At 52.3% G+C, this 57,671-nt stretch carries 52 protein-coding genes and 1 pseudogene (1 of these 53 running past the window's edge); 26 read left to right on the top strand and 27 right to left on the bottom strand.

All coding sequences use genetic code 11. The features are described from left to right. Window positions 1–175: the end of a GNAT family N-acetyltransferase gene (locus GEAM_RS21005; protein WP_034795678.1), read on the top strand. Its footprint begins 293 nt before the window's first position; 175 of the gene's 468 nt are visible here — the last part of the coding sequence; its start codon lies off the left edge, out of view; its stop codon occupies window positions 173–175. Between the two features lie 12 nt (window positions 176–187). Here the strand turns inward: GEAM_RS21005 and GEAM_RS21000 are convergent, their stop codons facing one another. Then, window positions 188–1,384: a multidrug effflux MFS transporter gene (locus tag GEAM_RS21000; RefSeq protein WP_034795676.1), complete on the bottom strand. Its 1,197-nt coding sequence runs from the start codon at window positions 1,382–1,384 to the stop codon at window positions 188–190. Between the two features lie 62 nt (window positions 1,385–1,446). Beyond that, a complete protein-coding gene (locus tag GEAM_RS20995) occupies window positions 1,447–2,196 on the bottom strand; it encodes a glucose 1-dehydrogenase (protein ID WP_034795674.1) in 750 nt (249 codons plus the stop codon). Window positions 2,197–2,400: 204 nt separating this feature from the next. Between GEAM_RS20995 and GEAM_RS20990 the strand changes: the two genes are divergently transcribed. After that, window positions 2,401–3,033, top strand: coding sequence for a TetR/AcrR family transcriptional regulator (locus tag GEAM_RS20990; protein ID WP_034795672.1), 633 nt, complete (start codon window positions 2,401–2,403; stop codon window positions 3,031–3,033). Here GEAM_RS20990 and GEAM_RS20985 read toward each other — a convergent pair. Both GEAM_RS20985 and GEAM_RS20980 read right to left on the bottom strand, forming a co-directional pair. Beyond that, window positions 3,023–4,210 carry an MFS transporter gene (locus GEAM_RS20985; RefSeq protein WP_051899596.1) on the bottom strand — a complete coding sequence of 396 codons (1,188 nt, stop codon included), beginning with the start codon at window positions 4,208–4,210 and terminating at the stop codon, window positions 3,023–3,025. The genes GEAM_RS20990 and GEAM_RS20985 overlap by 11 nt on opposite strands. Before the next feature lie 114 nt (window positions 4,211–4,324). Continuing rightward, window positions 4,325–5,704, bottom strand: coding sequence for an NAD-dependent succinate-semialdehyde dehydrogenase (locus tag GEAM_RS20980; RefSeq protein ID WP_034795670.1), 1,380 nt, complete (start codon window positions 5,702–5,704; stop codon window positions 4,325–4,327). A 163-nt stretch (window positions 5,705–5,867) separates the two neighbouring features. Between GEAM_RS20980 and GEAM_RS20975 the strand changes: the two genes are divergently transcribed. From GEAM_RS20975 to GEAM_RS20965, 3 genes are all read left to right on the top strand, one after another. Further along, window positions 5,868–6,743 (top strand): LysR substrate-binding domain-containing protein, encoded by an 876-nt coding sequence (locus GEAM_RS20975; RefSeq protein WP_034795669.1) that lies wholly within the window; start codon window positions 5,868–5,870, stop codon window positions 6,741–6,743. Window positions 6,744–7,152: 409 nt separating this feature from the next. Next, on the top strand, window positions 7,153–8,133 hold the full coding sequence (locus GEAM_RS20970) for a DUF1852 domain-containing protein (RefSeq protein WP_034795667.1): 981 nt from the start codon (window positions 7,153–7,155) through the stop codon (window positions 8,131–8,133). Between the two features lie 26 nt (window positions 8,134–8,159). Beyond that, entirely contained in the window at window positions 8,160–9,191 is a 1,032-nt protein-coding gene (locus GEAM_RS20965; RefSeq protein ID WP_034795664.1) for a methionine synthase, read from the top strand. 150 nt (window positions 9,192–9,341) lie between these two features. Here the strand turns inward: GEAM_RS20965 and GEAM_RS23200 are convergent, their stop codons facing one another. Further along, entirely contained in the window at window positions 9,342–9,512 is a 171-nt protein-coding gene (locus GEAM_RS23200; RefSeq protein WP_156965805.1) for a hypothetical protein, read from the bottom strand. Window positions 9,513–9,754: 242 nt separating this feature from the next. Between GEAM_RS23200 and GEAM_RS20955 the strand changes: the two genes are divergently transcribed. The 3 genes from GEAM_RS20955 (at window position 9,755) to GEAM_RS20945 (ending at window position 13,937) form a co-directional block, all read left to right on the top strand. Beyond that, window positions 9,755–9,943 carry a YjfB family protein gene (locus GEAM_RS20955; protein ID WP_034795659.1) on the top strand — a complete coding sequence of 63 codons (189 nt, stop codon included), beginning with the start codon at window positions 9,755–9,757 and terminating at the stop codon, window positions 9,941–9,943. A gap of 258 nt (window positions 9,944–10,201) precedes the next feature. Further along, on the top strand, window positions 10,202–11,116 hold the full coding sequence (locus GEAM_RS20950; protein WP_034795657.1) for a DMT family transporter: 915 nt from the start codon (window positions 10,202–10,204) through the stop codon (window positions 11,114–11,116). Between the two features lie 400 nt (window positions 11,117–11,516). Further along, window positions 11,517–13,937, top strand: coding sequence for a TonB-dependent receptor domain-containing protein (locus tag GEAM_RS20945; RefSeq protein ID WP_034795654.1), 2,421 nt, complete (start codon window positions 11,517–11,519; stop codon window positions 13,935–13,937). Window positions 13,938–14,002: 65 nt separating this feature from the next. Here GEAM_RS20945 and GEAM_RS20940 read toward each other — a convergent pair whose 3' ends face one another. After that, entirely contained in the window at window positions 14,003–14,566 is a 564-nt protein-coding gene (locus GEAM_RS20940; protein ID WP_084674154.1) for a shikimate kinase, read from the bottom strand. Window positions 14,567–14,810: 244 nt separating this feature from the next. On the opposite strand from GEAM_RS20940, the gene GEAM_RS20935 reads away from it, so the two are divergent. Beyond that, window positions 14,811–16,871: an FUSC family protein gene (locus GEAM_RS20935; protein ID WP_034795651.1), complete on the top strand. Its 2,061-nt coding sequence runs from the start codon at window positions 14,811–14,813 to the stop codon at window positions 16,869–16,871. Between the two features lie 7 nt (window positions 16,872–16,878). Here GEAM_RS20935 and GEAM_RS20930 read toward each other — a convergent pair whose 3' ends face one another. Next, window positions 16,879–17,775, bottom strand: coding sequence for a LysR substrate-binding domain-containing protein (locus tag GEAM_RS20930; RefSeq protein WP_034795649.1), 897 nt, complete (start codon window positions 17,773–17,775; stop codon window positions 16,879–16,881). 158 nt (window positions 17,776–17,933) lie between these two features. Between GEAM_RS20930 and GEAM_RS20925 the strand changes: the two genes are divergently transcribed. The 3 genes from GEAM_RS20925 to GEAM_RS20915 are packed head-to-tail and all read left to right on the top strand — an operon-like array spanning window position 17,934 to window position 20,244. After that, the gene (locus tag GEAM_RS20925) at window positions 17,934–18,947 is read left to right on the top strand and encodes an aldo/keto reductase (protein ID WP_034795646.1); all 1,014 of its coding nucleotides are present in this window, start codon (window positions 17,934–17,936) and stop codon (window positions 18,945–18,947) included. 56 nt (window positions 18,948–19,003) lie between these two features. Further along, entirely contained in the window at window positions 19,004–19,801 is a 798-nt protein-coding gene (locus GEAM_RS20920; RefSeq protein ID WP_034795644.1) for an SDR family NAD(P)-dependent oxidoreductase, read from the top strand. Window positions 19,802–19,827: 26 nt separating this feature from the next. Next, a complete protein-coding gene (locus GEAM_RS20915; RefSeq protein ID WP_034795641.1) occupies window positions 19,828–20,244 on the top strand; it encodes an SRPBCC family protein in 417 nt (138 codons plus the stop codon). A gap of 48 nt (window positions 20,245–20,292) precedes the next feature. Here the strand turns inward: GEAM_RS20915 and GEAM_RS20910 are convergent, their stop codons facing one another. Further along, complete coding sequence (locus GEAM_RS20910) at window positions 20,293–21,252, bottom strand: GlxA family transcriptional regulator (RefSeq protein ID WP_034795639.1); 960 nt, start codon at window positions 21,250–21,252, stop codon at window positions 20,293–20,295. Between the two features lie 106 nt (window positions 21,253–21,358). On the opposite strand from GEAM_RS20910, the gene GEAM_RS20905 reads away from it, so the two are divergent. From GEAM_RS20905 to GEAM_RS20895, 3 genes are all read left to right on the top strand, one after another. Continuing rightward, complete coding sequence (locus tag GEAM_RS20905) at window positions 21,359–21,667, top strand: putative quinol monooxygenase (protein WP_034795637.1); 309 nt, start codon at window positions 21,359–21,361, stop codon at window positions 21,665–21,667. A 96-nt stretch (window positions 21,668–21,763) separates the two neighbouring features. Beyond that, the gene (locus GEAM_RS20900; protein WP_034795635.1) at window positions 21,764–22,378 is read left to right on the top strand and encodes a hypothetical protein; all 615 of its coding nucleotides are present in this window, start codon (window positions 21,764–21,766) and stop codon (window positions 22,376–22,378) included. A gap of 182 nt (window positions 22,379–22,560) precedes the next feature. Continuing rightward, window positions 22,561–23,448 carry an alpha/beta fold hydrolase gene (locus tag GEAM_RS20895; RefSeq protein ID WP_034795632.1) on the top strand — a complete coding sequence of 296 codons (888 nt, stop codon included), beginning with the start codon at window positions 22,561–22,563 and terminating at the stop codon, window positions 23,446–23,448. A 70-nt stretch (window positions 23,449–23,518) separates the two neighbouring features. On the opposite strand, the gene GEAM_RS20890 is transcribed toward GEAM_RS20895, so the two are convergent. Both GEAM_RS20890 and GEAM_RS20885 read right to left on the bottom strand, forming a co-directional pair. Then, on the bottom strand, window positions 23,519–24,754 hold the full coding sequence (locus GEAM_RS20890; RefSeq protein WP_034795630.1) for a diguanylate phosphodiesterase: 1,236 nt from the start codon (window positions 24,752–24,754) through the stop codon (window positions 23,519–23,521). Between the two features lie 159 nt (window positions 24,755–24,913). Then, window positions 24,914–25,948: an SDR family oxidoreductase gene (locus GEAM_RS20885; protein ID WP_034795627.1), complete on the bottom strand. Its 1,035-nt coding sequence runs from the start codon at window positions 25,946–25,948 to the stop codon at window positions 24,914–24,916. A 113-nt stretch (window positions 25,949–26,061) separates the two neighbouring features. Between GEAM_RS20885 and GEAM_RS20880 the strand changes: the two genes are divergently transcribed. Then, a complete protein-coding gene (locus GEAM_RS20880; RefSeq protein ID WP_034795625.1) occupies window positions 26,062–26,991 on the top strand; it encodes an AraC family transcriptional regulator in 930 nt (309 codons plus the stop codon). Window positions 26,992–27,211: 220 nt separating this feature from the next. Here GEAM_RS20880 and GEAM_RS20875 read toward each other — a convergent pair whose 3' ends face one another. Further along, on the bottom strand, window positions 27,212–27,919 hold the full coding sequence (locus tag GEAM_RS20875; protein WP_034795622.1) for a DUF1120 domain-containing protein: 708 nt from the start codon (window positions 27,917–27,919) through the stop codon (window positions 27,212–27,214). 85 nt (window positions 27,920–28,004) lie between these two features. After that, window positions 28,005–28,667 carry a DUF1120 domain-containing protein gene (locus tag GEAM_RS20870; RefSeq protein ID WP_034795620.1) on the bottom strand — a complete coding sequence of 221 codons (663 nt, stop codon included), beginning with the start codon at window positions 28,665–28,667 and terminating at the stop codon, window positions 28,005–28,007. Between the two features lie 1,331 nt (window positions 28,668–29,998). Between GEAM_RS20870 and GEAM_RS20865 the strand changes: the two genes are divergently transcribed. Continuing rightward, window positions 29,999–35,017: an inverse autotransporter beta-barrel domain-containing protein gene (locus GEAM_RS20865; RefSeq protein WP_034795617.1), complete on the top strand. Its 5,019-nt coding sequence runs from the start codon at window positions 29,999–30,001 to the stop codon at window positions 35,015–35,017. A gap of 291 nt (window positions 35,018–35,308) precedes the next feature. Here GEAM_RS20865 and GEAM_RS20855 read toward each other — a convergent pair whose 3' ends face one another. The 4 genes from GEAM_RS20855 to GEAM_RS20845 all read right to left on the bottom strand — a co-directional run bounded on the left by GEAM_RS20855 (window position 35,309) and on the right by GEAM_RS20845 (window position 39,118). Further along, window positions 35,309–35,791, bottom strand: coding sequence for a glutathione peroxidase (locus tag GEAM_RS20855; RefSeq protein ID WP_034795615.1), 483 nt, complete (start codon window positions 35,789–35,791; stop codon window positions 35,309–35,311). A gap of 295 nt (window positions 35,792–36,086) precedes the next feature. Then, window positions 36,087–37,349, bottom strand: a complete 1,263-nt coding sequence (locus GEAM_RS20850) for a tetratricopeptide repeat protein (RefSeq protein WP_051899593.1) — start codon at window positions 37,347–37,349, stop codon at window positions 36,087–36,089. 171 nt (window positions 37,350–37,520) lie between these two features. Beyond that, entirely contained in the window at window positions 37,521–38,033 is a 513-nt protein-coding gene (locus GEAM_RS22905) for a putative T6SS immunity periplasmic lipoprotein (RefSeq protein ID WP_244956657.1), read from the bottom strand. A gap of 161 nt (window positions 38,034–38,194) precedes the next feature. Then, a complete protein-coding gene (locus GEAM_RS20845; protein WP_210435895.1) occupies window positions 38,195–39,118 on the bottom strand; it encodes an alpha/beta fold hydrolase in 924 nt (307 codons plus the stop codon). Window positions 39,119–39,411: 293 nt separating this feature from the next. On the opposite strand from GEAM_RS20845, the gene GEAM_RS20840 reads away from it, so the two are divergent. From GEAM_RS20840 to gstA, 5 genes are all read left to right on the top strand, one after another. Next, window positions 39,412–40,326, top strand: a complete 915-nt coding sequence (locus GEAM_RS20840; protein ID WP_034795612.1) for a LysR family transcriptional regulator — start codon at window positions 39,412–39,414, stop codon at window positions 40,324–40,326. A gap of 251 nt (window positions 40,327–40,577) precedes the next feature. Further along, window positions 40,578–41,156, top strand: a complete 579-nt coding sequence (locus GEAM_RS20835) for a TetR/AcrR family transcriptional regulator (RefSeq protein ID WP_034795610.1) — start codon at window positions 40,578–40,580, stop codon at window positions 41,154–41,156. Between the two features lie 98 nt (window positions 41,157–41,254). Further along, window positions 41,255–41,878 carry a DJ-1/PfpI family protein gene (locus GEAM_RS20830; RefSeq protein ID WP_034795608.1) on the top strand — a complete coding sequence of 208 codons (624 nt, stop codon included), beginning with the start codon at window positions 41,255–41,257 and terminating at the stop codon, window positions 41,876–41,878. Between the two features lie 268 nt (window positions 41,879–42,146). Then, the gene (gene yghU / locus GEAM_RS20825) at window positions 42,147–43,016 is read left to right on the top strand and encodes a glutathione-dependent disulfide-bond oxidoreductase (RefSeq protein WP_034795606.1); all 870 of its coding nucleotides are present in this window, start codon (window positions 42,147–42,149) and stop codon (window positions 43,014–43,016) included. A gap of 12 nt (window positions 43,017–43,028) precedes the next feature. Beyond that, on the top strand, window positions 43,029–43,640 hold the full coding sequence (gene gstA / locus GEAM_RS20820) for a glutathione transferase GstA (RefSeq protein WP_034795604.1): 612 nt from the start codon (window positions 43,029–43,031) through the stop codon (window positions 43,638–43,640). A gap of 58 nt (window positions 43,641–43,698) precedes the next feature. On the opposite strand, the gene GEAM_RS20815 is transcribed toward gstA, so the two are convergent. Continuing rightward, window positions 43,699–44,607 (bottom strand): LysR family transcriptional regulator, encoded by a 909-nt coding sequence (locus GEAM_RS20815; RefSeq protein WP_034795603.1) that lies wholly within the window; start codon window positions 44,605–44,607, stop codon window positions 43,699–43,701. A 49-nt stretch (window positions 44,608–44,656) separates the two neighbouring features. Further along, window positions 44,657–46,036: a CoA transferase gene (locus tag GEAM_RS20810; RefSeq protein ID WP_051899592.1), complete on the bottom strand. Its 1,380-nt coding sequence runs from the start codon at window positions 46,034–46,036 to the stop codon at window positions 44,657–44,659. Between the two features lie 69 nt (window positions 46,037–46,105). Here GEAM_RS20810 and GEAM_RS20805 point away from each other — a divergent pair, with 69 nt between their 5' ends. After that, entirely contained in the window at window positions 46,106–47,329 is a 1,224-nt protein-coding gene (locus tag GEAM_RS20805) for a citrate synthase family protein (protein WP_210435894.1), read from the top strand. A gap of 28 nt (window positions 47,330–47,357) precedes the next feature. Here the strand turns inward: GEAM_RS20805 and GEAM_RS20800 are convergent, their stop codons facing one another. From GEAM_RS20800 to GEAM_RS23195, 5 genes are all read right to left on the bottom strand, one after another. Continuing rightward, the gene (locus GEAM_RS20800) at window positions 47,358–48,089 is read right to left on the bottom strand and encodes an SDR family NAD(P)-dependent oxidoreductase (protein ID WP_034795694.1); all 732 of its coding nucleotides are present in this window, start codon (window positions 48,087–48,089) and stop codon (window positions 47,358–47,360) included. Window positions 48,090–48,191: 102 nt separating this feature from the next. Next, a complete protein-coding gene (locus GEAM_RS20795) occupies window positions 48,192–48,650 on the bottom strand; it encodes a tautomerase family protein (protein WP_034795693.1) in 459 nt (152 codons plus the stop codon). 56 nt (window positions 48,651–48,706) lie between these two features. Continuing rightward, entirely contained in the window at window positions 48,707–50,080 is a 1,374-nt protein-coding gene (locus GEAM_RS20790; RefSeq protein ID WP_034795599.1) for an NAD-dependent succinate-semialdehyde dehydrogenase, read from the bottom strand. 213 nt (window positions 50,081–50,293) lie between these two features. Beyond that, window positions 50,294–50,716, bottom strand: a complete 423-nt coding sequence (locus GEAM_RS20785; protein WP_034795598.1) for a RidA family protein — start codon at window positions 50,714–50,716, stop codon at window positions 50,294–50,296. Between the two features lie 181 nt (window positions 50,717–50,897). Next, a complete protein-coding gene (locus GEAM_RS23195; RefSeq protein ID WP_128124676.1) occupies window positions 50,898–51,137 on the bottom strand; it encodes a hypothetical protein in 240 nt (79 codons plus the stop codon). A 37-nt stretch (window positions 51,138–51,174) separates the two neighbouring features. Between GEAM_RS23195 and GEAM_RS20780 the strand changes: the two genes are divergently transcribed. Beyond that, window positions 51,175–52,365, top strand: coding sequence for an MFS transporter (locus tag GEAM_RS20780; RefSeq protein WP_034795596.1), 1,191 nt, complete (start codon window positions 51,175–51,177; stop codon window positions 52,363–52,365). Between the two features lie 70 nt (window positions 52,366–52,435). On the opposite strand, the gene GEAM_RS20775 is transcribed toward GEAM_RS20780, so the two are convergent. From GEAM_RS20775 to GEAM_RS20765, 3 genes are all read right to left on the bottom strand, one after another. Then, window positions 52,436–52,732 carry a hypothetical protein gene (locus GEAM_RS20775; protein WP_034795593.1) on the bottom strand — a complete coding sequence of 99 codons (297 nt, stop codon included), beginning with the start codon at window positions 52,730–52,732 and terminating at the stop codon, window positions 52,436–52,438. Window positions 52,733–53,086: 354 nt separating this feature from the next. Then, on the bottom strand, window positions 53,087–54,265 hold the full coding sequence (locus tag GEAM_RS20770; RefSeq protein WP_034795591.1) for an MFS transporter: 1,179 nt from the start codon (window positions 54,263–54,265) through the stop codon (window positions 53,087–53,089). Window positions 54,266–54,418: 153 nt separating this feature from the next. Continuing rightward, window positions 54,419–55,219: an SDR family NAD(P)-dependent oxidoreductase gene (locus GEAM_RS20765; protein ID WP_034795589.1), complete on the bottom strand. Its 801-nt coding sequence runs from the start codon at window positions 55,217–55,219 to the stop codon at window positions 54,419–54,421. Between the two features lie 152 nt (window positions 55,220–55,371). On the opposite strand from GEAM_RS20765, the gene GEAM_RS20760 reads away from it, so the two are divergent. Both GEAM_RS20760 and GEAM_RS20755 read left to right on the top strand, forming a co-directional pair. Continuing rightward, window positions 55,372–55,875, top strand: a complete 504-nt coding sequence (locus tag GEAM_RS20760; protein ID WP_034795587.1) for a MarR family winged helix-turn-helix transcriptional regulator — start codon at window positions 55,372–55,374, stop codon at window positions 55,873–55,875. An 80-nt stretch (window positions 55,876–55,955) separates the two neighbouring features. Further along, window positions 55,956–57,290 (top strand): glycoside hydrolase family 10-like protein, encoded by a 1,335-nt coding sequence (locus GEAM_RS20755; protein WP_419471245.1) that lies wholly within the window; start codon window positions 55,956–55,958, stop codon window positions 57,288–57,290. A 126-nt stretch (window positions 57,291–57,416) separates the two neighbouring features. On the opposite strand, the pseudogene GEAM_RS23380 reads toward GEAM_RS20755, so the two are convergent. Further along, a pseudogene (locus tag GEAM_RS23380) lies at window positions 57,417–57,671 on the bottom strand (T6SS immunity protein Tli3 family protein); the annotation flags it as partial.

Genomic DNA, 57,671 nt, shown 5'->3' with positions numbered 1-57,671 from the left:
TATGGAATGTGTTCATGCTCATCCGCTGTTTGAGAAACTGCGCCGGATCATGTTGTTCACCACCACCGCCCCGTGGCTGTATGAAAAGTTAGGCTATGAGCCCGTCAATAGAGAAAATTATGCGTGGACCATTACCCGACCTGACATTTACACCCGTGGTAAAAATCAGCAGTAACGGCCCATCACATTAATGCTCTTGATCAGATTGCGTGGTGAGATTGGCTGATGCCAGTATCAGGGCGATAAACGACCCAGCGGCCATTCCTGCCACCATAGGAAGCGGGCGTCCGTTGGTGAACACTCCGACCACGGCAACCATGATTGCGCCGGTCAGCATTTGTAGCGTACCCATGAGTGCCGAGGCGGTACCGGCGTTCGCGCCGTGCTGGTCGAGGGCCAATACGCTGGTGGTTGGAATGACCAACCCCATAAATGCCGAAGCCACAAAATAGGGCAGGATCAGCATCCACATGTTGTCACCGCCGCTGGCGAAGTAGGCAAGCATGGTCAGCGTGGCCACGGTGCAGCCGCAAACGGCCATTTTAACCAGTGTCACCATGCCAAAACGTTTACTCAAGATTGCCGTGAACTGCGCGCTGCCGATGAGAAACACGGCGTTGGCGGCAAAGCATACGCTGTAAACCGTGGGTGAAAGGCCATAGTGGTCAATCATCACGAAGGATGAGTTGGCCAAAAAGGTGAAGAACCCCGCCATGGTGAAACTGCCAATAAATACCAGCAGCAGGAAATGGCGATCGCGCAGCAAGCGTCCGTATGCGGCCAGTCCACTTGTCAGGCTACTATGAATGCGTTCCGAAGCCGGGCGCGTCTCATGCAGCATCTTAGACATCATCACCAGCGCAACTAACGCCGCAAGGGTCACTGCCCAAAATACGCCGCGCCAATTAACAAAGGCAATCACCGCGCTTCCCACCAGCGGCGCCAAAATCGGTGACACGCTAAACACCAGCAACAGCAAAGACATCAGCCGCGCGGCATCCGCCCCGGTATGCAAATCTCGCACGATGGCTCGTGGAATAGCCAACCCGGCAGCAGCCCCCAGTCCTTGTAAAAAGCGCAGCAAGATAAGCATATGCATGTCTTTAGCCAGCGCACAGCCAATGCTGGCGAGGGTGAAGAGCACCAACCCCACATACAGCGGCGGCTTACGCCCATACATGTCCGACAGCGGGCCATACAGCAACTGGCCCGCGCCAAGGGCGAGAAAGAATGCGGTCAAGCTCATCTGCACGGTGCCGATATCGGCGTGCAGGCTGGTGCCAATGGAAGGCAGGGCAGGTAAATACATGTCGACGGCGAAAGGGCCGATGGCCGACAGCAGGCCAAGCACGATGGCCATTTTAAAAAATGATTTGGATTGCATCTGTTACAAACTCATAGGGATGGGGTAGGTAGGGTCGAAAGCGTAAAAGCGCGCCAGCGCTATCACTTGTGGCCGCCGCTGACGGTGATGACTTCGCCGGTTATCCATCGGGCATGGTCTGAAGCCAAGAAGGTGACGGCGGGGGCGATGTCTTCTGGCAGCCCCATGCGGCCCAGCGGGGTCTGCGCGATGATGGCCTGCGTCATCTCATTGGGCTGCGACATAAATGCGGCGGTGCCTTCAGTCTGCGTCGGGCCGGGGCTGACGCTGTTTACTCTGATTTGTCTTGCGCCCAGCTCTTTAGCCAGCACCACGGTAATGCCCTCTGCGGCTTTTTTGCTGGCGGCGTACACTGTCGACGACGGCGGTGCCATGCTGGTGATATTGGAGCCAATGTTAATAATTGATCCACCGGCTGTGAGGTGTTTAGCGGCGGCCTGAATCATCAGGATCGGAGACAAGACGTTGATATTGAAGGTGCGATGGAAATGCTCCTCGGTAATGGCTTCCAACGGATTGAACTCATAGATACCGGCATTGTTGACCAAGATGTCGAGGCGGCCATAGGTCGCCACCGCGGCCTCAACCACCCGCTGCGCGTCTGCTGCCAGTGACACATCACCCTGCACGGCAACGGCTTTGCCGCCGTGAGACTCAATGTCCGCCACCACGGCATCGGCTCCCGCCTTGCTCGACGCGTAGTTCACCACCACATAAGCGCCATTCAGCGCTAAGTCGCGAGCGATTGCAGCGCCAATACCTTTGGAGCCTCCCGTAACAACGGCCACTTTGGCATGTAAAATTTGGCTCATGTTGACTGCTCCACTGACTGTTTTTTGCGAAATGCGGAAGGGTGAAAAACACCCTTTTTCCACGGTCGGCTCACTATCTCAAAGCTTGCTGGCTCACACTTATGGCGTCGCAACGACTTTTCAGCTAGTTTCTTACCGACCGGTAAGAAATATTTGCGCATAATATACGGGTAGTCAAGCAACCATTTCGAGCAAAGAGTTTTTATGTCAAAAGTCAGTCAGGAAAAAAACGCGGTTTCCCGAGTCGGGCGACCTAAAGCCTTTAACGAGGATCAAGCCCTAGACGCGGCGATGGAGGTGTTTGCTGCCTATGGTTATGAGGCTGCGTCGCTGACGGCGTTGACGGAGGCGATGGGCATTAATCGCGTCAGCATGTATGCCACTTTTGGCAACAAAGAGGCGCTGTTTTTACGCGCATTTGCCCGCTACACAAAATTAGCCGAAGAGGATGGCGCGCGCTGCTTAGCCAACGGCAATGCCAAACAGGGCTTACTCACTCTACTGACCGACTGCGTTGAGCGTTTTACCTCTCAAGAGGTCAATGGCGTCTGTTTTATGACCCAAGGCCCCTTGGATAAACTGAGCGTTGCGCAGGAATCTCGTCTCGCCTTTGCACGCCACCGTGAGACGCTCGAGGTGCTGTTGCAACGCCATGTTCAGCAGGCGGTGGAGAAGGGAGAATTGCCGGAAAGCACAGAGATTTCCCGGCTCGCCGGTTTTTATACCGTGGTCATTCACGGTCTGGCTTTGCAGGCCCAGCACGGCGCAACGCGTGAGGACCTGCTCGGCGTGGTGGACGTGGCGATCGGCGCTTGGCCCGAGGCGATTAAGCCTTAATCGCCTTCCCAGCCTTTAAGGTCACAGTTAGCGCAAGCCCCGTCCACAGCAGCAGTTGCCAGCAGACCAGCGTCCAGCCGCCGTAGTTCCAGGCGGCCACTCCCGCCCCCGTGCCAATCGCGCCTCCCCAAAACAGGCTGGTCATAAAGAAGGTGTTGATGCGACTGTGCGCCGATTCATCCAGCCGGTAGATTTGCGAGAGGTTGTTCACTTGGGTGATTTGCATGCCGATGTCCAGCAGCAGGGTAGCAACCACAATGGCAGTAATGGCGCTGTGCCACAGTTGCAGCGTTAACGCCCCCAAGACCATCAGCAGCACGCTGTAGATTTGCGTGCGTCGCGGGTCGGCACTGTCAGATATTTTGCCGAACCACGGGGCTAGCAGCGTGCCGGCCACCGCAATCAGCCCGAACAACCCAATGGTGCCACTGGAAAAGTGAAAAGGCTCGGCGGAGAGTTTTAGCGTCAGGGTGGTCCAGAATGAGCAGAAAGCGCCGAAGATCAGCGCGCCAAGCAGGGATAAACGGCGCAACTGGCTAAAGCGTGTACCCTGTTGCAGCGTTGAGCGCAGCAGAGACAGATAGTGGCTGCTATGGGTCGATTTTGTATTCGGCAAAAACACGATAAACAGCAGTGTGACCAGCAGAACCAGTAGCATTGAGAAGCCAAAAACCCAGCGCCAGCCGAGCCATTCGGCTATGTATCCGCTAACCACGCGCGCGGCTAAAATCCCCGTCAGCGTGCCGGTGAACACCATCCCCACCACTCGGCCTTTACCCGTCGGCAGTGCCAGCGAGGCGGCCATCGGCACCACAATTTGCACCGAAACGCCCAGTAAACCTATGCCGAAGCAGACCAGCGACAGGCCAATCATCGAATGTACCTGAGTTGCTGCGAATAGGATCCCCAGCATCAGTACCTGCAACAGAATAATCAGCTTTTTGCGGTCAAACATATCCCCTAGCGGCGCAATGAAAAACAGCCCAATGCCGTAACCAACCTGAGTCCAGACAGGTAACATGCCGGTCTGATGCGCAGAAATAGCTAGCGATGCGGCGATAAGCGCCAGAATGGGTTGGCAGTAGTAGATATTGGCGATGGTTACGCCGGCCATCATCGACATCACGATGATTTGCCACGGCGTGGCAACCGGGAGAACGCGGGGGTGTAGCGCCATGCTGTCGTGCCTCAAAAGTAGAATGCAGCAGTTCGCATCACTTCACGAAGTGATGGCGTTGTGCCAAAAGGAGTAGGCAGGGAGAGCCACGTTGCGTCGCTCTCCCTGAGGGAATTAGCGGTTTTGACCCGCCATCAGCACGTATTTCACATGCACGTACTCTTCGATACCGTAATGACCGCCTTCACGACCATAACCGGAGTGCTTGATACCGCCGAACGGCACTGAGGCTGTGCCCACTGAACCGGAGTTGAGGATAACCATCCCGGCTTCCAACTGCTTGGAGAGGCGGAAAGCGCGGCCTAAATCCTTGGTCCAGGCGTAGGCCACCAGACCGTATTCGGTGTTATTAGCGCAGCGGATCGCTTCTTCTTCCGTGCTAAAGCGATAGATAGCAAATACCGGCCCGAAGATTTCGGTGTTGTGAACCGCAAAGGTGTCGTCCAGATCGCAAAGAATGGTCGGCTCATAGAACAGGCCGCCTTTCTGATGCGGTTTACCGCCCAGACGTACCGTCGCGCCGTTAAGCACGGACTCATTCACCAGCGAAGCAACTTTATCAATCGCCATCTGGTTAATCAGCGGGCCAACCACGAAGTCCTTTTGCATCCCCTGATCGACAGGGATTTTGGCGACCGCGGCAACCAGCTGTTTAACGAACTCATCGTAGATGCCGTCCTGCAAGAAGATACGGTTAGGAGAGATACACACCTGACCGGAGTTACGCAGCTTGGCGCTCACCAAACCGGCAACGGTCTCTTCAATTGGGCTGTCGTCGAAGACGATAAAAGGTGCGTTACCGCCCAGCTCCATGGTCATTTTCTTCAGGGTTTCGCCGCAGCTTTGTGCCAGCAGCTTGCCCACGCGAGTAGAGCCGGTGAAGGAGATTTTGTGGATCCGCTCATCCTTGGTGAAGGCTTCACCAATGGATTTCGCATCGCCACTCACCACCTCAAACACACCTTTTGGAATACCGGCCTGACGCGCATATTCCAGCAGCTTATAGGCGGTCAGCGGCGTCTCTTCCGCAGGTTTGATGATCATGGTGCATCCCGCCGCCAGCGCGGTAGCGATTTTGCGGGTGATCATCATGAACGGGAAGTTCCACGGAGTAATAGCCGCAGTAGGCCCAACCGGCTCTTTGACCACCAGCACCGAGGCGTTGGGATCGTGCGACGGCAGGGTATCGCCGTTCAGGCGCTTGGCTTCTTCGGCGTACCATTCGATAAAGCCCAGTCCATATTCGATTTCACCCAGCGCTTCGCTCAGGCATTTGCCGTTTTCTTTTACCAGCAGCTCGGCGAAAACGTGTTTGTCGGCGCGAACTAGGTCGTACCAGCCGCGCAACAGGTCGCCGCGCTCTTTAGCCGTTCTGCGCGCCCAGGCCGGGAATGCATCACAGGTGCGGTTAATCGCGGACGCCACTTCGGTGGCATCAAGGAAGGGTATTTGGCCGACAATGCTGCCGTCAGCAGGGTTAGTGACTTTAATCATCGAGAGATATTCCTAAGCAGGTGACGCTGAGCCTCAGCGGAGGTGCACCGGCAAATACTTTTGTCCGGTGCGTTCTAACGAGGCTGATAATGCGGCGGTAGCAATTTCCCAACAATCGATTAAAATTGCTCGATTGTTGAGAAAAACTAAACGGTTGAACCCCATGCGTGAACTCCCTCCCTTAAATGCTTTATTAGCTTTTGAATTCGTTGCCAAAACCGGCAGCGTGCGCGCGGCGGCGGAAAGCATGTCGGTGACGCCGGGCGCGGTCAGCCGACAAATTCGGCTGCTTGAAGACCACTTCGGCACCGCGCTTTTTCAGCGGCAGGGGCGCGGGTTAATCCTCACACACCCCGGCAATGCCTATTTTCAGCAAATTAGCGAACACTTTGAGGGGCTGCGCCGCGCGGGTCAGGTGCTGCACCGTAACGCCGGGCGGTCGGTGATCCGCCTGCACTCCTTCACTACTTTTGCCACTCGCTGGCTTATCCCGCGACTGGCGAAATTCCAAATGGCATATCCCGATATCGACGTCCGCCTGACCACGGCATCTGAGTGGGATGACGCCACGGACTGCGACGCGGCGATCCGGCTTGGTAACGGAGTTTGGCCACAGCGCCATGCCGCGCCGCTGGTGAAAAACGTCTTGGTGCCGGTGTGCCGACCGACCGAGGGGCGCAAGGCAAATATGGCACTTGAAGGTTTGTCACAGCACACGCTGCTGATGGTGCGCGGGCGTCCGGATGATTGGCAGTTGTGGTGCCGGGCTTTTAATGTCGATATGAACCAGCTGCCGCACCGGCGGGATATGGAGAGTTCAGCACTGGCCTATCAGGCAGCACTGGAGGGACAGGGTATCGCGCTGGCGCAGCGCGTACTGGTTGAAGATGAGCTGCGTTCAGGCACCCTGATTGCCATGGAAAACCATCAACTGGACTGTGGTTCTCTGACCTATTATCTGGTGTGGAATGAAGACAGCCCGAAAGAAGTCACATTGAAAAGGTTGGAGGAGTGGCTGACGCGGCATGAGGAGAGTTAGGTGCCTAGGATCGGCTTTCGCCATGACTCAGATTTTCTGATAATTGCCGTTTTTTCATCATCCAAAACCTAATAAAGCGCCTCTCGGGGCGCTTTAATTTTTTCATGATACAAAGACTTACCAAAATTTCTCTCGCCGCTCATTTAGCAAAAATGGCCGTAAGCCCTTAGTGGCAAAGGGTTTCGTATAGCGTTACAGACGTCTATACGTCTGGACATGAAAATAGCTCATGTTCAATGAAATAAAATCACTTTTCCTCATCCAGCGACTAGGGCATAAATTGTCTTCAGAGATTTGCTGTAGATCACATAAGGGCGACTTTATGACAAAACTAAAACAGAAAATTAGGAAGTCCTGAGTAAAGAGCAATTAACCATATTTTATACCGGAAGTTAGGAACCAAATTACAATGAATAATAATTTCACATTTACGACCAAAAGTTTGCGTTTTGACGAGAATTACAATCCCTCGAATAGCACGCGCATTACGACTAACTTTGCTAATTTGGCTCGCGGCGAGAAACGCCAAGAGAACCTGCACAACGCATTAGTGATGATCGACAATCGTTTCAACTCTCTGGCGAACTGGGATAACCCAAAATCAGATCGCTACGCCGTTGAACTGGACATCATTTCCGTTGAATTGAAGATTGAAAGCGCAGGCACTTCCTTCCCGGTTATTGAAATTTTGAAAACCAATATCGTTGATAAAAAAACCAACGAGCGCATTGAAGGTATTGTCGGCAATAACTTCTCCTCTTATGTGCGCGATTACGACTTCAGCGTGTTGCTGTCCGAGCACAATAAGGGCAAAAACCAATTCACCATCCCAGAAAACTTTGGTGAGTTGCACGGCAACATCTTCAAATGCTTCATTAATTCAGAAGCCTACAAGAACAACTTCAACAAGACGCCGGTTATCTGTCTGAGCGTCTCAAGCAAGAATGTTTATAACCGCACTGGCAATGTTCACCCGATCCTGGGCATTGAATATGAGCAAGATGACCAATCCTCTTTGACTGACCTCTATTTCGGCAGAATGGGTTTGCAGGCTCGCTACTTCATGCCTGCGGGTAGCGTTGCGCCGCTGGCGTTCTATTTCGCCGGTGATTTGCTCAGCGATTACACCAATCTGGAACTGATCAGCACCATCAGCACCATGGAAACCTTCCAGAAGATTTATCGCCCGGAGATTTATAACGCCAACTCTCCGGCGGGTCGCTGCTATCAGCCAAGCCTGAATCAGCAAGATTATTCACTCACTCGCATTGTTTATGATCGCGAAGAACGTAGCCAATTAGCTGTTGAGCAGGGGAAGTTTACTGAAGAAGAATTCATTAAACCGCACCAAACTATTCTTGAGCAGTGGTCTGCTAATTCCGTTCTTTGATTAACCAAAACACAGGGTCATCTATTATGAAAAAGTTATTACCGACTTCAACGGCTGGCAGCTTACCTAAGCCTTCATGGCTGGCACAGCCAGAGCAGCTTTGGTCACCTTGGAAATTGCAAGATCAAGAACTCATCGACGGCAAGCAGGATGCTCTGCGTCTGTGTCTGGAAGATCAACAGCAGGCTGGTATTGATATCGTCAGCGACGGCGAGCAAACGCGTCAGCACTTCGTGACCACCTTTATTGAGCACCTGAACGGTGTGGATTTTGAGAAACGTGAAATCGTTAAAATCCGCGACCGCTATGAAGCCAGCGTCCCAACCGTGGTTGGCCCGGTAAGCCGCCAGAAGTCGGTGTTTGTTGAAGATGCCAAGTTCTTGCGTAAGCAGACTGACCAACCAATCAAGTGGGCGCTGCCGGGTCCTATGACCATGATCGACACCCTTTATGACAACCACTACAAAAGCCGCGAAAAACTGGCGTGGGAATTTGCAAAAATCCTCAACGAAGAAGCCAAAGAGTTGGAAGCCGCAGGTGTGGATATCATCCAGTTCGACGAGCCAGCCTTTAACGTATTCTTCGATGAAGTGAATGACTGGGGTATTGCTACTCTGGAACGCGCCATCGAGGGCCTGAAATGCGAAACCGCGGTGCATATCTGCTACGGCTACGGCATCAAAGCCAACACCGATTGGAAAAAGACGCTGGGCACCGAGTGGAGACAGTACGAAGAGATCTTCCCGAAACTGCAAAAATCCAACATCGATATTATCTCTCTGGAATGCCACAACTCCCACGTTCCAATGGAGTTGATGGAGCTGATTCGCGGTAAGAAAGTGATGGTTGGCGCGATTGATGTGGCAAGCAACACCGTTGAAACCCCAGAGGAAGTTGCCGCCACGCTCCGCAAAGCGCTGCAATTCGTTGACGCCGACAAGCTCTACCCATGCACCAACTGCGGCATGATCCCACTTCCTCGCGGCGTAGCGCGCGGCAAGCTGGATGCCCTGAGTGCAGGTGCAGAAATCGTCCGTAAAGAGCTGCTGGCTAAATAATTCCGCCAAACGCGCTTTAAGATGAAACAACTCAGCCCGGAATGTGCAATCGAATAGATTGCCTTCTGGGCTGAGTTGTTTTGGGTTAGTGCTATCTTTTCAGTGCGAGGGACAATGCTGCTGTTCTAGCGACTCTAATCCCAAAGCCTTTTATTTACGCGCATCACGCAGTATCTGACGTGCTTCTTTAACTGACATACCTCGGCCCTGAAGAATTTCCTGTTTTGCCAGCATAGAAAATTTAAGCAGCGCATTCGCCTGAAGCTCTATGGCTTGGGCCTGAACATCGGTTTCACCTGATTCTGAGGTCTGAATGAACAATTTCGAAACTCCAACTTTGATAATGTTCCTTCACATAGTTAATAACTACGGAATGCCAAAATCTTTACCGCCGCTGCCTGATGAAAGATTTTTTAAGAAGTAGGAGAAAGCATTTAACTCCATGTCCTACTGTATAGCATTCGTTCCTGAAACAGACCTAAAGAATCCCCATAAAATGCCGATAACATCTTCAGGCTTGGGTCCAAGCCGTGAGCAATTTTTGTTTTGAAAAGGAGAATAGAATGGATGTATCGCAGATTGCTTCAGTTGCGACCGGGCTTGATAACCTGGATCTCGGCAGTAAGGTGAACACTATCCTGCTAAAAAAAGCGCTGGATAACCAACAGACTACGGCCGCCAGCCTGCTTGATGCCATTCCGCCGTTGCCTGCTAACCCAGCTATCGGCCGCAATATTAATATCGCCGTCTGAGTCATCAATGTCCGACGTAAGATAAGCGGTGGCGGGATAACTTCTCCCATCGCTTCCCTCCTTTGATAGCCGTTTTCCTCTTCAAAGCCAGCATGGCCGCCAACTGCTGGTGGGCAAGTTCATTGAAAAAAAAGCAAGAAGCGGAGTGCTATCCTGGCCTGTTAAAAGATATTCTACCTTGCATACTGAGTTCATCGCGCAGTTGTCATCATTACATCTTATAAAAAATATGTGGAAGCATATAAAGGGGCCTAAAGCATGCGTATTGCAGATTACCTACGATTACTCCTTCTTGCCGCAATCTGGGGGGCGAGTTTCATTTTCATGAGAATTGCGGTTCCGCATTTTGGAGCGGTGAATACGGCATTTTTGCGGGTGCTTTTCGGCTTTATTGGACTTGGCACGATTCTTTTAGTAATGCGTTCTTCATTTAATTTCGAGAATAAATTTAAATCATCACTGTTCCTCGGGGTTATTAATTCCGGTTTACCTTTCCTAATGTATTGTTTTGCCGCCCAGTGGCTGCCCGCCGGTTATTCGGCAATATTCAACGCCACGACGCCGCTAATGGGCGCGATTATAGGTTTTGCGTTTTTCAGCGAGAAACTGACCGCCCGTAAATGGGGTGGAGTGGTATTAGGATTAGTGGGAATAATAGTGATCACCACCATCGGGGATATAAACTCGGCCAGCGGCATGCTGTACGGTATTCTGGCCTGCTTGGTGGCCACCAGCTGTTACGGCGTGGCGGGCTTTTTGACTCGCCGGTGGATATCCAACCGAGGCGGGCTTGATCCTAAGATGGTCGCCTTTGGCAGCCAGATGGGGGCAACGCTATTCCTTCTGCCTTTCTTTGCATGGTCGATGACCAGCGGCCCGGTGGTTGATTGGCAGCAAATTGACGCGTGGGCCAGCGTGCTTGCCGTCGGCCTGGTCTGCACCGCCTTGGCCTATATTCTCTATTTCCGGCTAATTGCCGATATCGGTCCACTGCGTTCATTGACCGTAACCTTCCTGATCCCACCCTTCGGCGTGCTCTGGGGATACCTCGCGCTGGGCGAGACCATTACCAAAGGTTTCGTCATCGGCGCCATCATAGTCGGCGTCGCCGTATGGATGATAGCCAGCCCCGGAAAACAAGCGATGGTGGTGAAAAGCGCGACGGTGAAGTAACTGAGTGCAACCATCTTCGGTGGCTGTACAATAAGAACACCTTTTAATTAATAAGGGTTAGAAGGTGTTCAATCCCTCTCTTCTATTATTAGTAGAATCCGTTACTTTTATAGTTATATATTCCATGTGGAGTTAACGCCTCTTTTGAAAAAGTTTCGTCAAGGAAGCTATTTTTATTTGTCATTTTTTTGATAAAGATTATTATCGGCAGCAAGCCAATATGAATCACCGTAATAATAATATCATAAATTATAAGGATAAATGGCTTACTTAGGGTTGAGAAGACTTACAGAAGACACTAATTAAAATAATTTTTTACCCAACCTCATTTGTTCTTCGGTGATGGGTAAGGCAGCAATTGATGAGCATATTTTAATAATTAGTACGGAATAAAACTAAAATGCTCAAACCTTTTAAAGTGCAGGGAATTATTAGAAACGTCATTTTACCGGGGATTGTCCTCAGTACCACTTTGCAGGCTAACGCAGCGGAAACGGTTAAAGACAATAATCAATCCAACGTCGGGGAAACCCAGACGGCTCCTCGTGTCAAAAAGAAACCGGTAGCTCGCAAAGCGCAGGCTCCGTTGCAGAATAATGAAGACGTGATGACCATCACCGAGACGCTGCCGGATAAGAAACCGGGCTCGAAAACCTCGATTTCTGCGGCAGATATGCAGAAGAACGGCGGTAACGATTTCGGCACCATCATGCGCTATCAGCCGTTGATCTCTGCCACTGGCTCCAGCGGCGGTTCGGGGAATGGCAAAAGCGGCTTCGACCGCAGTGGCTATACCGGCTACAACATTCGCGGGCTGGAAAGCAACCGCGTCGGCATTGACGTCGATGGCATTCCGCAACCCAACGCCACCGGCCGCAGCTATGTCAGCCGCGCGGGTTTGGGGACCTTTGGCATCGGCCGTGACTATATTGACCCGTACATGTACGGCCAAGTTGATATTCAGTCTGGCGCAACCTCAGCCGAGCGCGCCAACACTTCCATCGGCGGCGAAGTCTCCTTCTTGCCAAAATCTGCCGATGACTACCTGCATCCCGGTAAAGAGACCTACTTCGGTTATCAGTCCGATTATGACTCGGCAGATCGCTCGTGGCACAACGGCATCACCGCCGCCGCCGGGGACGACACATTACGCGGCCTGATAGCCATTAGCCGTCGCGACGGTCAGGAAACCAGCAACAACAGCGGCACGCATGACGCCTATCCTGAGAACTGGCACTCCGACGCGGTGATGTCATCGGTCATCTGGCAGCCGACCGATGAGCACAAGTTCACCGGCACGCTTGATTACTATGAGAAGGTGAACCACACCCATTACGACGCGTGGGACGGTTCTGGAAACACCATTTTGGGCACCGCTCAGCAGCAGAGTAATACCCGCCGCTGGGGGATAAGCCTGAAGGATGAGTGGACGCCGTTCAACGATTATGTCGATGCCGTGGTGTCTAAAGTCTATTACCAGTACACCCAAGCGCACGATAATACCTATCTGCCAAACTCCAGCGACCAGATGATCAACGTCTATTCCAACTATGACGTTGACACCTACGGCGCTGAAACCAGCTGGCTGAAAACGGTAGGGCGCCACGAGCTGAGCGCGGGGCTGAATGGCCGGGTGTCCAACACCGAGCGTCCGTTCCGTCAAAGCCCGACGCAGGATATTTTCAACACCCTGATGCAGCCTGAAGCTGATAGCCGGACCTATATTCTGGGCGGCTTCGTGCAGGACACCGTGAAGTTTGACCTCGATGGCCACAACTTTGCCATTGTCCCGGCGGTGCGCGTTGCTCACCAGAACACCGAGGCGCGGGACTTGTCGGACTTGGCTAATGGCGTGGTTTCAGCTGGGCAGGTTTCAACCTTATACAACAAGGCGAACTCGGATACGCAGGCTCTGCCCTCTCTGGCATTCACCTACGACATCACGCCTAAGCTGATGACTTACCTGCAATATCAGCGTGGAGCCCAGTTCCCGGATGCCAGCCAGCTCTACGGCTCATGGAACCTTGGCTCCTCCTACGCCGGTTCTGCCCAATACGCCTTGATAGGTAATACCAACCTGAAAACGGAGACCAGCAACAACTTCGAGTGGGGAATGAAGGGCGAGTTGAGCGAAGGCGTGACCTTCAAAACCTCCGCATTCTACAACACTTACAAGAACTTCATCGCCAATACGCGCTACACCCGCAAGGCGAATCCAGAGCTGTTTGGCAACGTACCATCCAATATTTACACCATTTATCAGGCCGAAAACCGCGATAACGCTTTCATCTATGGCGCTGACTTGACCACCAAAATCAACTATGGCACTTGGTTCAGCGCGGTAAATGGCCTGAGCACCAGCTTCGCGCTGGGTTACGCGCAGGGCGAATCCAAGTCCAGCTATGCGGGGGATAAATACGTCGACCTCGATAGCGTCCCGCCAATGAAGCTGGTAGCGGGCGTGGCGTGGGATGATCCATCAGGCATTTACGGTACTGCGCTGACCGCGACATTCGTCAAAGGTAAAAAAGCCGAGGCCACTAACCGCCAAAGTTACAACAATAGCGGGGCACCACTCACTGACTCCAGCACGGATTACATGAACGTGCCGGGCTTCGGCATGCTTGATGCCACTGCCTACTGGCAGGTCGCCAAAAACGTCAAACTCAGCGGCGGCGTGTATAACATCACCGACCGTAAATACTGGGATTACCTCAGCAGCCGCACTCTGACTGATACCAGCAATCAGGATGCCTACAACAAGGCGCTGGCCGTCATGCCGGGGCGTAATTTCCAGTTGGGCGTCAATGTTGATTTCTAACGGTTGATGGCTCGCTGAAGAGCAGGGGAATGGTGCTACATGGCGGGGCTGTGTAGCACCATTTTTTACGCCGAACGGGTGGCAAGCTCGTCCACTATTTTGGCCGCGATAAGTTCAGGGGCTTGCATCGAGAAAATCTTTAGGTCACCCATCTGGCTATATTCATCAAAGCGTTGGCTAAATTTCAGTTCTTCTTTTTCCCTCACCAGACCAAAACCTCGGTTAAGCTGCCTGTTAATAATACAGCCAAGTGCTTCAGCATAGTTTCGCGACGGCATCAGCAATACGCTAAGACCCTGCTCACTCACCATTTTCCTATTAGTGTCTACAATATCTGGACGCATATCCGTTGATAAGAAACCCGAAGAGAGGATAAATAACCGATTATGTCCGGCATATTCCACCAGCAGCGTTCTTAATAATGTTGAATTCTGCTCAAGATAGGACTCATAACCGTGGGATTTTATATATTCTCTGATGTTGGCAATCCTTGCGCAGAACACATCATCAAGATCTATCGCCACATAGCCGAGTTGTTCGGCCAGGAGTTGACCCACGGTGCTTTTCCCCGCGCCACCGGGGCCTATCAGAAAGATACAATCCACCATTAGCTCCCCTTTATCCTTCATTAATCACCGGTTTTTATCATAGCCTTTGCTGCTTAACTTTCGAGCAAATGCACAATTTAAAATCAAAAAAAACAGAGCTATTTAAATTAACGCGCGCTGTTTTTAATTACTAAAGTCAGCAAGGTGACACTGTGACTTTTACTGGAAATAAATTGTATGAAATTTAAAAATGCTGCCGTGATCGGCTTCGGATATTATGCGCGGATAACGATAAAATGCAGTTCTTGTGAGTTAGTCTCCACCTATGAAATGGTTCTCCAAAAGCGCAGTCCTGTTCTCGCTTAAAACCTGTTTTGCCGCATTTCTCGCACTATACATCGCACTGGCTCTTAATTTAGACAAACCTGCCTGGTCAATAGCCTCAGTTTTCATCGCTTCACAGTTATATTCTGCTTCCACACTCTCAAAATCAGTCTTCCGCTTGCTGGGGACGATGCTGGGAGGGCTGTTTATTCTGCTGATTTATCCGGCGACGGTTCAGCTCCCGCTGCTGTTCAGCCTGTGCGTTTCTGCGTGGGTAGCCCTGTGTTTGTACCTCTCGCTGCACGATCGCACTCCAAGAAGCTATGTGTTTATGCTGGCAGGGTACAGCGCCGCGATCATGGGATTCCCCGACGTGACCTCTCCGCAGGCTATCACTTACACAGTGCTGTCACGTATTGAGGAGATCGGCGTGGCGATTGTGTGTAGCAGCCTGATACATAGCCTGATTTTGCCGGTTTCCATGAGCAATATTCTGGAAAAAAGCATCACCGACTGGTACGACAGTGCCAAGAAGCTGTGCAACGCGCTGCTTACCGCGCCGACGCCGGAGAAGTCGCCGGACCATGAAAATATTCTGATCCAGATGGCCGGTTACCCCGCCAATGTCGAAGTGCTGATCACCCACTGTATCTTTGAAGGTAATGCGGCACGCAAGCTGATTCGTCTGGTGACGGTGCAATATCAGCATCTCTCTTATCTGGTGCCAACGCTGACATCCATTGAGCTGCGACTGAACATGTTAGCCCAGCGACAAATCGCTTTCCCGGAGAACGTGCAACAGACATTCCGCCATTTTCTGCTTTGGCTGAACAATAATGATAAAGCCGAAGACAGCGCAACCATTCAGCAAAATATCGCCCAGACTCAGACCGAGCTGCAACAGGCTCATCAGTCTAATGCGATGAATGTTGAAGACAGTCTGCTGCTCAATGGCTTGCTGGACAGGCTAGGGGACTTTGTCAGGATCGCCGAGGCTAATTTTAGTGTCGGTAAGCGCGTCGACAATTTTGATGATAACAAGGCAAAACGCTCCACGGCCCACTGGCATATCGACAAAGGGATGCTGCTGCTCTCGTCATTTACCGCGTTTTTGGTCACGTTCCTGTGCTGCTTGTTTTGGATTGGATCCGGCTGGAAAGACGGAGCAACCGCGCCGATGATGGCAGCCATCCTCTGTTCTTTCTTTGCCGCGATGGACAACCCCGTGGCACCGATGAAGGTATTTTTGACCGGCGTGGTGGTGGCCACCGCCATCAGCATCTTCTATGTCTCGATGCTTATCCCGCTGACCACCACCTTCGAAGCCTTGGTGATCTGCCTGTTTCCCGGTTTGTTTGTGCTGGGCGTGCTCATCGCCAACCCGGCGACCAACTTGCTGGGCCTGATCATCGCCACTCAGATACCGGGCTTAATCAGTCTGGGCCATCACTTTAAGCCTGACCCGCTGGCGACCTTGAACGGCGCGATTTCAAGTCTGGTTGGCGTGTTGATTGGCGTGGTGGTGACGGCGATTATTCGCAGCAAGCGGCCATCATGGACCGCCAGACGGGCATTGCTCAGGGGAATAAAAGAGCTGATTCAGTTCTTGGCCGAGATTAAGCTGCATCGCGCCTCGCTCAATACACGCCAGCGCTTTGTCGCCAGAATGCTGGATAAAGTGAATGTGATTTTGCCAAGGAAGAAGAATGACACGACGGAGGAATTGGCTTCAGGCGGAGATTTGATAACCGAAGTGTGGCTCGGCGCTAACTATTACGATTTTCATATGAAGAATCAGGAATTATTGGCCGACCATATCCACGCCACTGACCGCATATTCTATGAACTCAAAGGCTACCTGAAAGCGCGTTTAAAATCGTTTCAGGCTTCGCCACACCCGAAATTGCTCAGGGAAATAGACCTGTTGCTGATTAAGCTGGAGGCGCAATCCAGCAAAGATGCCCGCTATTACGCCCCGATGCTGTCACTGTTTAACATCCGGCTGGTGCTGTTCTCGCGCTCGCACTGGCCGAGCTTGAATAGGGTTGAGACGGATATGTAGTTGCACATTATTGCGCATTATCTTCAACCAAGACTTCCCGGAAATGAGTCACCAATGGGCGAAGATTGGCTTTATGCCATACCGCCCATAATTGCGTGGTGTAGAACATCCATGGAATTTCACGCAGCACCACGCCTTCGGGGGCGTTGTGGCGCAGGCTATGTTGGATAAGCGTCAACCCTAATCCCGCAGCTACCAATCCTAATGCCGTCAGCGGTTCCCCTGCTTCCAGCTTAATATTCGGGCTAAATCCGGTTTTAACGCACGCCGCGACAAAATCATCTCTCGAATTGGCATCTTCTTTATGAATCACCGAGATCCAATCCTGCTCGATTAAGTCAGCAGGCTGAAGATTGTCTTTATCGACCAAGGGATGCAGCTCCGGCAGCGCGAGCAACATACGGTCATCAAGCACCTGCGCGAACTCAAGATCGGGATCGTCGACATCCGGCTGCGTGTTCACCAAGGCGATATCAAGGCTGCGTTGGCGAAGGCCTTCGAGCTGCATGGATGAAGGCTGGCTGTACAAAACGATGTGTACGTCGGGTCTTGATAGACGCAATTTACGCAGCGCATTGGATAACACGCCTGAATGCATGGCGTTTTCAATATAACCAATGCACAAGCCGCCATCTTCCCCGCGCCCCAATCGGCGACCCAAAGATTCCAATCGGTTGGCGTGGGTCAGCAAGGCTCGCGTTTCCGCTAAAAACGTGTGGCCATCTCGAGTTAAACGGATACGTTGCTGATTTCGTTCAAATAACATCAACCCTAAACGCTCTTCAAGCTGCGCTATTTGCCGACTTAATGGGGACTGCGAGATGTGCAGCCGTTCCGCCGCGCGCCCCACGTGCTCCTCTTCTGCTACCGCGACAAAGTATTTCAACTGGCGTAAATCAATCATGCTAGACCCTAAAGGACTCAAGTTAGACAAATTATGTCCTATCAAGTCATAAGTGATCAAACTATATTTTGCCTCGAAGACAGAGCAGACACGGTCACGTGCTGAACTGAAAAATGATTTCTTCCCGAGGGAAGAGTGCAAATAGAGGACATATCGTTATGAGTATTCGACATATTTTACCGGCAAACATTGGTTTTGGCGGCGCACCGCTTGGCAACATGTTCCGCGCCATACCGCAAGAAGAAGCCCTAGCCGCAGTGAGTGACGCATGGGACCACGGCGTGCGCTACTTTGATACCGCACCGCTGTACGGCTCTGGCCTGTCAGAAATTCGCATGGGTGAGGCACTGTCTCAATATCCTCGCGATGAATACATTCTGAGCACCAAAGTGGGCCGCATCATGCTTGATGAGATTGAAGACACTTCATCACGCGATTTGGGCGACAAGGGCGGCCTGTTTGAACATGGCCTGCCAAACAAAATCGTTAATGATTACTCCGCTGACGCCACGATGCGCTCCATTGAAGATAGCCTTAAGCGTTTAAAAACCGACCGTCTGGATATTGTTTGGATCCACGATCCAGCCCAAGACTTCTACGGTGATAGCTGGCTTGAACAGTTCAACATTGCTCGCACCGGGGCGTTCCGTGCTCTGACGCGTTTGCGTGATGAAGGGGTGATTAAAGCTTGGGGCTTGGGCGTAAACCGCGTTGAACCTTGTGAATTGGCCCTCGGCTTAAACGAAGCACAGCCTGATGCCTTCCTGTTGGCTGGGCGCTATTCAATTTTGGATCACGAACGTGCGCTACAGCGCTTGATGCCTGAAGCCTTGCAGCACAACGTCGATATCGTGGTCGGTGGCCCTTACAACTCCGGCGTGATAGCGGGTGGCGAGCATTTTGAATACCAGAAAGCGTCTCCAGAGATCTTGCAGAAAGTATCGAAAATCAAACAGATCGCTGCTCGCTTCAACGTGGATGTGAAGGCCGCTGCCCTGCAATTCTCTTTAGCTAACCCAGCCGTGGCGGCAGTGATCCCAGGGTCTAGCCGTCCGGGCCGTATCGCTGAGGACTTAGCGGCACTGAAAGCAGTGATCCCGGCAGATTTCTGGGCGGAATTACGCCACCAGAAACTGATTGCTGAAAACGCACCTTTACCTGTTCTTCGTTAATTAAACATAGGCGGCCGCTGCGCAATGGCAGCGGACTTGCCTATGAGGAATGCCTAATGAAATTAGATCTAACGGACAAAATTGCCGTGGTGAGTGGTTCCACCTCCGGCATTGGTTTGGGCATCGCCAGCGGGCTGGCTCAGGCGGGGGCGACAGTGGTGATTGTTGGCCGCCATCAGCAAGGCGTTGACGCCGCGGTCGCCACTATTATTCGCCACCAACCGGATGCCCGCTTGCAAAGCGTGGTCGCTGACCTGACCACAGAACAAGGGGCTAAAACCCTGTTTGCCGCCATACCGCGGGCCGATGTATTAGTGAACAATCTTGGTATTTATAACGATGTCGATTTCTTTGCAGTAGAAGATGACGAGTGGGCGCGTTTTTACGACGTAAACGTGGTCTCTGGCGTTCGTCTTTCACGCCACTACGCGCAAGGAATGGTCGAGAAGGGGTGGGGCAGAGTTATTTTCATCTCCTCCGAATCTGGCGTCGCCATTCCGGCTGACATGATCAACTACGGCGTGACCAAAAGCGCCAACCTTGCCGTTTCTCACGGCTTGGCAAAACGGCTGGCAGGAACGGGCGTGACGGTTAACGCCATTTTACCGGGGCCTACCTATACGGATGGTTTAGGGGAAATGCTGGCCGATGCCGCCGCGCAATCGGGCAAAACTCGCCGCGAACAGGCCGATGAGTTCGTTAAAGTCTCGCGCCCAAGTTCCATCATACAACGGGCCGCAGAAGTGGGAGAGGTCGCAAATCTTGTGGTGTATATCGCCTCCCCGCTGTCTTCGGCGACCACGGGTGCAGCACTGCGCGTTGATGGCGGTGTGGTTGACACCTTAGCAATGTAACTCACTAAATTTTATGGAGTAATAAAATGTCACACGTTAGCGTTTCTATCGAAATTCCTGCATCACCCGATCAAGTATGGCAACTGATGGGTGGTTTCGACTCACTGCCAGACTGGCTGCCGTTTATCCCTAAAAGCGAGATAACCGAAGGCGGGCGAGTGCGCAGCCTGACAACGGAAGACGGCGGCACCGTGGTTGAGCGCCTGCAATCTTTCGACAATCAGGCAAAAAGCTACAGCTATTCCATCTTGCAGGCACCTTTCCCTGTCGTAGATTATCTCGCTACGCTGTCTGTTCATCCTACCGCAGATGACAATGTCAGCCGCGTCGAATGGTCCGGACGCTTCACGCCAGTGAATGTCAGTAATGCAGAAGCTGAAGCTCTGTTCAGCGGTATTTTTGAAGGCGGCCTTCAAGCACTGAAAAACAACTTCGTTGCCTGATAATCCACACCGAGCCCTTTGGGCTCGGTGATTTCACTGCAACAGACCTCAAGACGCCCGCAGCTCACGCACCCCTCGGCCAATTCTGCGTCGCAGCAAAGTTCGCAGGGTGACGCCATCGGCATAACCCACTTGTTCAGCAATGTAATCAACGGTGTGTTTGCTGGTTCTAAGCAGATGTACGGCGCGCTCTATCCTCAGATCCTGAATGTATTCAACCGGAGTTTTACCCAGCGCGGCATTTAAATGACGTGCGAGGGTTCGCTTTGTGGTGCCAAGCGCATCAGCGGCGTTATCCACGGAAATGGCTGAGCAAAGGTTTTCTCGCACCCAGCGGTCAAAGCGCTCCACCAGCGGATTAGAATGGTCAATATGGTCAGATATCGCATAGACCGATTGCGAGACACGCGTATCGAATACCATATATTTGGCAACGATTGCCGCTAATTCAGGGCTGCAATTGCGGATCAAAGACAGGGTAAGATCGAGATGACTCAGTGCCGCGCCCGCCGTCACTATTCGGTTATTGGGAACCACAATTCTGTGCGAATCTACGTTTATGTTTGGGTAACGCTGACGAAACACTGATGAGAGCCACCAGGTGGTTGTCGCAGCAAGGCCATCGAGCAGCCCACTCTCAGCAAGCAAGAATGTGCCCGTACAGGCTGCCGCAATCCCCGCTCCCTCTTTGTGCCATTTACGCAAAATGGCTAAAGCATCGACAACGTCCTCTCTTTCAAGCACCGGCAGCAGTGCTTCAGCATTGGTGTAATTCAGCGCAGGTAAGATCACCCAGTCTGGAGTAGGTGAGTTGGCAATATCGCAGACAGGCACCCTCATCCCTAGAGCCGTATGCACCTCCTGCCGTACTCCGGCGATAGTGATATCAAATCCGGCAGTGGCGATCCCCGAAGCCTGAGACAAATTATTAGCCATCGACAGACTATCCAGCACGGCGGTTAAACCGGTGTCGAACACGCCTTCAAGGACCAGCACGTAAATTCTCATGTCAAAATAGATACCATTATTGTCGATTGGGACAATATACGTCGTTATCCTCCCTCCGTATAGTCGATATCGCTGAACAAGATGCTGATGCAATAGGAGATTAAAGATGATTAAACATGCGTTATTTGTCCGTCTGGAAGCAAAACCGGGAAAAGAACAGGCGGTAGCCGATTTCCTTTCCATCGGGCTAGAACTCACTAATGTCGAAGAGACCACGCCACTCTGGTTTGCTCTGAAACTTTCGCCAAGTACCTTTGGCATCTTCGATGCTTTCTCAAGCGAAGAAGACCGCCAAATACATCTTCAAGGTGTATTAGCCAAAAAATTAGCGGACCACGCTGATAAATTACTGGTTAAACCGCCATCAATCGAATTCATTGATGTTTTAGGTATGAAGAACGCTTGGTGCCAATAGCTTTAATTTAATTTCTTCGAGATGTGCGTCGTCAGTTGTTGATGAATAAGTAAAGTCTGATGTTCCATATTAATAATTTTATTCTAGAGGTGTGTTATGTTGAATAAATACAAATTTGGCATTTTATTAGCAGCAATGTCAGTGTCCAACCTGGCATCTGCTCAAACGCAAGATATTCAGCCTGAACGTATTCGTGGCGATATTATTTCTTTTAAAGGTGAAATATTAACGGTGCATCGCACGGCCGGTGACACCGTCACTATTGACCTAAAACCTAACGTTGGCGTTTCATCTTTCAAACCAGCCATGCTTTCCGACGCGAAGCCCGGTACTTACGTCGGCACACCGGCGATCACCCACAGCAATGGCAAACTAATCGCGACATCAATGATAATTTTCCCAGAAGCGGCACGCGGCACGGCTGAAGGGCACTTCCAGTATGATTTCGGCCCAAAAAGCACCATGACCAACGCAAACGTGGTGTCGGTGGTTACCGGCTCATCCGGGCGTGAACTTCACCTTTCATATAAAGGAGGCACGAGCACCGTGACAGTCCCCACCAATGTTCCCGTGGTGACGCCGGTTCCAGCAAGTAAAGATGATTTAATAAAAGGCAAGAAAGTCTTTCTGGTCGTCACACCAACAAATAGCGGCGTTTATGACGCGCAGGTGTTATTCGTTGAGAAAGACGGCATTGTCCCAGCCTTCTAATATTTAAATCCCTTATTACTTGCATTATTAATCGCGTAAACAATACATGATTTTTAATGAGAGTTTATGCTTTAGATAAAATAGATGAATCTCATTTAATTAATACCTCTGGACATAAATTAATTTAAAAGAAAATTAATGGTTTTTCACCCTCTTAAAAACAGTACGCGTGGAGTTTAAATATGAGCGAATATGAACCAGTAGACGGTATTTATCCTTTCCCAACCTCAATGCATTCACAGAAAATCGAGGTGAATGGCGCCTCCATACATGTGCGAATGGGGGGAAGTGGCCCCGCGGTGCTTATGCTGCACGGCTTTGGCACAACGGGTGACATGTGGGGCCATTTGGCGAGCGCGTTAATTCAAGATCACACGCTTATTATCCCAGACTTACGAGGTTTGGGCCTCTCCTCGGTGACCGAATCTGGCTACGATAAAGAAACACAGGCAGGCGATATTGCCGGGGTGCTTAATGCCCTAGGCATAAATGTGGTCAGATTAATAACTCATGATATCGGCATTATGGTCGGGTACGCCTTTGCGGCGGCACATCCTGAAAGGGTGAGTGAGTGGGTAGCTATTGATGCTCCTTTGCCGGGAATAGGGCCATGGAAGGAGATCCTCCAAGACCCAAGCATGTGGCATTTTGGATTTGGTGGCCATGATATGGAGCGAATGGTTGAAGGGCGCGAACGGATTTATCTCGACCGATTCTGGAATGAACTCTCTTACGAGCCCGCCCGTTTCGACGAGGCTAAGCGTCAGCACTATGCGCAGTTATATGCTCAGCCGGGCGCGATGAGAGCCAGCTTCGCTCATTTTCTGGCATTCAGTCAGGATGCAATAAACAACGAGAAACTGAGAATGAAGGGCAAATTATCCATGCCGGTGTTGGCTTTGGGCGGTTCAGCTTCTTTCGGCCCAATGATTGGCTCAGTGATCAATTGCGTTGCGGCAAACGTTCAGGAGGAAATCATCCCTGAATGTGGCCACTGGATCACGGAAGAGCAGCCACAACTGACCACAAAGCTGATTGTCGAATTTTTGAATCGCTTTACTTCACTATAAAATGAGCCAGACAGAACTCAAGCCCACAAGGTTATAGACTCTCCCCCGCAGGCCAGAGCGGCTGCGGGTTTTACACCACCTTCTCACGCTGGCCAAACTCGTCATCGAGTTCGGGCCAGGCGATAAGAGGCAGGCGATTTAGCCCCGGCTTGGCAAACAGGCTGCCCTGAAAATGGCAAATGCCTGCCGCTTCTAGCCACATCCACTCCTCGACCTGTTCTACGCCGGTGGCGGTCAGCGAGATCTCAAGCGACGAGCAGAACTTAATGATGGAAAGCACAATCGCCTGCTTCGGTCCGCTTTTATGCACGTCTTGGATAAGGCTCGGTTCAATCATCAGCTTGTCGGGCTGCATCTGGGTCAGCTGTAGCAAGCCCGCAGAGCCTGCGCCGAAGTTCTCCACCGCCAGCCGCATGCCGGAAGCCTTGAGCTTTTTCATCGCCAGATAAAACGGCTCTTCCGCCGTAACTGAGCCGTTTTCAGTTAAGGCGATAACTACCTGTTCCGGCACCAGTCCGCTGGCGGCTATCTCCTGCAGCAGAAACTCCACCGCGTTCGGCGCATTGGACAGGGTCATTGGCAGCAGTGAGATAGTCAGACTTTTATCACCAATGCCGAATTCGCTAGCCATCGCGAACGCGTGGCGCTTGGACTCGAGATCAGCGCTGTAGATATTCTTATGTTCAGACCGCGCGTAATACCCCAGCGGCGAGCCGCCTTGCGGGTCACAGAGCGTGGCGACAAATGAAACAATCTGCTTTTTCAGCGGATCGACCACCGGCTGGAATGCATAGCTGCACTCTGGGGAAGACGATGCCTGCACCGGGTAGGACTGAGAGCTATCGACCACAAAGGACCAGCTCTCAGGCGAGGGAATATCAAGATAGTTTTCTTTTTCGCGCGCCTGCACAAAAGTGGAAAGGAACTGCAATGCGCGGTCATCGTAGGTTAAGCGATACTTTGACGTGCCTTTATCGAGCACGGCCTGAAATACCACGTCTTCGCTGTAGGTTCTGAGGTCGAAAAGCTCCATGCCGACCTTGCCGAAGCGTCGAGCAGGGGCATGGTCACGCATCAGCTCCACCACATTGTTATGGCGCTTATCGGCAGCAATCTTAGCGAAGATGCTGTCTACGGCGTCCTCTGGACCTTCCAACAGCTGGAAAAAGTGGGTGTCATCATGCAACAAGATGCCGGTGACCGAGGATTGGCTATTGGTCATGCTGGCTTTAGCGACCATATTGTCCAAATCATCAAGCTGGGTGTTGCTGCTGATTTGGCTGCGGTAGACGAGGGTCAGGAGCATGTAGGGGACCTTGGATTAGCAATTCAGGGTAAGACCCTAACAGAGAATGCAGGGGGAGAGCCAAGGATTAAGTGAAATTGTATGATCAGCGATGAAGTTGATTTACCCATTAAGTGAATAATTGATGAAGCGCCATGACGACGCTTCATCGAAAGAAAGTTACTTGTTATCGACAAGTCCCAGTTCAATTAAGCTTTTCGCCGTGGCAATAATCGCCTGTTCAGGGGAGCGAGGCGCCCAGCCCAACAAGCTTCGTGCCTTGGCATTGGTCACATTCATATCAACGCCCAGCAGTTTGACCATCCCCAGCATGACCGGGTTTTTATCGGCGGCGGCCCGCACCATGTCATCACTCAATGCCAGAGTCGATACCTTGCGAGACTCCTCGCCCAAGTTATCGCGCAACGTCTGCGCCACCTGCAATAGAGTCAGACTGTTACCCGAGCTGGCAAGAAATCTTTCGCCATTGGCCGCCGGATGGGTCATCGCCAACAAGTGCAAATCAGCCACATCCCGCACATCGACAAAGCAGGAGTTGATGTTTGGGCAGCCCGGCTCGCCTTCCAGCATATTCTTTATTATGCGAGTGGAGTGGGAGTAGTCGCCGCCCAACACCGGGCCTAGCACCGCAACCGGGTTAACAGAGGCAAGCTCAAGTTCGCCCTGAACGCTGGCGATAAAGTCCCACGCGGCGCGTTCCGACAAGGTTTTTGATTTCTGGTAAGGCCAGACATCGCCACTGATGTCGCTCCAGTCGTTTTCGTCGAAAGGGCGGCGATAATCAGCCGGGTGGCCGACCCCGATGGCACCAAACGCCGAGGTTAGAACCACACGTTTAACCCCCGCATTATGCGCCGCACGCAGAACCCGCAGGTTGCCCTCAATCGCCGGCTTGACCCAATCGTCTTCCGTCACTTGGCCACCAGAAGGGGTAGGCGACGCGCCGTGCATGACATAAGTACAGCCTGCCGCCGCCTCGTCCCAGCCCGCGTCCGACATCAAATCAGCGACCACAAAGGTCAGATTATCCTGCGCGTCAACGCCGCCCTGATGCAGATGCTGCCGGACTTCAGCCTCGCGCTCGAGAGAACGCACGGTGGTCCGAACCTGATAGCCGCTGTTCAACAAAGCAATAATGCAGTGCTGCGCGATAAAACCTGTACCGCCCGTCACCAATACTTTTTCTTTACTCATCACGTTAACCTCTTGATGTTGTGTCGCATTAATCCCGTTGCTAAACAGCTTAGAGGAGGATGGGCGTACTTAAAATCCTTGATAGTCCGGATTAGTTGCTGGATAGTACGGAAATGAACAATGATCCATTTTCTGACATCATCAAGCTCACGCAGGCCCAGTCTTTGGTTACTGGCGGTTTTACCGCGGGTGGTCAGTGGGCGCTGCGCTTTCCTGCCCCGGATAAAATCAAATTTTTCGCCATCGTAAAAGGCAGTTGTTGGGTCATTTTGCAAGGGGAGCCAGCCCCGGTGCGGTTTTCGACGGGGGATGTGGGGCTGCTGAGCGCCAAGCGATCTTTTATCCTCGCTAGCCATCCGGATGTTGAGCCAGTTGACGCCATGAGCGTGTTTTCTGGTGCAGGTAAAGTCGATGTTGCCGTGGGGGAAGGGGATGATTTTGAGCATATTGGGGGCCATATACTGCTCAATCCCACCAGCGGCAAGCTGCTAATGCATGTCCTCCCGCCGTGGATCCACATACCGGCAGCCTCAGACCAAGCCGCCTCTTTTCGCTGGCTGCTCGACCAACTGGTGCTGGAGCGCCGTAACGCTCGGGCTGGCTCACAGCTGGCCTCCGCGCACTTAGCGCAGTTACTGTTTATTCATATCCTGAGAGAATATGTGCAAACCAGCGATGTTCTATCTTCTGGGTGGTTGCGGATACTTGCAGATAAACGTCTGGTTCCGGCATTACAGCTGATACACGGCGATCCGGCCCGTAAATGGCATCTGGAAGAGCTGGCTAAATCCTGTGCCATGTCACGCACCACCTTTGCGCAAAATTTCAGGGTAATTGCGGGCATGACCCCAATTGCCTATCTGACTCAATGGCGCGTGCGTCTTGCCGAACGCGCATTGTCCGAAGGAGAAGAGCAGATTGCCGTGGTGGCTCACTCACTGGGTTATGCTTCGGTGAGTGCTTTCAATACCATTTTTAAACGAGAGACCGGTCTGTCCCCCAAAGCTTGGAGACTGGCTGTGCGCGCTTCGCACTCCGCATAACTATGCCGGAGACATATTTACAGGGGAACTACATCCGCATACCCTATTTGCTCCGCAATATAATTAAATATGGGTTTGTTATTAGGGGATGACCTAAGTCATATAGAAAGTCATCAAACACGTAGGATAAGGCGAGTGCCAATTTCTCACTCACCCTTATTTTTAAAAATTTATCAAAAAATGCCCCTGACTACATTTCATCTAAAAAATGATGATTTTATTATAAATAATTTATACTAAATGTTGCATTTCCATCCATATGCACTTGTTCGTTTATTCCCAATGCTGTTCGGCTAGACAATGCGGCTGATATTTTAACCGGCACGACTGCTGTAGTTACTGCTATAAATTCTTTTTTGTCATTTTCCTTGCTTGTAAAAGCAAACTGTTGATTATTATCGCCATTAACGAACGCTGCTAAAGGGTAACCCCATGGACTTCCACTGTTGCTAAACATTATACGTACTGACTTTCCGTTAGCGACCGTTCGGGTATAATCGTAGGCCATTGCGAAAGCACCGATCGGGTGTCCGCTCGAATTCTTTCCTAGTCCATATTGTTGAACGTTAAAAGTTCTCTGATCATCACCATTGATACCAGCTCCTTTAATAATTGCGTTCGATTCTGTAGTATTACGGTTATCCATCGCCGAGAAAGTAAAAGTGGTGGCCGTAGCGCATGTGAAATTTAAATTTATATATTTATGCTCCAGCTGGTTATCCCTTTCATTAAGATCATCAGTGCTTATATTTCCGTAATCCACCACACCGCCATTTTCCAGCGTGAGCATACAGGCACCCGTTTTCACCGTTCCTTTTATCGACAAGTTCGTACTAGGACCTGGAGCAGCCATGGTATTTAAGCTCGCTACTATCAGGCAAAATAGTGTTGAGACTTTCAATGTATTTTTCATTGCCTTGCTGGTCATTTCAATCGCATCCCTTGATTAAGTTATTTATTAATTCGGCCCATTATTTGGACCGAATCATTTAGCTTATCAACGTCTCTCTCTGTTACAGATATTCGAAGTTGATGGTGGTGTTACCGTCTAGGTTCGCCGTTTCGGTGATACCGCCTAGTGCAGAACTCAGCGCCGGTGTCGCTTTCAGGCTAAAGGTGAATACCGTCGCATCTTTTGGTGTCGTACTTCCGGTTGCTGCAAAAGTCAGGTACTGCTGCGACGTATTGTTATTGGCGAAGGTGTCCAGCGTCATTTTGCTCCAGGTCGTTTTGTCGGAGCTCATCAGCAGGTCGCCGGCGGTGCCGTCACCCTGAATAGCGGTAACACTCAGACCATAGGAACCGATTTTGATGTCGCCCGCTTTGCCCAGGCCGAAGGCTGTAGCTGCCGCGGTCGGCTCATTAGTATGAGTAGGCACGGAGTCTGCACGGTTGTCTACAAAGCTCATAGCTACTTTGGTCGCTGTGGTACAGGTCACGGTAGCGGTGATAGATTTACCCGCCAGTGCAAAGGTACCGGTGGCCGGCAACTGGTCAACAGAAGTTTCGCCGAAGTCGATGATACCGCTGTTGGTCAGCACAGGTGAACAGGCACCCGGCGTGATGGTACCAGTAATGCGCAGGGTGGCCTGAGGAACTGCCATCGCAGAAGTGGTGGCCGCCAACAGGCAAGCCAGAGAGGTCATTTTCAGTACTGATTTGATATTGCTTTCCATAGTGGTAAATCTCCATTAGTTACACGTTTAAAAAATATATTTTCGTTAAGCAGACGACTTGAGAACGGATCCTCCCATCCTGACGCAGCGATCCGTTTCCTGTTCTTAGAAAAGCCCTCTGCGTCGGTCGTTATTGCTGCTAATCTCATCATCGCATAATAATTAGGGGCAATACCGCACGGCTAATAATTAAGGCGAATTTAATTTATGTTCAACTTATAACAATAAAAAACTTTTAATAATACTTCAGAGCAATCAAATGGCATGACATCAAATACAATGACCAATAATTATTTAACGCTTACTCACAAAATAACCACTTCTTCTATACTAATTACCCAACGTCGGAAGTTATGTTATTTTTTTCGACCACTTGACGTGAACAAGTATCTTATAAAACCACCTGCACGGCAATCCGGTATAATTAACAGAACATATGAAGAAATAATAAATAAAGGGTCATTATCTCTGCGATTTATTGTGTCCATTACTCAAAGGCTTGAAGAGCATGCTCGAGTTGCAGGGGCACGCCGTGACCTGCCCGGCGCTGACAGGATCTCAGGTCAACCGCTTTAAGCTGCCCAGTCGCAAGTATGACCAAGCCCGTAATAAAAAAGCCACCCGGCTAGCCCAAAAGTAGATGCTTGGTATGCAAGATGAGGGAACAAGTGCCAGCGACTGGATGAGGCGAGGGCGGTAGGCATCGGCAAGTTCGCCAATGAGGCGATTTCCGAGGACGCATCCGTCAGCAATAGGGTCTGCCGCTGCGTAGGCAGTATGCCGCAGGGTTAACTGATTGCTTCAAGACCATAAACAATGTTGCAGACAAGGAAGGTAGGCCAATTGCCTGTAGAGGGAACGTGCCATTTATAATTGAAAACGCCCCTGAGTTGGGCAATATTTTTCTAAGAAATTACCCAGCATTCCCATTATCGGAATTTAGCCCTGCATATATTCACCACGCATGAACTTTCTCAGCACTGGCGATGAGAATAACCCACCATCTTGCCTGATATTTATTCGCCATCACCTTCTCCTAATAGCGGAAGAAACTTATCAATCTATTGATTTATAAGAACATTACTCATCCAAAAAGATATTGGCACGGCCTAGTAGTCCATTTCCTACATTCCATGGTGACTTTTCTTATTCTGCGATTCCTCTTAATAAAGTCTAATACACCCAGTAAAAATTCTTTTCTATAAGGATATTTTTACTCAATACGGATGTTGTATTTCCTCATTCATTTGGAACTGGTTAAAAGGAATGCCTTCTCTAAATACCAGCATATATTCCTTTTAATAAAATCCTACTTCTCATGAGTACATATTATGAAGGTTTCATCTGCGCACTTTATTAAGCGTCGCACGGCCGTCGTCGGCTGGCTGACGATTTTCACTCAGGCGGCCTTGCCTCTGAGTTTTGCCTATGCACCCCTGGTTCACGCGGCACAAGATCCTGCTGCTAAATGGTATCAGTCTGGTAATAACGACCTGAATGCCCAATCAATTTTTGAAAATCATTCTGACACTTTGGCCTCTTCCGGCTCGGCCCTGTCCGAAGGCAATGCCGCAGGCATGGCGCGCTCCGCTGCTACCGGCGCGGTGAATAATTCCATTGAGGAGTGGCTGGGCCAGTTCGGCACCGCCCGCGTCCAGCTCAATCTAGACGACAAGTTTAAAACCGAGGGCAGCGAAGCTGACCTGCTGGTGCCGCTGTATGAAAATAAAGACAATATTCTGTTCACCCAGCTTGGTTTCCGCCACAAGGACGAACGCAACACAGGTAACCTCGGCCTCGGCGTGCGTCACTTCACCGGCGACTGGATGCTCGGCGCTAACACCTTCTTTGATAACGATTTTACCGGCGAGAACCGCCGCATGGGCGTCGGTGTGGAAGCGTGGCGCGACTACCTAAAACTGTCTGCCAACAGCTATATTCGCCTCAGCGATTGGCATCAGTCGCGCGATTTTGAAGACTACGACGAGCGCCCGGCTAACGGTTACGACCTGCGCGCCGAAGGCTGGCTGCCAAGCTTCCCGCAGCTCGGTGCCAAAGTGATGTATGAGCAGTACCAGGGTGACGAAGTCGCCCTGTTCGGCAAAGATAATCGCCAGAAAGATCCGTGGGCCTTCACCGGCGGCGTCAACTACACGCCAATTCCTCTGCTGACCCTCGCCGCGCAGCACCGCGCCGGTAAAGACGGCCAGAGCGATTCCCAGCTTTCCTTGCAGATGAACTATCGTCTCGGCGAGTCGTGGAGCAAGCAGGTTGACCCGAATCTGGTGGGCGCGTCGCGCACCCTCAACGGCACTCGCTACGATTTGGTTGAGCGTAACAACAGCATCGTGCTCGACTACCGCAAGCAGGAAACCGTCAAGCTGGTTGTGCCGGAGAAGACCTCGGGCAAGAGCCGCAGCACGGTGCCGGTCAGCTTCACCGTTGAAACCAAAAACCCGCTGCAGCGCATCGACTGGGATGCCTCGTCGCTGGTCGCCGCAGGCGGCTCGTTGACGCAGGTTGGCAGTAACCAACTGAGTATCACTATGCCGCCCTATCAGGCAGCGGGCAGCAACGTCTATCGCTTCGCAGGCGTGGCCTATGACGCCAAAGGCAACAGCGGCAGCGCCACCGGCGAGCTGCATGTGGAAGTGGGCGAGGTTAGCGCCGGAGCCACCACGGTGAGCGCCAACCCAACCACGATTACAGCCAATGGTACCAACACCTCGACGCTGAGCATCGGCCTGTTCGATGCCGAAGGCAATCCCGTGCCGGGCATGGGCAAATCTTTAACCTCTTCCATCAAAGAGACGTTGGCTGCTAAGCAGGCCTCTACGGCTCCGGTGCAGTCGGCGGTCGTCGGCCCGATTGAAGAGACTTCTCCGGGCGTTTATCAGGCAGTGGTTACGGCAGGTACCCGCGCAGGCACTGCGGTGGTCTCCTCGCAGTTCAACGACATCGCCTTACCGGACATCACCATCACCCAGTCTGCCGATGCGGCCACCGGCCATATCGACAGCGGCGCTATTTTAGTGGCGACCGACAACAGCGCGGCAAACGACAGTTCAATGAATGAAGTCAATGCGGTGATCACCGACTCAGGGAGCAACCCGCTGCCTAACGCGCCGGTGACCTTCTCACTGACAGGCTCAGCTACCGTGGCACCGGGCTCATCCCTTAATGCCATGACCGATGAAAAAGGCCGAGTGGGTATCCGCTTCATCAACAAAGTGGCCGAGAAAGTCACCGTCACCGCCACGCTGGAAAACGGCAACTCGGGCAGCATTGATACCCACTTTATCGCCGACGCCAATACTGCCAGCATAAACAACGGCGACCTCGGCGTGGATAAAAACGAGGTGGTCGCCAACAACGTCGACTTCGCCACCTTCAAGGCTGTGGTGAAAGACGCCAACGGCAACCCGGTGCCGAAATTCACCGTTAACTGGAGCAACGACAAAGGCAGCTTGTCTGCAAATAGCAGCGATACCAATGAAAACGGCGAAGCGACGGTGACGCTGAAGCACACCGTGGCAGAAGCCGCGCAGGTGGCGGCATCGGTGGGTAACTCCGGCAGCATCAATGCGCCGGTGGTTAACTTCAAAGGTGATAGCGGCAACCTGTCTGCGGCGAACTCCGCGCTGGCAGCCACGCCGGATACTATCGTAGCAAACGACATCGAAGCATCAACCATCCAACTGGCGTTGAAAGACGGCAATAACAACCCCGTTACGAGTCAAGCAGTCACCTTTAGCAGTAGCCTTGGCGGCAATTTTGGTGCCGTGACCGACAACGGCGACGGCACTTACAGCGCACAGTTTACCAGCACCACGGCGGGCGCGGCGAGCATCACCGCCAACGTAGGCGGCAGCACCTTTGGCGCGACGGCGACCACGGTCACCGTGAAAGCGGACAGCACGAATCTGTCAACGGCGAATTCCGCCCTGACGGCAAGTGAACCGAGCATCGTGGCCAACGGTATTGCAGCATCCATCATTACCCTGAGCCTAAAAGACGCGCATAACAACGCCGTCAGCGGCCTGAACGTGGGCTTCGCCAGCGACCTTCCAAACAGCAGCATGGGCACAGTGACTGACAACGATGACGGCACCTATAGTGCGTCGCTGATTGGCACCACGGCGGGTATCACCACCCTCACCACCACCGTCGGCGGTAGTCCGTTCAGCGTCAGCGCGGCCTCTGTCACTCTGACGGCGGACAGCAATAACCTGTCTCCGACCTACTCGACGCTGGGCGCTGCTCCGACGAGTATTGTGGCCGATGGCGCGACAACCGCGACGATCACGCTGAACCTGAAGGATGCGAATAACAACCCGGTTAAGGGGTTGAGTGTGGCATTCAACAGCGACCTTGCTAACAGCAGCGTGGGCACGGTAAATGACCACGGGGACGGTACCTACAGCGCACTGCTGACCGGCACCACCGCGGGAACCACCAATATCACCACCACGGTGGAGAACAGCGCCTTTGGCGTGGCGGCGACCTCGATGACCCTGACGGCAGATAAAAATAACCTGTCTGCGGCCAACTCTATTCTGGCAGCAACCCCAGACACTATTGTGGCGGACGGCACCACCGGTTCCACTGTTCAATTGACTTTAAAGGATGCCAACAACAACCCGGTGGATGGTCTGAACGTCGCATTCAACAGCGACCTCCCGAACAGTAGCGTAGGTACCATGAGCAACTCAGGCAATGGCATCTATACCGCAACACTGATCGGCACCACGGCGGGTACCGCGAATATCACCACCACCATTGATGGTAATCCGTTCGGCGTGACAGCAGCTTCAGTCACTCTGACGGCGGACAAAGACAACCTGTCTACGGCGAACTCGACGCTGGTAGCTGCGCCACTCAGCATCGTGGCTAACGGCACCGCCGGTTCCACTGTTCAGTTGACTTTAAAGGATGGCAACAACAACCCGGTGGATGGTCTGAACGTCGCATTCAACAGCGACCTCCCGAACAGTAGCGTAGGCACCGTGAGCAACCCAGGCAATGGCATCTATACCGCAACGCTGATCGGCACCACGGCGGGTACCGCGAATATCACCACCACCATTGATGGTAATCCGTTCGGCGTGACCGCGGCCTCTGTCACTCTGACGGCGGACAAAGACAACCTGTCTACGGCCAACTCGACGCTGGTCGGAAACCCGGTCAGCATTGTGGCCAACGGCACCACCGCATCTACCATCACGCTGACCCTGAAGGATGTACACAACAACCCGGTGAAAGGCCTGACGGTCACCTTTGACAGCAGCCTGCCTAACAGCAGTGTGGGTGGCGTAACCGATCACAACGACGGCACTTATACCGCGTCGCTGATCGGCACCACGGCGGGTGATAGCAGTATCACCGCCAACATTGGCGGCACGCCATTTGGCGTCAGCGCGGCCTCTGTCACTCTGACGGCGGACAGCGGCAATCTGTCTACAGCAAACTCGATGCTGGTGGCCGCTCCGGACAGCTTCGTGGCAAACGGCACTGACAGCTCTACCGTCACGCTGAGTCTGAAAGATGTGCATAACAACCCGGTCAAGGGTCTGACGGTCACTTTCTTAAGCAGCCTGACTAACAGCGCCATCGGCCTCGTAACCGACCACGGCGACGGCACTTACAGCGCGTCGCTAAAAGGCACGACGTCCGGCTCTACGACCATCACCACCAAAGTGGGCGGCGCAGCCTTCGGCGTGACGGCGGCTACCGCCACGCTGAAGGGGGATATCGCCACGGCGAAAGTCGTTACGCTGGCTTCAAACGTGGTAAATCTCATTGGTAATGGCACCGCAGGGGCAATTTATACCGCCACGGTGAAAGATGCACATAACAACCTGGTTGAAGGCGCTGACGTGAGCTGGGGTACCACTTCGGGCAGCATGAGTAATGCAACATCAACCACCAACAGCAGTGGTCAGGCAGTCAGTACGCTGTCCGGCATCACACGTACTGCATCGACAAACACATCGGCAACGGTTACCGCAACGGCCGTCGCTGGCAATAAAACGGCGAATATTACTGTTCGAACGGTTGTGCAGGTTGGCACTCGCTTTTACTGGTCAATGACTAATCTGAACGACACTAACGAAGCCGGAGCACAGGCGAAATGTGCTCTTTACGGCGGTGGGCGTGTGTTAGAAGAAACTGACCTTGCCGACTTTAAAAATGGTGGCGGCAACTACAATACCAAATCGACGAGTGACGGCGAATATTTAGACAAGTGGTACCGTTATGCTGGTCAGTGGACAACCAGAACCGTCGATCTTTACGGTAATGTGGGACGCACTGAAGACTGGGAAGGCGAAAGCTACACCTGTATAAAATAGTTTTGGGTAAAATCAGCTAACAATTAATAAAACCAAGGGGTTCTGTGCAAACAGAACCCCTTTTTCAATGTGTAAACAGCTCAATTATTACAAAGATATGATTGAGCATTCAGGCGACTTGAAATGTTTCAATGATGCAAATAAGAGAACCGCGTTTGCTTCATCTGCTTTATTCCTGCGTCGCAATGGGTTCCTGCTTCGATTTTCCCCAAGTCATGAAGAGCTGACTGTTGCAGCCGCGCAGGGGAACATGGATGTTTGGAATATTGCTAAAGCATTGAAGCAGTCAACCTAGTTTGCAAGCGCAGCAAGGATTGCGGCTTCCATTTTCTCAGGGGTGGTGGTCGGTGCAAAACGCTTCAGCGGTTTACCGTCGCGCCCTATCAAGAACTTAGTAAAGTTCCACTTGATTCTTCCACCCAACACGCCGGGCAATTCTTTTTTCAGATAACGAAATACCGGATGCGCTGCGCTTCCGTTAACCTCGACTTTCTCGAATATAGGGAAGGTCACTCCATAGTTAATCTGGCAAGTCTGAGTTATTTCGTCTGCGCCGCCGGGCTCCTGTTTACCGAACTGATTGCAGGGAAACCCCAGCACCATCAAACCTTGGGCGGCATATTTCTTGTAGAGAGTTTCAAGACCACGGTACTGTGGCGTAAAACCGCAATGGCTGGCGGTATTCACCACCAGAACCACCTTACCCGCGTAGTCGGCCATAGAGATAAGCTCGCCCCTCAAAGTTGTGGCGGTAAGTTGATGAAATCGGGCCATTTGGGGATCCTTAAGGCAGAATCATCGCACGAGTGGAGTGGCTACTTTAGCTGATCTGCGTAAAGAGAGGCAATTGTTCGACAAGAGGGAGCTATCAGAAGATTGAAGGGTTATGAGGACCGTGAAGTTATGACTGCGCACAGCCTATTTAACATAATCAATATTATACGCACCTAGATTTTATTAACATAAATCAATAATCAACTCGCCAGAATTATAGTTCGCAAGCAGCTCATCTTTTAAAGAAAAAACCACAGATAACTGCAATTTTTTCTTTTTCATTTAATGAAGATTCTTATACAGGATTAATCTCAATCAAACCGGCTTGGAAATCATCTACTAAGAAAAATGGCAAAGTAAGTCTCCACTGGCCGTCCCGCACTACACTATAGTAGGTATAAGGTTTTCCGTTTATCACGAGATTAATGGGCTGCATACTCTTCTCAATCAAAGATGAGCGACCGACGACATATTGATACCCCGCATTACTTCCAACATGGAACTCTTTCGTTTTCCAGCGAATGGGAGGATGCGTAGGCCAAGGCTGTGCCTGATGGAAATCAAACAGTTCATCATGGTTAAGAATGCTTTGACGTATTGTTGACCAAAGTACTGCCTTCAAAAAGTATTGGTCTGTAAAACGCTCCCGTCCTTTATATTGCACAACAAAGCTTCGAATTTTTTGTTCAATATTTGACAGCAGTCCATTTACCCCACCCCACATTCCCGCTAGCAGCAGTTCAGTATGAGTAAAGTAATCCCGCATATGATGGAAGTAGTAAGGAGATTTTAACCAGGCTTCAACAGCAGCCTGCTCACGCTCAGCAATTAATGAATCCGCATCTCGTACCATGAAACGCTCGACAGAGAGATCATCCATAACCAAGAACCGCCAAAGCGTTGGGGGTATCTCTTTTTCAGAGGTCATATCAACAAGCTGCGCGTTAACCTGTTGTAGGCGTGACCAAATATGCTGAGGCACGGTGTCGTCCAGATAGATACGACATACCCAAGACGGATAGAGTTCTTTTGCGGTCTCAACATTCTTAATCAATGTCTCGCAATAGCGTGGGTCTGCCCCATAAAGGCTAAAAGCAATAATGTTCTTAAAAGGTAACTCAGTGTTTAGAGGCTTGATAGGAGTAAGCGGTAACCATTGGGCCGGTACAGACTTGAAATGATCGTCAGCTAAGCGAAGAGACTCATGACCATATCGCTGCAATTCAGAAGGCTTGTTAAGCCAGCCACAGACTTCTGCTAACCCATCAAGCCAACTTTCCGCCGCTTGGTCTTGATTGGATGAGTTATAGATCCGCTTATAAACTTTGTAAGATTTTTGGTAGTTACCCTCACGCATTAGGCTAAGTCCATAATCACTCAGCACCGCCATATTGTTGGGCATCATTTTAAGAACTTCTTCACAGCTTAAACGCGCCAGTGAAAAATCACGCTGAGACATAGCATGATTGAACTGGTTTGAAAGTTTGCGCAGCTTGTCTTGCTTCAATGCAGTAGGTTTCGCTGGCTGGGTGATATGTCTGGTGTAAGTCGAACGCATAGATTGCTCAAATCAAAGAATTTGCTCAATTATGAATCAGTGAATGTCTTAGCCACCATGCGACGCGTCTCGGAATGGCGTCAAGAAAGGGGGGGATTGGTCGAATCGTTGGTCTAGCCAACGATTCGTTATAGGGATGCTTAGAGGTCACATTTTGAGTTGGCGATTCAATTAGCGAGTTGTTTCGCTATCAGTAAGAGTTATGTTTTCAACCCGACCATCGGAAAACTTGATGCCTGCAACCACACTTCTCGGCGACTGCCGTTCATTCGGAGCTTCGAGTATATACTGCACAACGTACTGTCCATTTTCCGGGAAGTGATAAAAGCTGGGTGGAATACATAACTCCCCATTGTTTATCGCTAAATCAGGTGAATCAGTTGCGGATAACTTTTGTGCAGGCGTCCCTCTAGGGTTTATTGCTATCAAAGATGGCCGGTAATTCCTTGCATCTGGAACTTGGAAACATATATTTTCTCCGACCTTGCTTACCGTAGTTGTTTCGTCTGCTTTCAATCTGTCACCTGAACCCGGACATCCAGCGAGCAAAAACACGGAGGTTAGCACTATAAGACAGCTCATTTTAGAGTTATTTTTCATCATCATCCCCATGGAAAGTAACGCATCGTCTCTTGGTGCTTTTGCCTGATCATTGTGCAGAACATGATGGCGTATGTCCTGCAAAACCGCACCGCTCACTTATCTGGACAGCCGGTTGCCCCCCGCTCCCGTTAATACGATTATTTCTTGTCCTAATTTGCACAGAATTATTAGCCTGACAAAAAAGGCCGCTACTCCGCACTTTCAGAGCGGAATATAGCGGCCTTGGTCAGACACAATAATGATTAGTTGCGTTTCACATTGCGGTCGAGGAACTCAAGAATATCCTTGCCGATTTCATCCACATGGGTCTCAAGCGCGAAGTGGCCGGTGTCGAACAGGCGTACATCGGCATGCTTTAAATCACGCTTGAAGGCCTCTGCTCCCGCCGGGATGAAAATTGGGTCGTTTTTACCCCACACCGCCAGCAATGGTGGCTGCTTATCACGGAAATATTGCTGAAGCTGCGGGTACATATCGACATTGGTTTTGTAATCGCAGAACAGGTCGAGCTGAATCTCTGCGTTAGCAGGGTCAGAGACGTGAGCGATATCCATCATGTAAGTCTCAGGCGCTATCAGACTCGGATCCGGTGTGCCATGCACGTATTGCTCCTTGATTGCGCCGCCCTGCAAGGTGGCTCGAAGCGCATTACGGTTGGCCTCGGAAGGATTTTCCCAATACTTCTGCACCGGGGCCCAGCCCTGACTCAAGCCTTCAACATACGCGTTACCATTTTGGGAAACGATCGCCGTAATGCGTTCCGGGTGTTTGACCGCCAAACGCCAACCCACCGGCGCTCCGTAGTCGAAAACCTCCAGCGCATAGGTTTTTAAGCCCAGCGTCTGGGTAAACTGATCGATGGTATTAGAGATATTCTCAAAGGTGTAAGCGTACTGGCCGCGCGGCGGGCTCTCTGTTAAGCCAAAGCCCGGCAGGTCAGGTGCTATCACGTGGTAACGTTTTGCCAGCATCGGGATAAGATTGCGATACATGAAAGAGGAGGATGGGAAGCCGTGCAGTAAAATAATACTCGGGTTCGCTGGGTCACCCGCCTCGCGATAAAACACATTGACCTCTTGCACTTTCGCGTAGCGATAGTGCACCTGATCCGCCGATTCCACCTTTGCGCTGATGGTTTTCTCGGTAGCCGCGTTAGCGCTCATCATCCCTACCCCGTAATTCACCAGCGCCACGGTGCACATCGCCATAAACAACCTATTGAATTTCATAGCTTCTACCTGCTCATAAAATGATTAATGAAAGCCTAGAGAGATAACTCAACACTCTCCCAGCCCCTTGGTAGAGCCAGTATGCATATTCACGATAACCTTGATAATCCGGTGAAATTGCGAATCACCTCCAATAAAAATGGGAAGATAAGTTGCTGGGAGGTATTTGCTGGTTTATAAATCATTGAATTAACGGCTCTAGGGCTAATTTTGATTATAAGGCTGGGGAAATGGACCGTATTGAAGCTATGACCATGCTATTAACTACCGTTGAAACCGGGAGCTTTTCGGCGGCCGGACGCACGCTACGGATCCCCGTGCAGACGATAAGTCGCAACGTGGCCGACCTTGAACGCTACATTGGGACTCAGCTTTTAACCCGCACCACGCGAAAAATAAGCCTGACGGATGCCGGTGCCGCCTACGTGGCCGCCGCGAAAGTGATTCTGGAACAGATTGCCGACGCCGAGCGCATCGCCGCAGGTGAGTTTGTCGAACCGCGCGGAGACTTGGTGTTATCCGCCCCCGAGCTTTTTGGGCGACTTTACGTGCTGCCGGTTATCACCGAGTTCCTAAAAAACTATCCAGAAATCAATATCAAGCTGGTGTTGAGCGACCGCAATCTCGACTTACTCGACGAACAAATCGATATGGTTGTGCGCATCGGACATCTGCCTGACAGCGGCATGATAGCCACCCGCGTCGGCTCAGTGCGCGGCGTGATATGCGCCAGCCCTGAATTTTTGCAGGCTCACGGCGCGCCGCGAAGGCCACAGGATCTGACTAAAATGCCCTGCATCTCCACCTACGGCACCCATTTGACCTCTGGCTGGCGCTTCGTCGATCCTGACAAAGGCTCCCCGATTGAACTGGCCGTTGCCCTTCGGCTCCAAACTTCCGCGGGCGCACTGAGGGATGCGGCGGTTGACGGCGTTGGCATTGCTCGACTGCTGCACTATCAGGCTTACGATGCCCTTCAGTCGGGGAAACTATCTCTGGTGCTTGAAGAGTACGAGCTACCGCCCTTTCCCATCCATCTGTTGCACGCAGCGCATAGCCATATGCCGCTGAAAATGCGCCGATTTTTAGATTTTTCCGGGCCACGCCTGCGCGAGTCATTGGCCCATTTCTCTCGTAAAAGCTGAAGATCCCAGCCACTAACTTGCTTGCTGCTTGCGAGAGCCCCCTAGGTTCACTGACAAAATTTATGCTTGACGGCAAGTTTTGTCGTGAACAATAATTCATTTGTACCGAACGTTCGGTATAAATGTGATTCAGGTGAGTGCGATATCGCGGGACAGGGTGAGTGGTTGTTTCTTTGGGCAAAACCTAGCAATGCTCAGGAATAGGATGCCAAAATGAAAAATTCGGTTTTACTAAGGGTTTTCGACGACAAATGGCTAAATTACGTAAAGTTGAAGACGATGTGCTGATTGAGCGTCTTAGCAAGAAATTCAAAGATGTAGGCTTTGAAGGTGCTTCGATGGCCATGCTTTCAGACGCGGCCGGACTCACCAAGTCCAGTCTCTATCATCGCTTCCCTGATGGAAAGGAACAGATTGCTGAAGAAGTACTGAAGCATACCCGGCGCTATCTGGATGCCGAGGTGTTCCCCGTGCTTGACGGCAATCTGCCACCAGCGCAAAAAATGGACTTTTTTGCCTCTGCCATGAGCCAGATTTACCTGCACGGCGCGGAATCTTGTTTGTTGAACATGCTTTCACCGCCACGAGGCCAAACCAACTCATGCGGGGATGCCATCGCGACAACGTTTCGTCAATTATTAGCCAGTCTGACCAACGTCGCGAAACAGTCGGGTGCCACGGCTGACGCAGCTGAGGTTCGCGCGGAGCAAGTGTTAATTGAGTTGCAAGGCGCGCTGGTTGTGTCTCGTGGCGTGGCTGATTTGGCTATTTTCAAAAGAATGCTTGCCAGACTGCCGAATATCATACTCCACAACCGTGACCCAATATAAACGCAATAGTGGGTGAAATATCCCCTATTGTTATTCCATGATATAAACAATCACCTGAACCCCTGCCGATTTATTTATTCTAAATTCAGGAGTTCCTGATGAAACGTATTTTAATGATTCTGGCCAATGGCGTAGAGCCAATGGAAGTCGCGGCTTTTACTGATATTATGGGCTGGGCCGAATTAATCGGCAATGAGCCGGTAAAACTTATTCATGCCGGACTGAGGCCAAATATTGTCACTACTTTTGGTTTAAAACTGAGTATTGATAATTTACTCAGCGATCTGGACCTCAATGACTACGATGCGCTGGCGCTGCCCGGCGGATTTGGGCCAGCGGGTTTCTATGAAGAGTCTCTTAGCGAGCCTTATCTGTCCGCTATCAAACACTTCGCCGATGCTGGTAAACCTATTGCCAGCGTCTGTGTCTCATCAATATCGTTGGGCATGGCGGGCGTGCTGGTTGGCAAAAATGCCACGGTTTATCATAAAGTTGGAGGCATGCGAAAGCAGCAACTTGTCGATACCGGCGCTCAGTTTGTGGATCGCCCCGTGGTAGTCGATGGCAACTTCGCGACGTCCAGCGGTCCGGGTACTGCGGTGGAAGTGGCATTTTGGCTGCTTGAACGCCTTACTACTACCGAAAATAGTTTGGATGTGCGTAAAAGAATGCGTTTCGACCTGCCAAGCAAAGCCTGGCTGGAAACGCCACAGGTAGAATAACCCCTCTCCCTCCGCTAATATATTTCCCTATATTTACAAGCTAAAACACGGGTGCTGCGATGAATCTTTATTATTCTCAGCCGATGTGTTTTTTTTGTTTTTAAACCCACCACCACTTATTTACGCCATCAATTGATTGTTCAGTAATCCGAACAGTCAATTCGAGTTATCGCGGTTTATCCCGAATTATAGTTTCGATAATATTTTTTCAGCCCCGGTGAACCGCCCGGAAATAGAATTTAAATATCGAAACAGGATAGAACACTCCATGAAAGAGACGACGCGCGATAACCAGCCAAAAGGCTACGAACCCGCCAAGGTATGGCGCCCAAAAACCGATCACGGCGGCCAGTTTGCCACCATCAATCGCCCGGAATCCGGTGCCAGATTCCAGCAGGAACTGCCGGTCGGCAAGCATCCATTGCAGCTCTACTCTCAGGGCACGCCAAACGGCCAGAAGATAACCATCATGCTTGAAGAGCTGCTTGAAGCGGGCTATTCAGACGCTGAATACGACGCATGGCTGATCGATATCTTCAAAGGCGATCAATTCGGCAGCGGCTTCGTGGACATCAATCCTAACTCCAAAATCCCTGCGCTGGTTGACCACTCGACCAATCCGCCAACCCGCGTATTCGAGAGTGGCTCCATTCTGGTCTACCTTGCGGAACGTTTCGGGGCCTTCCTGCCGACCACGCCGCTGGCGCGGGCCGAAACCTTTAATTGGCTGATGTGGCAGATGGGCTCAGCGCCTTTTGTCGGCGGCGGCTTGGGGCACTTCTACGCCTATGCTCCGATCAAAATTGAGTACGCCATTGACCGTTACGCCATGGAAACCAAACGCCAGCTGCACGTGCTTGATACACATCTGGCGACACATGAATATCTCGCTGGCGACCAATACACCATCGCGGATATGGCCGTCTGGCCTTGGTATCCGGGCAGCCTGTATGGCGTGTATGGCACCCACGAGTTCCTCGAGGTCGAGCAATACACCCATTTGCTGCGTTGGTACAAAGCCATTGCTCAGCGCCCGGCGGTGACTCGCGGCCGCATCGTAAACCGCACTTCCGGCGCGCCGGGTGAGTTTTTGCGTGAGCGTCATGATGACGCTGATTTTAAAACGTTGTTTAAATAGAAAGAGGTTGTAATGAAATTATATTTTTCGCCGGGTTCCTGCGGTTTAGGTCCACAGATTGCGTTGCGTGAGGCTGGCCAAACCTTCGAGTTGATCAAAGTCGATTTCAGCACCAAGCAGACGGTTGAAGGCAATTACTATCACGTCACGCCTAAAGGCTTCGTCCCGGCGTTAAAACTGGAAAATGGCGACGTGATCACTGAAGTTGCCATCATATTACAGTGGATTGCTGATAATCACCCGCAGAGCAAGCTGCTGCCGGAATTTGGCAGCAGAGAGCGCTACACCGTGCTGGAATGGCTGAACTACATTGCCAGCGATTTGCATAAGGGTATGGCGGTGATGTTCTCGCCATTAATTGATGCTAAATCGAAAGCTAACTTCGCCGACATTAACTTAGGCGAAAGATGGCGTTACATCGATGAGCATCTGGCTCACAACACTTATCTGTTAGGTGAGCAGTTCTCCGTGGCCGATACCTATCTCTACAATGTGCTGTGCTGGCCGCCGCGCGTGGGAATTGACATTTCGGGCTACAAATCGATTCAGAAGTTTATGATCAATATGGAAAAACGCCCAAGCGTTCGGGCGGCTCTGGAAGCAGAGGGGCTGCTGGTTAAATAACCCAGCAGGCGGCAGCTCAAGGGTCAGAATGGATGACTTGCGAGCTGCCGAACTCGGTTCAAGACAGCGTCGGGTGGCGCGAGAATAGCTCTGTTGCCCAATCAACAAACACCCGCACTTTGGCCGAAAGATGGCGGTTTTGCGGATACACCACGTGAATAGGCAGCGGCTCGTTGCTCCAATCATCCAAAATCGATATTAAACGCCCCTCGGCAATCATCTCCACCATCAGAAAATCCGCCATTTGGATGATCCCCAGACCGCTCAGCCCGGCAGCCGTATAAGCATAGCTGTCACTCACCGCCATATGGCTCGACAGCGTGACCTGAAGCCGCTGCTCATTTTGGGTGAAATACCAGTCAAACACCTTGCCGGTGCGCGCTGAGAAATAGTTAACACAGCGATGATTAACCAAGTCATTAGGGTGTATAGGTCGCCCGTATTGCTCCAAATAGGCCGGAGAGGCGCAGGTGACATAATTCATCGTTCCGACCCGCCGGGCAACCAGCCGTGAGTCGGCCAATCGGCGACCACCGCGTATCGCGCAATCTACCCCTTCTTCAACCAAATCAACCTGACGATCGCTGCACCCCAGCTCCAGCTGAATATCGGGATAACGGGCAAAAAACTCAGGAAGCGCGGGGATAATCACCGTGCTGGCCAAGCCGGTAGGCGCATCAACCCGCAAGCGCCCCGCCGGACTCAGGCGATTGCGCCCCACCGAGTCTTCAGCGTCCCGCACTTCAGATAAAATGCGGATACAGCGCTCATAATAAGCCGCACCGTCAGCCGTCACGCTCACGTGGCGAGTGGTTCTGTTCAGCAGTTTCACCGACAGAGAGGCTTCTAGCGACTGAATCAGAGTAGAAACCGTCGCCTTTGGAAGCTTGAGATTTTCCGACGCGCGGGTAAAACCGCCGGTGTCGACCACCTGAACAAACACTTCCATTGCCTGCAGCTTATTCATTTACACCTTCTATGGATGACGCACTTTTTCCTGCCAGTGATTATAACATTCACTCCCCCCATTTCGCCTCAGCCGAGCCAAGTCGCGAGGCGGGGATTTCCCAAACCAGAGGCAAGCCGCCGACGGTCAGTGGAGATTTGCAGCGTTTGGCCTCGCCCCACGGCGTTTTTTCTACTGTTGGAGATAGGTCGTCGGGGCCGATTTCTAGATCTTTTGCCTCGACGTGACCTCGCGGTAGCGCAATCAGCGAATGCGCCACGCGTGCCAGTGACAGCCGCGCGGTGGATGCCTGCCTTTCTGTCACTCGCCGCACCAGCGCGCGGAGAGTCGCCGCCGCCATTAAATAGCCAGTGGCGTGATCCAGCGCTTGCACCGGCAGCGGCACAGGACGGTCCGATTGCGCCCCTTGCATGCCGCAGTGGGCAATGCCGGAGCTCATCTGCAACAGGCTATCAAACCCGCGCCGCCCGGCCCACGGGCCACTCCAGCCATAGGCATTAAGAGAAACATCAATCAGGCCGGGGTTGATTCTGCGCCTTTCAGCTTCGCCATAGCCCAACCGGGCAAGAGCGTCGGGGCGATAGCCGTGAACCAACACGTCGGCTTGCGCCAGCAATCCTTCGAAAATTTGGCGTCCGGCGGGGGTTTTAATATCCAGTCGTGCACAGCGTTTGCCTAGCGTCACCTCAGGGGCTACCGAGGGTTCATCCCACTCTGGCGGGTCCAGCCGCAGCACTTCTGCCCCATACCCGGCGAGGAATCGAGTGGCTATTGGGCCAGCCAGCACGCGGGTCAAATCCAGCACTTTTAGCCCGGCCAATGGCCGTTTTTCTTCAGGTCGCCAAGATGATGAAGGAAATGCCGCCTCGGCTGAAGACCAGGCAATCAGCGGTTCCGCAGCCACGGCTCTGCCCTGCGGATGGGCCTGCCACTCGGCCAAACTGCGCATTACCGCCGCGCAGCCTTTGTTCCCCACCACCGCCGTTTCCAGCGCTTCACCGGACCACTTGGCAACCTCTTCTGCCACCGCCGCGCGGTCATCAGCACACTGCAATACCTGAAGTGCGGCGGCCTTATGGTGCGGCGCATTGGTGTGCAGCCTTATCCAGCCATCTTGGGTTTTATAATCTCCGGCAATCGAGTCCCACGCGGCGGGCATCTGCCAGCCCATCGGCTGAATCGACCAGCCAAACCACAGCGAAGCCAGTTTGCGGTCAACCACCACCCGCGGCTGCTGCCCAAACTGCACTTTTATCAGTTCGCTCAGCGCCATTCCCGCCGCGCCAATGGCCGCAACGGCAAAATCAGTCACCGGGAACTCAGACGCCAACTGCGCCGTGCCTTGCACATCGAACTGGGTTAAAGCTTCTTCAGGGAGATGCAGCGCCTGTCGGGCTTGGTCAAAAAAAGTCATGGTTGCATTCGTCATATGTCCGCCTGATTACACTGGGTGTAAGGGAGCACTGGGCCGCCTTTTAACCCCAGAATAATCTTGCTAATGTTGACGTCAATCTTGACTCTAATCATCAACATCAACCTGAGGATCGCCATGGTGTGGATAACGGCTGCAGAAGCCCTGACTATTTTAAATGTCCGCCCGCAAACGCTTTATGCCAATGTCAGCCGGGGAAAAATCCGCGCGCAGCCGGACAGCAAAGACAGCCGTCGCAGCCTTTATCACCGCGAAGATGTGATGCGCATGGCGAAGCGAACTAACGGCCGCCGCACGCTGGAAGTGGTGGCCGCGCAGGCCATTGAATGGGGTGACCCGGTGCTGCCTTCGGCGATTTCGACGGTGATTGACGGGCGGCTTTGGTATCGCGGGCAGGATGCGGTGGCGCTTTCACGCACGGCGTCGTTGGAGCAAGTCGCGGCGCTGCTGTGGGAGTATCCGCAGGCGGACTTTCAGCAGGCGCTGGTTGCTGGCGGCAGCCCCACTCGTCATTTCAAAGGTTTTTCTCAGGCTTCGGCAGCTGGGCTGATAGCACTGGCCGAGCGCAGCGGCAGAGATTTACCTTCAACGGGGCGCGCCCTGCCGGTGCTGCGTGCCGAGGCTGCAGGCGTACTCGCCACGCTGACCGAAGCCATGCTCGGCATCGACATAACCAGTAGTGAAAGCACGCTCAGCGAGAGTTTGGCTCAGGCGTGGCAATGCCCCGAAGCGGAAAAGGTGTTGCGCCAGACGCTGGTGCTGCTGGCCGAACATGAGTTGAATGCCTCGGCGTTCGCCGTGCGGGTGACTATCTCAACCGGCGCGTCGCTGGCCGCCGGGGTGCTCTCCGGGCTGGCATCCTTGACCGGGCCTCTGCACGGCGGTGCTTCGCGCTCGCTCAACGTGCTGGTTGACTCGACCCGGCGAGTCGGCGCGCAGCAGGCCGTCAGGGAGTGGTTGGCGCAGGGGCGGACACTGCCGGGCTTTGGGCACCCGCTCTACCCCGACGGAGACGTGCGAGCCAATGCCATCATGGCAATGTTGCCGAGCGGCGGGCCTTACGGCGAACTCATGGAGTATGTGGCACAGGCAGCGGGCGAGCGCCCGAGCATCGACTTCGCACTCGCCCTGCTGGCGGACACCTACAACTTGCCACAGGAAGCACCCTTTATACTGTTTGCCGTCAGCCGCTGTTCCGGCTGGCTGGCCCACGCGCTGGAGCAGGTCGCCGCCAGTCGGCTGATCCGCCCGCGAGCGCGTTATGTCGGCATCCCGCCTCAGGCGCTTTAAGGCCACGTCCGTGGCCTGTTTCATCGGCTTAAAATGACTCTTTGAAGGGGCGCAGGTCGATCTCCTGGGTCCACGCCGAAGGGTGCTGCTGGTGCAGGTGCCAGTAAGTCTCGGCGATAGCATCAATGTCCAGCAGCCCGTTAACACCGCGCTTATCGACGACGTCTGGCATCGCGGACTTCAGCCGGTTGCCATTGATGCCGCCGTCTATCAACACATGAGCCACGTGCAGCCCCTGCGGCCCAAACTCGCGGGCCAGACTCTGGCTGAGCATACGCAGCCCGGCCTTGGCGGCTGAGAAATGGGCATAGCCGGGACGGCCGCGCAGGCTGGCGGATGCGCCGGTAAAGATGAGGCTCCCCTTGCCCTGCGGCAGCAGCAGATTGACCGCCTCTTGAGCCACCAAGAAGCCTGCGAAGCAGCCGACGCGCCAGAACTCCTCAACCTGAGCGGAGGTCAATTCACGGAACGGGATATGCTGATTATTGCCCGCGTTGAAAATCACCGCGCTCGCCGGTGCTCTCCCGGCGCCCGGCGCGGATGCCGTCTGAAACAGCCGCCGCACCTCTTCTGGCTGCGTCACGTCGACCTGTACCGCCGTGCCATTGCCCTCGCCAAGGCTCTTCGCCACGGACTCAATTTTTTCAACGGTTCGCCCTGCGACGATCACGTGAAAACCGCCTTTAGCAAAGCGGCGAGCCAGCGCCCCGCCCAGCCCCTCTTCAGAACCTACGCCAACAATCACTGCGGTGGGTTGCATATTTGTCACCTTAATGTTCAGTACCGGAGCATTCATCCTAGCCCCTGCTTTCACTGCCTGACAAAGGCAGGATGTGCCCTGAAGGGGATTTGCGATGGAGAATTAAAGCTGGAATTTATGCTGGTCGATCCCCAAGGTTGCCAGCCTCTCGCGCAGCGGCTGAGGCAGAGTCTCAAACCACTGCTGCTCCTCGCCCGGCCCCGGCAGCACGCGACCGTACTCCACCATGTCAGTTGGGTTGAGCATGCACATATTGATCCAGACATTTTCGGCGGGAATACCCGAAATACGGCTTACGTCGCCAACAATGCGCAGCATCAGCGCTTTTAGCTGCTCTTCGGACCGCCCGGCGCGTAAATCGGCGCGTATCCAGATGTATTCGGTGGTGGCGAGGGCTCCGATATAGCGTTTCAGCGTCCCCTCTTCTTCAATAATGACCTGCACAAAAAAAGGCGGCGCGCCGGTGGCTTCACAGTGGCTATGGGTAATGCAGGTTGCTATCTCCTGCTTCTGGGCGTCGCTTAACAGCCCATTCGGCACAGAACAGACGTAGGATGGCATGGTGAACTCCTTAATGGTCATGGCCCCGCCGTAACGTGGCGGGGCCAAATGTGTTCTTAAGACTTGGCAACCAGCACCAGTTTTTGGTTCACAAACTCTTTAATGCCGAGTTCAGACAGCTCGCGGCCATACCCCGAACGTTTCACGCCGCCAAACGGCAGTTCCGGCGCGGTGCTGGCGAAGGTGTTGATCCAAACTGCGCCAGTTTCGATACGGGACGCCAATGATTTAGCGCGTTCGATATTCTGTGAGAATACTGCGCCAGCCAGACCGTAGCGGGAGTCATTCGCCAGTTCGACCGCCTCGTCATCGCTTTTCACCACGTAAATCTGCGCCACCGGGCCGAAGAACTCTTCGAAGTAAGCCGGGTTGTCGCGCGTCACGTCAGTCAGGATAGTTGGCTCGAAGAAGTTGCCTTTGCCCGCGATGGCTTTGCCACCTAAATGCAGCGTTGCGCCGTTTTGCAGGGCGCGTTCAACCTGTTTGGACAGGCCTTTTACTGCCTCTGCCGAAGACAATGGACCAAGCTTGGTGCTCTCATCCAGCGGATCGCCGATGGTGACGGTGGCCATCGCCGTGGTGAATCTTGCGAGGAATTCGTCGGCAATGTTCTCATGCAAAACAAAGCGTTTGGCACAAATACACTCCTGACCGGAGATATGAAGACGGGAGAAGACGCCGATTTCCACGGCTTTCTCCAAGTCTGCGTCGTCGAGCACCACAAAGACGTCGTTGCCGCCCATTTCCAGCGTCGATTTCTTCAAATATTTGCCAGCCTGCGCGGCAATCGCGCTACCCGCCCCTTCGGAGCCGGTCATCGCCGCGCCCTGCACCCGCTCATCAGCAATGATGTTGGCGACCTGCGTTGAGGTAATAAACAGGTTTTTCCACGCCCCTTTTGGCGCTCCGGCTTCGTTGACCAGTTCTTCAAACACGCTCGCACAGTGCGGCACGATGCTGGCATGTTTGGCGACCACCGGGTTGCCCGCCGCAATCGCCGGAGCAAATACGCGCATCAGCTGATAATAAGGGAAGTTCCAAGGCTCGACCGCCAGCAGTACGCCAATCGGATGGTTCTCGACCCAGGCCTCGCCCAGCTGAGAATCAATTTTCGACGGGGCTAAGAATTTTTCGGCATTGCGCGCATAGTAACGAGCGATTTCGGCAATGATCCATACTTCGTCACGTGCATCAGAGATAAGTTTTCCCATCTCGACGGTGGCGATGCGCGCCAGCTCTTCTTTACGGGCATCAATCAGGTCCGCCAGACGTTCCAGCACCTGTAAACGAGGTTGAATGGGGCCTTTCGACCATTGGGATTTATACAGTTTATGTGCCGTATCTAGCGCCGCTTCGATGTCAGCATCAGTGTGGTTGGCGTAGGTTTTCAGCAGTTCGTTGGTGGTCGGGTTAATCGTTTGATAGGCCATTATTGACTCCGATATCTAAGATAATTACGCCCCCTGTGGCAACTATATGCAGCGTATTCAGGGTTTGCAGTGGCGAGAAGACCAGTCTGCCGGTCCGTTGTCGCCATCTTAGGCTCGGCGCATCAATGGCAGCAATGCCGTATACGCAAGGATTTAGGCCATGGAATTCGGACGGTATTGGGCAATTTTTCGCGCAATTCCGCCCGCTTTTTATTACTCCAGCACCACCGCCGTGGCTTCTATCTCTACCAGCAGTCCGTCGAGCGCCAGTCGAGGCACGGGCACCAAGGTGCTGGCCGGATAAGGCCCCTCGCCCCAAATTCGCTTGGCGGCGGCAGACCAAATCGGCAGCAGCGCCTCGGTGTGGTTCACGATATAGAGATTGATGCGCACGATGTCATGCACGGTTCCCCCACCGGCCTGAATCACCGTTTTCATGCCAGCCAGCGCGCCGTCTAATTGTGCTGCAAAATCAAGGGGCTGGCCGTTGTGGTGAATGTCTCCACACTGGCCAGAGGCGAAAATTGTCCGCCCCGCCAGTGGCGCGGTCACCACGTGGGTGTAACAGCTCGGCGTAGGATCATGCAGACCTTGAGGATTGATATGGACCAGTTTTGATGAGCTTGGCTGTGACATGGGATCTCCTGATAATCTGGATATAGCTAGGTTGTAGAAGGTTACTGTAAAGCCAGAAAATTAATATTCCAAGTAATTTCTTTGTAAATTGAGTACTAAGTTCATTCCATGGCGACACTCAATCCTGCTAATCAATGATCGGTCTTCAATTCAGGTCAACAGCATAACTCAGGGGTTTATCCTAAGTTTTAAGGCCAAATGAATAAGATTTTTCATAGCGGAATAAAACCAACTCCATTTTATTCATTAACGATGCTTTTAATTTTCTTTTTTCAAACGCGGAAATAATGCGATGTAAAACAGGCGAAGAAATAAGCATTGACTTCAATAAAGCGCCAATAAATACTTGAATACTATTTAACCTTACGCCGTGAAATACATTACACCACAGGCTAGTGGTGCCTAAAAATAATGGGAGCATCTCGCTGATCCTCTCAAATAATTAAGGGATGAATATAATGACTCAGCATTATCGTGAGATTTTTGCCGTTCCCGGCGTTTTGGGATTGGTTGTCTCTGGGACCATCGCTCGCCTGACATACGCCATGATGGGTATCGGCATTATTACTATGCTGGTCATGCAAACGGACCACTACGGGCTGGCGGGCACGGTGGCAGGGACCTTCACTCTTTCCAGCGCGCTGATTGCTCCCCGGGTGGCGAAGTTTGTCGATAGCCACGGGCAGCGCCGAGTGCTGCCTTGGGTCACGGCTTTCAGCACCCTGATGCTGCTATCGCTGGTCGCCGCGGCTTATCTCGCCGCCCCGGCACCGATGTTATATCTTCTGGCGGTCCTCGCCGGGACCATGCCCAGCATGTCAGCCATGATCAGGGCACGCTGGGCGGCGATGTTCCGCGATAGCCATCACTTGCACACCGCCTTCTCTCTCGACACCGTACTGGCGGAGATCACCTTTATTGTCGGCGCACCTTTAGCCATTGCCCTCAGCTCTGGGCTGTTTGCCGAGGCTGGGCCATTAATTGCCGTGCTGCTGCAAATCTTGGGCGTGACGGCTTTTCTGATGCAAAGAAAGACCGAACCCAAGGTGGTGGCTGGCGGCAGCAGCGACGGCAGCTCGGTATTGCGCACGCCCGGCCTCGCCACTATTGTGCTGGTGCTGCTGACCATGGGGGTGATGGGCGGCACCATTGACGTGTCAGCCGTGGCCTTCGCCAACGAACACCATTGGCCGACGGCGGCCAGCATCATGCTCGCTGCCTATGCGCTGGGTTCCATCTTGTCTGGCCTGATGTTTGGCGGCCTTCGGCTCTCTATCTCGATGCCAAAACAGTTTTTCATCGGCACGCTGCTCACCGCGCTGACCATGGTCCCTACGGTGTTTTCTCACACTGTCTTTGCGCTGGTGGCGACGCTATTTGTGGCGGGCATCTCTTACGCCCCAACCATGATTGTCGCGCTGAATATTGGCTCAAAAATTATTGCTCCGGGCAGAATTACCGAAGGGCTGACTTGGATGATGACCGGAATTAGCGTTGGCGTGGCGGTTGGTGCGGGTCTGGCGGGTGCGGTGGTGGACCATTATGGAGCGCGGGCAGGTTTGCTGCTTGGCACCTCGGCCGGTTTTATTATGCTGATTGTTTTAGTCGCTGGCTGGAGCAGGTTGCGCGATGCCAGTTTAAATTCTTAATCAATTAATCAGGATGGATGCATAGCCTCTTCCCCGCTATGCATCCATCCCTTTAATATTCTCAATAAGCTTACTTGTGTAAAAAATATAATCTTATGTACATCAAAATCGGCAAAATAAAGATAATGGTAATAGCAATTCTATATTTTAGGGTTTTAGCTAAAGACTGTTCTCTGTGATTTACTTCAGAAAGTGCTCTCTCTTTTGCCTCGGCCTGCGACTCAGCGTAAGGCTCGTGGAAATCAGGGCCATGGGTATCTGCTCTGTCTTTTAGAATGGCATTTTTCTTGCGACGCCAATCCCACCACGTCAGGGCGATGATTAAAATAGGCACGATAATCACGTACAAATTATATTGTGGATGCATTTTCACTCCTTGAGACATTTCGTATTAGTGATTTATTTTTTCATAAATTTAACAAAAGAACCACATTGAACTTTATAGGGTGATTATTGGGGAATGTCCACCAGCAGGTTTGTGGGTGGAATGGCAGCAATTTTCCCCGACCTAACGGAAGTGTAGAACCGACCTACGACTTTTCGTGGCCGTCTCGACTTTTTCTTTAAAGGAGAATGGGGGGATGCCTATGCCTTGTTACGTAGCGAGCATCACTTGAGTTCTGACTCTCACTTGAGCTAAGCACTGTCTGGCGCCGAAACTGTGAAATGAAGTAAGGGGAAATCATTCCCCTTGGCTATTAATATGACTCACTGATGATATTTATCGATTCATGCGTCCGACGATATAAACGACCAACAGCGCCAGAATTAAAATCAGCGTTCCTAGCCACATTGAGCTGTGCAAGCCGAAGTTGTTGACGGCCACGCTCCCCGCCAATGATCCAAGCCCGATAGAGAGTTGGAACACGCTGGTATTCATTGCCTGTGCGGCTTCAGGGGCATCAAGCGTTGCGTTGTATAGCCACAGTTGGGTGCCTACTGGCGCCATTCCCCAGGATATCGCCCATACCATCAACGCCAATCCTGCCAGTATCGGGCTGCCGCCAAATGTCGCTATCGTGCCCAGTGACAAGACAAATAGCCACGCCGTGGCGACTACGGTACGGTGTAGATTTTTGCCCGCTAAAGCCCCACCGAAGAAATTGCCCACCACCGTTGCCACCCCGTAGGCAAACAGTAAAACACTGATGACTTCCGTATTGAGATGGGTAATTTGCTCTAAATAGGGCGTCACAAAGGTATAACCTGCATATTGCCCGCCAATAAATAGGATCACGGTCAGGAAAATAGCCAGCACGCGGGTATTCCTCAATAAACTGAAGAAATCACGAGCACTCACTCCCTGCTTCATTTTGAGTTTTGGCAGGAAAATCAGCTGTAAAATTAAACAGAGAATCGCCAGTGCGCTGGCTCCCAGAAACCCCTCTCGCCAATTAGCATAAGCCCCGATGTAAGACCCGGCTGGAACCGCCACAACAGATCCAATTGAAATGCCAGCAAAAACTAAAGAGGATGCGGCATGCACCTTTTCTGCGGGAACAAGTTTAGCGGCGGCGGTAATAGATATGGCCCAGAACCCACCGATGGCAATCCCTAAAATCACCCGAGCAATCAACAGCATGGTAAAGCTCTCGACTTTCCATGACAGCAGACTGGAGATAACCAGCAAGGCTGTAAAGCCCAGCAGCACAAGCTTTCTATCCATTTTGCCGATGGCAACGGCGGTAATAGGCGCGGCGATAAACCCCAGTATCGCAGTGACGCTGACAATCAGGCCGGCAGTACCTTCCGCAATGCCTAGATCACTGCTAATACCGGGAAGTAGGCCCACGGGTAAAAACTCGGTGACAACAAGAGACAGTGCGCCGAGCGCGATAGTCAGCACCCCCAGCCAAGAATAGGTTGGCGCGCTCTCGGCAACATCAAATGATGAAGACATAGTGACTTCCTTAAAATGAAACGCTTTTAATCGACTACTTTGGTCCGTTAATGACACGTATTGACGTGCTATTTGGCAGCAAGCTGATGCGGATTATTGGAGGCAAGCAGCTTGCCTCCAGCTATGCATCTTTATCTAAATTGACGACCAGAATTAGGATTGGCGATAACGCGGAGCTGGCGTGCCTACCTGTGTGGCGGCAAACAGGGTGAAGCGTGCGTCATCAAAGGTTTTCCACAATTCTGCGTCGGCCACGGACGGCCAAGTGACCAACTCGCCCATGTCAAAGCCGGTCAGCGCGGCATCCACGCAATCTTCCGCCGTCATGACCGTATCCTCGCGCAGTGCCGAAAGCGGTACGCCAGACACCTCCTCACTCCAAATCTCTGTAGCGGTGGACGCCGGCAACACCACCTGTACTTTCACACCGGTATTAGCCAACTCGGCTTGCAGGCCGCGGCTGAAAGCCAACACATAGGCTTTGCTGCCGCTGTAAACCGAACTGGTCGCCAGTGAATGCACGGCTAGCACCGAAGCAATATTGATAATCGCGCCCTCTTTGCGCGCCACCATCCCCGGTAATAAGGCATGAGTAAGACGCGTCAGGGCGGTGATATTCACCCCAATCTGGGTAGTAGAATCTTGCAGTGGAGAGGATGCCAGTGGGCGCAACTTCGCCAGCCCCGCGTTATTAACCAAGAGGCTGATTTCACTATCAGTAGACAGGATCTGTTCGATATTTTGCAGGTCGGCTTCGCTCTCAAGATCAGCCGCTAAAACCTGAACTTCGGCACCATGCTCGGCAGATATTTTGCTGGCGAGCGTGGTCAGTCGGTCAGCACGACGAGCCACTAAGATGAGGTTATAACCACGAGCAGCAAGACGGTCTGCATACACCGCGCCTAAACCTGAAGATGCTCCGGTTACCACTGCCGTTTTTTTTAATGGAGACATAATTTTCTTTTCCGCATAAAGTTGAGTGCTCAATCAATTTAATTGAGTGCTCAAGTTTATAATGAGATAAATTGTCCTTGTCAAGAGGATGGGACTCCCCCATCCTTGCAATATTCGGTAAATGCCTGAGTAGAACCAAGACGGTAAATGTCATGAAAAGCAATGAAAACAAAGAGATGAATGTCTTTGAGGTGCTTGCGTGTACCAACACAGCATTGAGACGTGCTGCACGCAGATTGAGCAACTTGTATGACGACGCGCTGGCTCCCCTTGGGCTAAAGGCGACTCAGGTCAGCTTGCTATCCGAAATTGAAAGGTTAACTGCGAGCAATGAAGGCCAATCACCATCGTTACAAAGTCTGGCCGACAAGCTTTCTATTCAGATCTCTGCGGTAACCCATGCTCTTCGCCCATTGATCCGCGATGGTCTGGTGGCACTCAAAGCACATGAAAACGATAAACGAGTGAAATGTGCATTTTTAACTCCGCTGGGCGTTTCACAATTGAGTAAAGCGCTGGAGTATTGGTCAACGGCAAACAATCGGGTTGAAGCCGTATTGGGGGCGGAATCAGCGGCAACCTTGAGATTGCTGAGTGATCATGTCGCTTCCGACGAATTTCTTGCCGAGTACCAAGAAGCACAATCCCATCACTAAGCTGCACAAAACTTGCCGCTGCGGCCTGATTCATAAGAGAATGGCGATCCCCACGTGACCACCAGAAAACACTGGAGAATATCATCGCCCGTCATCGTCGCTTTCCCGCGCTAACTCGCGTTTTGCGCTTAGGTGCACTTTTTGCCGGTGCCCTGTGGCTTGCCAGTTGTTCCTCCACGCCGCCAAAATCTCTGGTCACCCCGCTACCGCCAGTGGCGAAGCAGCCACTACCGGATAAAAGCTCGCACCCGCAAGAGCCGATGCGCGGCGTCTGGCTGACCACGGTGTCTCGCCTCGACTGGCCGCCGATCTCGTCGGTGAATGTTAGCAATCCGGCGGTTCGCATTAGTCAGCAGCAGAAGGCGCTGACTGACAAACTGGATAAGCTGAAACGTCTCGGCATCAACACGGTATTTTTCCAAGTGAAGCCTGACGGCACCGCGCTCTGGCCTTCAAAGATCCTGCCTTGGTCAGACGTGATGACGGGAAATATCGGTCAAGATCCCGGCTACGACCCCCTTCAGTTTATGCTGGATGAAGCCCACAAGCGCGGCATGAAGGTCCACGCTTGGTTCAACCCTTATCGCGTATCTGTCAATACCAAGCCGAGAACCGTGGCGGAGCTAAACCGCACCCTGTCAATGCATCCGGCCAGCGTCTTTGTGCTGCACCGCGACTGGATCCGCACCGCCGGTGACCGTTTTGTGCTCGACCCCGGCATTCCCGAAGCGCGCGACTGGATAACCAGCATCGTAGCGGAAGTGGTGTCGCGCTATCCGGTCGACGGCGTGCAGTTTGACGATTATTTCTACACCGAGTCGCCGGGCTCGACGCTCGACGATAGCCAAACCTTCAGGAGATACGGACAGGGGTTCAGCTCGAAAGCCGACTGGCGTCGCCACAATACTCAACTGCTGGTGGAGCAGGTGTCACGCACCATTAAGCAACTGAAACCTAACGTAGAATTTGGTATCAGCCCGGCGGGCGTCTGGCGCAATCGCTCGCACGATCCGGCAGGTTCCAACACTCGCGGCGCGGCGGCCTATGATGAATCCTACGCCGACACTCGCCTTTGGGTGCAAGAAGGGTTGCTGGATTACATCGCGCCACAGCTCTATTGGCCGTTCGCCCGTGACGCGGCTCGCTACGACGTGCTGGCAAAATGGTGGGCCGACGTAGTGAAGCCGACCCATACTCGCCTCTACATAGGTATTGCGCTGTACAAAGTGGGCGAACCCTCGAAAAACGAGCCTGACTGGATGGTCAGCGGCGGCGTGCCTGAGCTAAAAAAACAGCTCGACCTCAACGACGCGGTACCGCAAATCTCCGGCACCATTCTGTTCCGCGAGGATTACCTCAACCAGCCGCAAACCCAGCAAGCAGTAAATTACCTGCGTAATCGCTGGGGGAGTTGATTATCTCCTGAGGATGGGGTGGCGGACTTGTACTGTGTCACGTGGCTTGAGTTGGAGTGGCTTAAAAAAAATCTCGCTTTAATGATTATCATTTTCCATCTTATATCTTCCCACCTTTTGGGGCTGTTACTTCAGCCCCTTACTCGGGTCACACTGCATTCGGCTCCAGCCTTTATAATTCTTCACTTCTGGCACGCTGGTGGGCATGTCCTGCCAATTTGTAAGAAGCTCTGCAGTCAAACCACCTATGGCTTTTGTCGCGATATACTCTAACCCCCATCGAGGGCCAGCAGAGCCAGGAGCAATGTTCTGCTTTTCACCGTCCATATCCACATAATCAACGCCTGGCCCACCCGGCATAACTCGCGGATCATCAAAGGG

This window comes from Ewingella americana ATCC 33852, assembly GCF_000735345.1.
Classification (GTDB): domain Bacteria; phylum Pseudomonadota; class Gammaproteobacteria; order Enterobacterales; family Enterobacteriaceae; genus Ewingella; species Ewingella americana.
This window is presented reverse-complemented; position numbering and strand designations above follow the sequence as displayed.

Coding starts and splice junctions, on each gene's coding strand:
- GEAM_RS21000 (WP_034795676.1), bottom strand. CDS start 1,384: ATGCAATCCAAATCATTTTTTAAAATGGCCATCGTGCTTGGCCTGCTG.
- GEAM_RS20995 (WP_034795674.1), bottom strand. CDS start 2,196: ATGAGCCAAATTTTACATGCCAAAGTGGCCGTTGTTACGGGAGGCTCC.
- GEAM_RS20990 (WP_034795672.1), top strand. CDS start 2,401: ATGTCAAAAGTCAGTCAGGAAAAAAACGCGGTTTCCCGAGTCGGGCGA.
- GEAM_RS20985 (WP_051899596.1), bottom strand. CDS start 4,210: ATGGCGCTACACCCCCGCGTTCTCCCGGTTGCCACGCCGTGGCAAATC.
- GEAM_RS20980 (WP_034795670.1), bottom strand. CDS start 5,704: ATGATTAAAGTCACTAACCCTGCTGACGGCAGCATTGTCGGCCAAATA.
- GEAM_RS20975 (WP_034795669.1), top strand. CDS start 5,868: ATGCGTGAACTCCCTCCCTTAAATGCTTTATTAGCTTTTGAATTCGTT.
- GEAM_RS20970 (WP_034795667.1), top strand. CDS start 7,153: ATGAATAATAATTTCACATTTACGACCAAAAGTTTGCGTTTTGACGAG.
- GEAM_RS20965 (WP_034795664.1), top strand. CDS start 8,160: ATGAAAAAGTTATTACCGACTTCAACGGCTGGCAGCTTACCTAAGCCT.
- GEAM_RS20955 (WP_034795659.1), top strand. CDS start 9,755: ATGGATGTATCGCAGATTGCTTCAGTTGCGACCGGGCTTGATAACCTG.
- GEAM_RS20950 (WP_034795657.1), top strand. CDS start 10,202: ATGCGTATTGCAGATTACCTACGATTACTCCTTCTTGCCGCAATCTGG.
- GEAM_RS20945 (WP_034795654.1), top strand. CDS start 11,517: ATGCTCAAACCTTTTAAAGTGCAGGGAATTATTAGAAACGTCATTTTA.
- GEAM_RS20940 (WP_084674154.1), bottom strand. CDS start 14,566: ATGAAGGATAAAGGGGAGCTAATGGTGGATTGTATCTTTCTGATAGGC.
- GEAM_RS20935 (WP_034795651.1), top strand. CDS start 14,811: ATGAAATGGTTCTCCAAAAGCGCAGTCCTGTTCTCGCTTAAAACCTGT.
- GEAM_RS20930 (WP_034795649.1), bottom strand. CDS start 17,775: ATGATTGATTTACGCCAGTTGAAATACTTTGTCGCGGTAGCAGAAGAG.
- GEAM_RS20925 (WP_034795646.1), top strand. CDS start 17,934: ATGAGTATTCGACATATTTTACCGGCAAACATTGGTTTTGGCGGCGCA.
- GEAM_RS20920 (WP_034795644.1), top strand. CDS start 19,004: ATGAAATTAGATCTAACGGACAAAATTGCCGTGGTGAGTGGTTCCACC.
- GEAM_RS20915 (WP_034795641.1), top strand. CDS start 19,828: ATGTCACACGTTAGCGTTTCTATCGAAATTCCTGCATCACCCGATCAA.
- GEAM_RS20910 (WP_034795639.1), bottom strand. CDS start 21,252: ATGAGAATTTACGTGCTGGTCCTTGAAGGCGTGTTCGACACCGGTTTA.
- GEAM_RS20905 (WP_034795637.1), top strand. CDS start 21,359: ATGATTAAACATGCGTTATTTGTCCGTCTGGAAGCAAAACCGGGAAAA.
- GEAM_RS20900 (WP_034795635.1), top strand. CDS start 21,764: ATGTTGAATAAATACAAATTTGGCATTTTATTAGCAGCAATGTCAGTG.
- GEAM_RS20895 (WP_034795632.1), top strand. CDS start 22,561: ATGAGCGAATATGAACCAGTAGACGGTATTTATCCTTTCCCAACCTCA.
- GEAM_RS20890 (WP_034795630.1), bottom strand. CDS start 24,754: ATGCTCCTGACCCTCGTCTACCGCAGCCAAATCAGCAGCAACACCCAG.
- GEAM_RS20885 (WP_034795627.1), bottom strand. CDS start 25,948: ATGAGTAAAGAAAAAGTATTGGTGACGGGCGGTACAGGTTTTATCGCG.
- GEAM_RS20880 (WP_034795625.1), top strand. CDS start 26,062: ATGAACAATGATCCATTTTCTGACATCATCAAGCTCACGCAGGCCCAG.
- GEAM_RS20875 (WP_034795622.1), bottom strand. CDS start 27,919: ATGACCAGCAAGGCAATGAAAAATACATTGAAAGTCTCAACACTATTT.
- GEAM_RS20870 (WP_034795620.1), bottom strand. CDS start 28,667: ATGGAAAGCAATATCAAATCAGTACTGAAAATGACCTCTCTGGCTTGC.
- GEAM_RS20865 (WP_034795617.1), top strand. CDS start 29,999: ATGAAGGTTTCATCTGCGCACTTTATTAAGCGTCGCACGGCCGTCGTC.
- GEAM_RS20855 (WP_034795615.1), bottom strand. CDS start 35,791: ATGGCCCGATTTCATCAACTTACCGCCACAACTTTGAGGGGCGAGCTT.
- GEAM_RS20850 (WP_051899593.1), bottom strand. CDS start 37,349: ATGCGTTCGACTTACACCAGACATATCACCCAGCCAGCGAAACCTACT.
- GEAM_RS20845 (WP_210435895.1), bottom strand. CDS start 39,118: ATGATGAGCGCTAACGCGGCTACCGAGAAAACCATCAGCGCAAAGGTG.
- GEAM_RS20840 (WP_034795612.1), top strand. CDS start 39,412: ATGGACCGTATTGAAGCTATGACCATGCTATTAACTACCGTTGAAACC.
- GEAM_RS20835 (WP_034795610.1), top strand. CDS start 40,578: ATGGCTAAATTACGTAAAGTTGAAGACGATGTGCTGATTGAGCGTCTT.
- GEAM_RS20830 (WP_034795608.1), top strand. CDS start 41,255: ATGAAACGTATTTTAATGATTCTGGCCAATGGCGTAGAGCCAATGGAA.
- yghU (WP_034795606.1), top strand. CDS start 42,147: ATGAAAGAGACGACGCGCGATAACCAGCCAAAAGGCTACGAACCCGCC.
- gstA (WP_034795604.1), top strand. CDS start 43,029: ATGAAATTATATTTTTCGCCGGGTTCCTGCGGTTTAGGTCCACAGATT.
- GEAM_RS20815 (WP_034795603.1), bottom strand. CDS start 44,607: ATGAATAAGCTGCAGGCAATGGAAGTGTTTGTTCAGGTGGTCGACACC.
- GEAM_RS20810 (WP_051899592.1), bottom strand. CDS start 46,036: ATGACGAATGCAACCATGACTTTTTTTGACCAAGCCCGACAGGCGCTG.
- GEAM_RS20805 (WP_210435894.1), top strand. CDS start 46,106: ATGTTGACGTCAATCTTGACTCTAATCATCAACATCAACCTGAGGATC.
- GEAM_RS20800 (WP_034795694.1), bottom strand. CDS start 48,089: ATGCAACCCACCGCAGTGATTGTTGGCGTAGGTTCTGAAGAGGGGCTG.
- GEAM_RS20795 (WP_034795693.1), bottom strand. CDS start 48,650: ATGCCATCCTACGTCTGTTCTGTGCCGAATGGGCTGTTAAGCGACGCC.
- GEAM_RS20790 (WP_034795599.1), bottom strand. CDS start 50,080: ATGGCCTATCAAACGATTAACCCGACCACCAACGAACTGCTGAAAACC.
- GEAM_RS20785 (WP_034795598.1), bottom strand. CDS start 50,716: ATGTCACAGCCAAGCTCATCAAAACTGGTCCATATCAATCCTCAAGGT.
- GEAM_RS23195 (WP_128124676.1), bottom strand. CDS start 51,137: ATGCTCCCATTATTTTTAGGCACCACTAGCCTGTGGTGTAATGTATTT.
- GEAM_RS20780 (WP_034795596.1), top strand. CDS start 51,175: ATGACTCAGCATTATCGTGAGATTTTTGCCGTTCCCGGCGTTTTGGGA.
- GEAM_RS20775 (WP_034795593.1), bottom strand. CDS start 52,732: ATGCATCCACAATATAATTTGTACGTGATTATCGTGCCTATTTTAATC.
- GEAM_RS20770 (WP_034795591.1), bottom strand. CDS start 54,265: ATGTCTTCATCATTTGATGTTGCCGAGAGCGCGCCAACCTATTCTTGG.
- GEAM_RS20765 (WP_034795589.1), bottom strand. CDS start 55,219: ATGTCTCCATTAAAAAAAACGGCAGTGGTAACCGGAGCATCTTCAGGT.
- GEAM_RS20760 (WP_034795587.1), top strand. CDS start 55,372: ATGAAAAGCAATGAAAACAAAGAGATGAATGTCTTTGAGGTGCTTGCG.